Source organism: Wolbachia endosymbiont of Rhagoletis indifferens (genome assembly GCF_048537595.1).
In the GTDB taxonomy this organism is placed as follows: domain Bacteria; phylum Pseudomonadota; class Alphaproteobacteria; order Rickettsiales; family Anaplasmataceae; genus Wolbachia.
On record NZ_CP175923.1, the window covers coordinates 1152437 to 1207852 of the forward strand.

General features: G+C 35.4%; 64 protein-coding genes, 2 tRNA genes and 5 pseudogenes (2 of these 71 only partly in view). 39 read left to right on the forward strand and 32 right to left on the reverse strand.

The window, feature by feature from the left end; genetic code table 11:
* On the reverse strand, window positions 1–351 hold the start of the coding sequence (locus tag ACJZL1_RS06040) for an NAD(P)H-dependent flavin oxidoreductase (protein ID WP_419247181.1). It extends 1053 nt beyond the left edge of the window; 351 of the gene's 1404 nt are visible here — the first part of the coding sequence; the start codon lies at window positions 349–351; the stop codon falls past the left edge of the window.
* Between the two features lie 117 nt (window positions 352–468).
* On the opposite strand from ACJZL1_RS06040, the gene ACJZL1_RS06045 reads away from it, so the two are divergent.
* The 3 genes and pseudogenes from ACJZL1_RS06045 to ACJZL1_RS06055 all read left to right on the forward strand — a co-directional run bounded on the left by ACJZL1_RS06045 (window position 469) and on the right by ACJZL1_RS06055 (window position 1965).
* Window positions 469–627, forward strand: a complete 159-nt coding sequence (locus ACJZL1_RS06045) for a hypothetical protein (RefSeq protein ID WP_265026097.1) — start codon at window positions 469–471, stop codon at window positions 625–627.
* Between the two features lie 229 nt (window positions 628–856).
* Window positions 857–1039: a hypothetical protein gene (locus tag ACJZL1_RS06050; RefSeq protein ID WP_419247182.1), complete on the forward strand. Its 183-nt coding sequence runs from the start codon at window positions 857–859 to the stop codon at window positions 1037–1039.
* A gap of 24 nt (window positions 1040–1063) precedes the next feature.
* A pseudogene (locus ACJZL1_RS06055) lies at window positions 1064–1965 on the forward strand (IS5 family transposase).
* Window positions 1966–2022: 57 nt separating this feature from the next.
* Here ACJZL1_RS06055 and ACJZL1_RS06060 read toward each other — a convergent pair.
* Window positions 2023–2214, reverse strand: a complete 192-nt coding sequence (locus ACJZL1_RS06060; RefSeq protein ID WP_265026092.1) for a hypothetical protein — start codon at window positions 2212–2214, stop codon at window positions 2023–2025.
* 6 nt (window positions 2215–2220) lie between these two features.
* Window positions 2221–2703 carry an NADH-quinone oxidoreductase subunit NuoI gene (gene nuoI / locus ACJZL1_RS06065; RefSeq protein ID WP_265035700.1) on the reverse strand — a complete coding sequence of 161 codons (483 nt, stop codon included), beginning with the start codon at window positions 2701–2703 and terminating at the stop codon, window positions 2221–2223.
* A 222-nt stretch (window positions 2704–2925) separates the two neighbouring features.
* Here nuoI and mnmE point away from each other — a divergent pair, with 222 nt between their 5' ends.
* The 7 genes from mnmE (at window position 2926) to ACJZL1_RS06100 (ending at window position 10988) form a co-directional block, all read left to right on the forward strand.
* Window positions 2926–4461, forward strand: coding sequence for a tRNA uridine-5-carboxymethylaminomethyl(34) synthesis GTPase MnmE (gene mnmE, locus ACJZL1_RS06070; protein ID WP_265026090.1), 1536 nt, complete (start codon window positions 2926–2928; stop codon window positions 4459–4461).
* 47 nt (window positions 4462–4508) lie between these two features.
* Window positions 4509–4596: transfer RNA gene (locus ACJZL1_RS06075), tRNA-Ser, on the forward strand.
* 176 nt (window positions 4597–4772) lie between these two features.
* On the forward strand, window positions 4773–5789 hold the full coding sequence (locus ACJZL1_RS06080; RefSeq protein ID WP_265026089.1) for an NAD(P)/FAD-dependent oxidoreductase: 1017 nt from the start codon (window positions 4773–4775) through the stop codon (window positions 5787–5789).
* Window positions 5790–6275: 486 nt separating this feature from the next.
* Window positions 6276–6467: a hypothetical protein gene (locus ACJZL1_RS06085; protein WP_419247183.1), complete on the forward strand. Its 192-nt coding sequence runs from the start codon at window positions 6276–6278 to the stop codon at window positions 6465–6467.
* A 150-nt stretch (window positions 6468–6617) separates the two neighbouring features.
* Window positions 6618–6746: a hypothetical protein gene (locus tag ACJZL1_RS06090; protein WP_419247184.1), complete on the forward strand. Its 129-nt coding sequence runs from the start codon at window positions 6618–6620 to the stop codon at window positions 6744–6746.
* 348 nt (window positions 6747–7094) lie between these two features.
* Window positions 7095–9545, forward strand: a complete 2451-nt coding sequence (gene topA, locus ACJZL1_RS06095; protein ID WP_265026088.1) for a type I DNA topoisomerase — start codon at window positions 7095–7097, stop codon at window positions 9543–9545.
* Window positions 9546–9683: 138 nt separating this feature from the next.
* Entirely contained in the window at window positions 9684–10988 is a 1305-nt protein-coding gene (locus tag ACJZL1_RS06100; protein WP_419247185.1) for an ankyrin repeat domain-containing protein, read from the forward strand.
* A gap of 147 nt (window positions 10989–11135) precedes the next feature.
* Here ACJZL1_RS06100 and ACJZL1_RS06105 read toward each other — a convergent pair whose 3' ends face one another.
* Complete coding sequence (locus ACJZL1_RS06105) at window positions 11136–11963, reverse strand: rhodanese-related sulfurtransferase (protein ID WP_265026086.1); 828 nt, start codon at window positions 11961–11963, stop codon at window positions 11136–11138.
* Between the two features lie 129 nt (window positions 11964–12092).
* On the opposite strand from ACJZL1_RS06105, the gene ACJZL1_RS06110 reads away from it, so the two are divergent.
* Window positions 12093–13691, forward strand: coding sequence for an ABC transporter permease (locus ACJZL1_RS06110; RefSeq protein WP_265026085.1), 1599 nt, complete (start codon window positions 12093–12095; stop codon window positions 13689–13691).
* Between the two features lie 13 nt (window positions 13692–13704).
* Here ACJZL1_RS06110 and apaG read toward each other — a convergent pair whose 3' ends face one another.
* Window positions 13705–14106, reverse strand: a complete 402-nt coding sequence (gene apaG / locus ACJZL1_RS06115; RefSeq protein WP_419247529.1) for a Co2+/Mg2+ efflux protein ApaG — start codon at window positions 14104–14106, stop codon at window positions 13705–13707.
* A gap of 99 nt (window positions 14107–14205) precedes the next feature.
* On the opposite strand from apaG, the gene ACJZL1_RS06120 reads away from it, so the two are divergent.
* The gene (locus tag ACJZL1_RS06120; RefSeq protein ID WP_265026084.1) at window positions 14206–15270 is read left to right on the forward strand and encodes a 5-(carboxyamino)imidazole ribonucleotide synthase; all 1065 of its coding nucleotides are present in this window, start codon (window positions 14206–14208) and stop codon (window positions 15268–15270) included.
* Window positions 15271–15403: 133 nt separating this feature from the next.
* Window positions 15404–15529, forward strand: a complete 126-nt coding sequence (locus tag ACJZL1_RS06125) for a hypothetical protein (RefSeq protein WP_419247186.1) — start codon at window positions 15404–15406, stop codon at window positions 15527–15529.
* On the opposite strand, the pseudogene ACJZL1_RS06130 reads toward ACJZL1_RS06125, so the two are convergent.
* A pseudogene (locus ACJZL1_RS06130) lies at window positions 15526–16389 on the reverse strand (transposase). The gene ACJZL1_RS06125 and the pseudogene ACJZL1_RS06130 sit on opposite strands and share 4 nt — an antisense overlap.
* Window positions 16390–16742: 353 nt before the next feature.
* On the opposite strand from ACJZL1_RS06130, the gene ACJZL1_RS06135 reads away from it, so the two are divergent.
* The gene (locus ACJZL1_RS06135) at window positions 16743–16907 is read left to right on the forward strand and encodes a hypothetical protein (RefSeq protein WP_419247187.1); all 165 of its coding nucleotides are present in this window, start codon (window positions 16743–16745) and stop codon (window positions 16905–16907) included.
* A 922-nt stretch (window positions 16908–17829) separates the two neighbouring features.
* On the opposite strand, the gene pth is transcribed toward ACJZL1_RS06135, so the two are convergent.
* Complete coding sequence (pth, locus tag ACJZL1_RS06140) at window positions 17830–18378, reverse strand: aminoacyl-tRNA hydrolase (protein ID WP_265026081.1); 549 nt, start codon at window positions 18376–18378, stop codon at window positions 17830–17832.
* Entirely contained in the window at window positions 18378–18989 is a 612-nt protein-coding gene (locus tag ACJZL1_RS06145) for a 50S ribosomal protein L25/general stress protein Ctc (RefSeq protein WP_164224796.1), read from the reverse strand. The genes pth and ACJZL1_RS06145 overlap by 1 nt, the downstream gene beginning before the upstream one ends.
* Before the next feature lie 145 nt (window positions 18990–19134).
* Here ACJZL1_RS06145 and ACJZL1_RS06150 point away from each other — a divergent pair, with 145 nt between their 5' ends.
* Window positions 19135–19434, forward strand: a complete 300-nt coding sequence (locus ACJZL1_RS06150) for an ETC complex I subunit (RefSeq protein ID WP_265026079.1) — start codon at window positions 19135–19137, stop codon at window positions 19432–19434.
* A gap of 51 nt (window positions 19435–19485) precedes the next feature.
* Here ACJZL1_RS06150 and ftsL read toward each other — a convergent pair whose 3' ends face one another.
* Window positions 19486–19791, reverse strand: coding sequence for a cell division protein FtsL (gene ftsL, locus ACJZL1_RS06155; protein WP_250295957.1), 306 nt, complete (start codon window positions 19789–19791; stop codon window positions 19486–19488).
* Complete coding sequence (gene rsmH / locus ACJZL1_RS06160) at window positions 19788–20732, reverse strand: 16S rRNA (cytosine(1402)-N(4))-methyltransferase RsmH (RefSeq protein ID WP_265026078.1); 945 nt, start codon at window positions 20730–20732, stop codon at window positions 19788–19790. Before rsmH ends, ftsL begins: the two co-directional genes overlap by 4 nt.
* Before the next feature lie 228 nt (window positions 20733–20960).
* Between rsmH and ACJZL1_RS06165 the strand changes: the two genes are divergently transcribed.
* The gene (locus ACJZL1_RS06165) at window positions 20961–22217 is read left to right on the forward strand and encodes an MFS transporter (RefSeq protein ID WP_265026077.1); all 1257 of its coding nucleotides are present in this window, start codon (window positions 20961–20963) and stop codon (window positions 22215–22217) included.
* 27 nt (window positions 22218–22244) lie between these two features.
* Here ACJZL1_RS06165 and map read toward each other — a convergent pair whose 3' ends face one another.
* Entirely contained in the window at window positions 22245–23027 is a 783-nt protein-coding gene (gene map, locus ACJZL1_RS06170; RefSeq protein WP_265026076.1) for a type I methionyl aminopeptidase, read from the reverse strand.
* Window positions 23028–23167: 140 nt separating this feature from the next.
* A complete protein-coding gene (ftsA, locus tag ACJZL1_RS06175; RefSeq protein ID WP_419247188.1) occupies window positions 23168–24406 on the reverse strand; it encodes a cell division protein FtsA in 1239 nt (412 codons plus the stop codon).
* A 136-nt stretch (window positions 24407–24542) separates the two neighbouring features.
* Between ftsA and def the strand changes: the two genes are divergently transcribed.
* From def to ACJZL1_RS06190, 3 genes are all read left to right on the forward strand, one after another.
* Window positions 24543–25082 (forward strand): peptide deformylase, encoded by a 540-nt coding sequence (gene def, locus ACJZL1_RS06180; protein WP_419247189.1) that lies wholly within the window; start codon window positions 24543–24545, stop codon window positions 25080–25082.
* Window positions 25072–25893: a uracil-DNA glycosylase gene (locus ACJZL1_RS06185; protein ID WP_419247190.1), complete on the forward strand. Its 822-nt coding sequence runs from the start codon at window positions 25072–25074 to the stop codon at window positions 25891–25893. The genes def and ACJZL1_RS06185 overlap by 11 nt, the downstream gene beginning before the upstream one ends.
* Before the next feature lie 487 nt (window positions 25894–26380).
* Window positions 26381–26605: a hypothetical protein gene (locus tag ACJZL1_RS06190; protein ID WP_419247191.1), complete on the forward strand. Its 225-nt coding sequence runs from the start codon at window positions 26381–26383 to the stop codon at window positions 26603–26605.
* Here ACJZL1_RS06190 and ACJZL1_RS06195 read toward each other — a convergent pair.
* Entirely contained in the window at window positions 26548–27504 is a 957-nt protein-coding gene (locus ACJZL1_RS06195) for an IS5 family transposase (protein WP_264735368.1), read from the reverse strand. The two genes, ACJZL1_RS06190 and ACJZL1_RS06195, sit on opposite strands and share 58 nt — an antisense overlap.
* Window positions 27489–27671 (reverse strand): hypothetical protein, encoded by a 183-nt coding sequence (locus ACJZL1_RS06200; RefSeq protein ID WP_419247192.1) that lies wholly within the window; start codon window positions 27669–27671, stop codon window positions 27489–27491. The genes ACJZL1_RS06195 and ACJZL1_RS06200 overlap by 16 nt, the downstream gene beginning before the upstream one ends.
* Before the next feature lie 39 nt (window positions 27672–27710).
* Here ACJZL1_RS06200 and ACJZL1_RS06205 point away from each other — a divergent pair, with 39 nt between their 5' ends.
* From ACJZL1_RS06205 to ACJZL1_RS06215, 3 genes are all read left to right on the forward strand, one after another.
* Entirely contained in the window at window positions 27711–27848 is a 138-nt protein-coding gene (locus ACJZL1_RS06205; protein ID WP_419247193.1) for a hypothetical protein, read from the forward strand.
* A gap of 64 nt (window positions 27849–27912) precedes the next feature.
* Window positions 27913–29010 (forward strand): ankyrin repeat domain-containing protein, encoded by a 1098-nt coding sequence (locus ACJZL1_RS06210; protein WP_419247194.1) that lies wholly within the window; start codon window positions 27913–27915, stop codon window positions 29008–29010.
* Between the two features lie 324 nt (window positions 29011–29334).
* Window positions 29335–31989, forward strand: a complete 2655-nt coding sequence (locus ACJZL1_RS06215) for a 2-oxoglutarate dehydrogenase E1 component (protein WP_419247195.1) — start codon at window positions 29335–29337, stop codon at window positions 31987–31989.
* Between the two features lie 648 nt (window positions 31990–32637).
* On the opposite strand, the gene ACJZL1_RS06220 is transcribed toward ACJZL1_RS06215, so the two are convergent.
* The 6 genes from ACJZL1_RS06220 to ACJZL1_RS06245 form a co-directional block, all read right to left on the reverse strand.
* A complete protein-coding gene (locus ACJZL1_RS06220) occupies window positions 32638–32769 on the reverse strand; it encodes a hypothetical protein (protein WP_265026067.1) in 132 nt (43 codons plus the stop codon).
* A 45-nt stretch (window positions 32770–32814) separates the two neighbouring features.
* Window positions 32815–33702: an aspartate carbamoyltransferase catalytic subunit gene (locus tag ACJZL1_RS06225; RefSeq protein ID WP_265026066.1), complete on the reverse strand. Its 888-nt coding sequence runs from the start codon at window positions 33700–33702 to the stop codon at window positions 32815–32817.
* A gap of 205 nt (window positions 33703–33907) precedes the next feature.
* On the reverse strand, window positions 33908–34933 hold the full coding sequence (locus ACJZL1_RS06230; RefSeq protein WP_265026065.1) for an extracellular solute-binding protein: 1026 nt from the start codon (window positions 34931–34933) through the stop codon (window positions 33908–33910).
* 525 nt (window positions 34934–35458) lie between these two features.
* On the reverse strand, window positions 35459–35698 hold the full coding sequence (locus ACJZL1_RS06235) for a hypothetical protein (protein ID WP_419247196.1): 240 nt from the start codon (window positions 35696–35698) through the stop codon (window positions 35459–35461).
* Entirely contained in the window at window positions 35682–36638 is a 957-nt protein-coding gene (locus ACJZL1_RS06240; protein WP_264735368.1) for an IS5 family transposase, read from the reverse strand. The genes ACJZL1_RS06235 and ACJZL1_RS06240 overlap by 17 nt, the downstream gene beginning before the upstream one ends.
* The gene (locus tag ACJZL1_RS06245; RefSeq protein ID WP_419247197.1) at window positions 36623–36820 is read right to left on the reverse strand and encodes a hypothetical protein; all 198 of its coding nucleotides are present in this window, start codon (window positions 36818–36820) and stop codon (window positions 36623–36625) included. Before ACJZL1_RS06245 ends, ACJZL1_RS06240 begins: the two co-directional genes overlap by 16 nt.
* A 15-nt stretch (window positions 36821–36835) precedes the next feature.
* Between ACJZL1_RS06245 and ACJZL1_RS06250 the strand changes: the two genes are divergently transcribed.
* From ACJZL1_RS06250 to ACJZL1_RS06260, 3 genes are read left to right on the forward strand one after another with little or no spacing between them, the layout of a single operon-like run.
* The gene (locus ACJZL1_RS06250; protein ID WP_419247198.1) at window positions 36836–37039 is read left to right on the forward strand and encodes a hypothetical protein; all 204 of its coding nucleotides are present in this window, start codon (window positions 36836–36838) and stop codon (window positions 37037–37039) included.
* Complete coding sequence (locus ACJZL1_RS06255; RefSeq protein ID WP_419247199.1) at window positions 36975–37235, forward strand: hypothetical protein; 261 nt, start codon at window positions 36975–36977, stop codon at window positions 37233–37235. Before ACJZL1_RS06250 ends, ACJZL1_RS06255 begins: the two co-directional genes overlap by 65 nt.
* Window positions 37236–37269: 34 nt before the next feature.
* Window positions 37270–37629 (forward strand): TrbC/VirB2 family protein, encoded by a 360-nt coding sequence (locus tag ACJZL1_RS06260; RefSeq protein ID WP_265034666.1) that lies wholly within the window; start codon window positions 37270–37272, stop codon window positions 37627–37629.
* A 5-nt stretch (window positions 37630–37634) separates the two neighbouring features.
* Here the strand turns inward: ACJZL1_RS06260 and ACJZL1_RS06265 are convergent, their stop codons facing one another.
* A complete protein-coding gene (locus ACJZL1_RS06265; RefSeq protein WP_419247200.1) occupies window positions 37635–38633 on the reverse strand; it encodes a pyruvate dehydrogenase complex E1 component subunit beta in 999 nt (332 codons plus the stop codon).
* Between the two features lie 128 nt (window positions 38634–38761).
* On the opposite strand from ACJZL1_RS06265, the gene ACJZL1_RS06270 reads away from it, so the two are divergent.
* Window positions 38762–39004 carry a hypothetical protein gene (locus ACJZL1_RS06270; protein ID WP_419247201.1) on the forward strand — a complete coding sequence of 81 codons (243 nt, stop codon included), beginning with the start codon at window positions 38762–38764 and terminating at the stop codon, window positions 39002–39004.
* 160 nt (window positions 39005–39164) lie between these two features.
* On the opposite strand, the gene ACJZL1_RS06275 is transcribed toward ACJZL1_RS06270, so the two are convergent.
* The 3 genes from ACJZL1_RS06275 to ACJZL1_RS06285 form a co-directional block, all read right to left on the reverse strand.
* A complete protein-coding gene (locus ACJZL1_RS06275; RefSeq protein ID WP_341818659.1) occupies window positions 39165–39326 on the reverse strand; it encodes a transposase DNA-binding-containing protein in 162 nt (53 codons plus the stop codon).
* Between the two features lie 40 nt (window positions 39327–39366).
* Window positions 39367–39483, reverse strand: coding sequence for a transposase (locus ACJZL1_RS06280; RefSeq protein WP_265034670.1), 117 nt, complete (start codon window positions 39481–39483; stop codon window positions 39367–39369).
* 311 nt (window positions 39484–39794) lie between these two features.
* Window positions 39795–40067, reverse strand: coding sequence for an IS630 transposase-related protein (locus ACJZL1_RS06285; RefSeq protein ID WP_419247202.1), 273 nt, complete (start codon window positions 40065–40067; stop codon window positions 39795–39797).
* 231 nt (window positions 40068–40298) lie between these two features.
* On the opposite strand from ACJZL1_RS06285, the gene cutA reads away from it, so the two are divergent.
* The 3 genes from cutA (at window position 40299) to ACJZL1_RS06300 (ending at window position 41302) form a co-directional block, all read left to right on the forward strand.
* The gene (gene cutA, locus ACJZL1_RS06290) at window positions 40299–40634 is read left to right on the forward strand and encodes a divalent-cation tolerance protein CutA (RefSeq protein WP_419247203.1); all 336 of its coding nucleotides are present in this window, start codon (window positions 40299–40301) and stop codon (window positions 40632–40634) included.
* A tRNA-Gln gene (locus ACJZL1_RS06295) sits at window positions 40625–40699 on the forward strand. Before cutA ends, ACJZL1_RS06295 begins: the two co-directional genes overlap by 10 nt.
* Before the next feature lie 18 nt (window positions 40700–40717).
* A complete protein-coding gene (locus tag ACJZL1_RS06300; RefSeq protein WP_419247204.1) occupies window positions 40718–41302 on the forward strand; it encodes a hypothetical protein in 585 nt (194 codons plus the stop codon).
* Window positions 41303–41317: 15 nt separating this feature from the next.
* On the opposite strand, the gene ACJZL1_RS06305 is transcribed toward ACJZL1_RS06300, so the two are convergent.
* The 3 genes from ACJZL1_RS06305 to ispF all read right to left on the reverse strand — a co-directional run bounded on the left by ACJZL1_RS06305 (window position 41318) and on the right by ispF (window position 43609).
* Complete coding sequence (locus ACJZL1_RS06305) at window positions 41318–41605, reverse strand: hypothetical protein (RefSeq protein WP_265025998.1); 288 nt, start codon at window positions 41603–41605, stop codon at window positions 41318–41320.
* Between the two features lie 40 nt (window positions 41606–41645).
* Entirely contained in the window at window positions 41646–41780 is a 135-nt protein-coding gene (locus ACJZL1_RS06310; protein ID WP_419247205.1) for a hypothetical protein, read from the reverse strand.
* Window positions 41781–42280: 500 nt separating this feature from the next.
* Window positions 42281–43609 (reverse strand): 2-C-methyl-D-erythritol 2,4-cyclodiphosphate synthase, encoded by a 1329-nt coding sequence (gene ispF, locus ACJZL1_RS06315; RefSeq protein ID WP_419247206.1) that lies wholly within the window; start codon window positions 43607–43609, stop codon window positions 42281–42283.
* Between the two features lie 86 nt (window positions 43610–43695).
* Here ispF and ACJZL1_RS06320 point away from each other — a divergent pair, with 86 nt between their 5' ends.
* From ACJZL1_RS06320 to ACJZL1_RS06350, 7 genes are all read left to right on the forward strand, one after another.
* Window positions 43696–44577, forward strand: a complete 882-nt coding sequence (locus tag ACJZL1_RS06320) for an alpha/beta hydrolase family protein (protein ID WP_419247207.1) — start codon at window positions 43696–43698, stop codon at window positions 44575–44577.
* A gap of 49 nt (window positions 44578–44626) precedes the next feature.
* Complete coding sequence (locus ACJZL1_RS06325; protein WP_419247208.1) at window positions 44627–45691, forward strand: AI-2E family transporter; 1065 nt, start codon at window positions 44627–44629, stop codon at window positions 45689–45691.
* Between the two features lie 129 nt (window positions 45692–45820).
* Window positions 45821–46456 (forward strand): DnaA ATPase domain-containing protein, encoded by a 636-nt coding sequence (locus ACJZL1_RS06330; protein ID WP_265026005.1) that lies wholly within the window; start codon window positions 45821–45823, stop codon window positions 46454–46456.
* A gap of 356 nt (window positions 46457–46812) precedes the next feature.
* On the forward strand, window positions 46813–47799 hold the full coding sequence (locus ACJZL1_RS06335; RefSeq protein WP_265026006.1) for a tyrosine recombinase: 987 nt from the start codon (window positions 46813–46815) through the stop codon (window positions 47797–47799).
* A 193-nt stretch (window positions 47800–47992) separates the two neighbouring features.
* Entirely contained in the window at window positions 47993–48580 is a 588-nt protein-coding gene (locus ACJZL1_RS06340; protein ID WP_419247530.1) for a lysophospholipid acyltransferase family protein, read from the forward strand.
* Window positions 48581–48631: 51 nt separating this feature from the next.
* A complete protein-coding gene (gene rpsT, locus ACJZL1_RS06345) occupies window positions 48632–48901 on the forward strand; it encodes a 30S ribosomal protein S20 (RefSeq protein WP_012673338.1) in 270 nt (89 codons plus the stop codon).
* Between the two features lie 80 nt (window positions 48902–48981).
* Window positions 48982–50232 carry a citrate synthase gene (locus ACJZL1_RS06350; RefSeq protein WP_341818319.1) on the forward strand — a complete coding sequence of 417 codons (1251 nt, stop codon included), beginning with the start codon at window positions 48982–48984 and terminating at the stop codon, window positions 50230–50232.
* A gap of 16 nt (window positions 50233–50248) precedes the next feature.
* On the opposite strand, the gene ACJZL1_RS06355 is transcribed toward ACJZL1_RS06350, so the two are convergent.
* From ACJZL1_RS06355 to ACJZL1_RS06370, 4 genes and pseudogenes are all read right to left on the reverse strand, one after another.
* A complete protein-coding gene (locus ACJZL1_RS06355; protein WP_265026009.1) occupies window positions 50249–50383 on the reverse strand; it encodes a hypothetical protein in 135 nt (44 codons plus the stop codon).
* A 106-nt stretch (window positions 50384–50489) separates the two neighbouring features.
* Window positions 50490–51445 (reverse strand): annotated as a pseudogene (locus tag ACJZL1_RS06360) (IS5 family transposase).
* Window positions 51430–51585, reverse strand: coding sequence for a hypothetical protein (locus ACJZL1_RS06365; protein ID WP_419247209.1), 156 nt, complete (start codon window positions 51583–51585; stop codon window positions 51430–51432). The pseudogene ACJZL1_RS06360 and the gene ACJZL1_RS06365 overlap by 16 nt, the downstream one beginning before the upstream one ends.
* Before the next feature lie 25 nt (window positions 51586–51610).
* Window positions 51611–52369: pseudogene (locus tag ACJZL1_RS06370) on the reverse strand (IS5 family transposase).
* Between the two features lie 125 nt (window positions 52370–52494).
* Between ACJZL1_RS06370 and ACJZL1_RS06375 the strand changes: the two are divergent.
* The 3 genes and pseudogenes from ACJZL1_RS06375 to ACJZL1_RS06385 all read left to right on the forward strand — a co-directional run.
* Window positions 52495–53115: pseudogene (locus tag ACJZL1_RS06375) on the forward strand (IS5 family transposase); the annotation flags it as partial.
* 442 nt (window positions 53116–53557) lie between these two features.
* Entirely contained in the window at window positions 53558–53773 is a 216-nt protein-coding gene (locus tag ACJZL1_RS06380; protein WP_265026011.1) for a hypothetical protein, read from the forward strand.
* Window positions 53774–53916: 143 nt separating this feature from the next.
* The gene (locus ACJZL1_RS06385) at window positions 53917–55089 is read left to right on the forward strand and encodes an NADH-quinone oxidoreductase subunit D (protein ID WP_265026012.1); all 1173 of its coding nucleotides are present in this window, start codon (window positions 53917–53919) and stop codon (window positions 55087–55089) included.
* 18 nt (window positions 55090–55107) lie between these two features.
* On the opposite strand, the gene recJ is transcribed toward ACJZL1_RS06385, so the two are convergent.
* Window positions 55108–55416, reverse strand: partial view of a single-stranded-DNA-specific exonuclease RecJ gene (recJ, locus tag ACJZL1_RS06390; RefSeq protein ID WP_265026013.1) — the final stretch only. 1431 nt of this gene lie beyond the right edge of the window; the window shows 309 of its 1740 coding nt (coding positions 1432–1740); the start codon falls outside the window, past its right edge; the stop codon is at window positions 55108–55110.

Consider the following 55416-nt stretch of genomic DNA (forward strand, 5'->3'; position numbering starts at 1 on the left):
ATGAAGCACGCGTTCTGCTGCCCCCATCTCCCAAAGCACATTCATATGTACTCTTCCACGGCCTTTTGATATTTCATTTGCTATTCTTGCCTGACTAATCCCAGCTTCAATACTATACTCTATCAATTCACTGTGTTTTTCATTTCTTGTTTTGCCTTTGTAAATTAATGGCACTAACTCGCCATTATCATCAATAAGCTTAGCATTTGCACCAGAAAACGTACCCACAGCATCTGCTGCAGCAAATGCTCCACTTGACCTTCCATCACTGATTGCAATGCCTTTGCCACCCTCGATGATTGGCCACACTTCCTTTCCTGAAACTACTATCTTTTTTATCTTATTTTTCAAAGCTTCCTCTTAATCTTTCACTCTATTTTACTTAATTACGAAAAAAATAATAGCTGTTTATTTTTTCTTGTATCATTAAAGCTTCTATAGCTACTATCCTATCCACGCTGTTGTAGTTTGAGAGCAATTTCCGCTAGGGAAGGGTGTCATCCAAGTAGCCTCTTCTTGTCATTCCAGTGCTTGACACTGGAATGGCTTTGTTGCATCGCTAGCTATGATGGATTAAAGATAAAAAAGATAGAGAATATCAGTAGCTTATTATTCTGGTATTTATAACAAGAACGGTCAGTAAATACCTAAATTTGAGTAAAAGAAATTTCACTACCACTCACTAATCCGGCTAAAATTCAAGAATTTCAATGCTTTAGCTATTTTCAATAGAATTAAATTTATTAATACAAATAACAAATTACTATTCTTAAATTTGATCAGATTGATTGCAAAAAAACAAGATTTTCTATAGGTTGCTTACAATCCTAACTATGTTAGCCTTTCATAGGTAGCGATGCAACAAAGCCCACTGGAATCCAGGATTTTGATTATAAGTAAGCATACTGAGCTGATGACTAAAGGTAGCTGTTTTATGCTAAAACAAACGTTTTTGATACAGAAGCTGGATCCCAGTGGGCTTTGTTGCATAGCAACTGAAAAAATCTGGTGGCTACTGACAAAATTCATTATAAAATAGCCATTTAACCTTTGAAGAAAAAATATGCCACAGAAAATGAAAGTCAGTAACCAAAACGAATATAACAAATTCCTTGAAAAAAGGGGAAATATTTTTCGTTACATCGATGAAGCTATCGAAAATTGGTATGAAATTGGGCCAAAAATGCAGGGCGGCAACTATATTTATAGTGATAAAGTGGTGATTTTGATACATATAACAACCCATCTATTCAGAATAGGTTTGAGTGGGATTTTTAGAGGGATACATTGAACAAATAGGAAAAAATTTGCAGCTATTCACAAGCATCAAAAGAAACTTAATATTAAGATCAATGATTGCAGAGTTGATAAAAATAATATGGAAGATATCGAAATTGCCATAGATAGCACAAGCATCAGCATTTATAACCTGGCCACAGCAAGGAAAATAGCGAAAATAGAAAGTATCGCAGCTATGAACAAGTAAAGAAACTACACGTAATGTTGAATATAAACAGCAAAAAAGCCATAGCTGCAAAATACAGTAACGGTCTGATCACTATGGAGCTTGCGATTTGCTTAAAGAAGTTCATGCCATAAAAGCACTATATGCAGACAGAGCATATGACAGACATAAACTCTATAAATTGTATGATGAATGCGGCATAAAGACAAAAATTCCTCCAAAAAACGATGCAGCAGAGCATCCAAAGTATGGCAGAGAGAAATGCTGCAATTAGACTAATAAAGTCATACAGCGAAGATGGAATGAAGAGGTGGAAAAGGCAAACAAACTACGGAAAAAGATCTTATGTAGAAAGTTTTTTCTCGCGACTGAAACAAACATTCGGGTTTAATTTTCGGAACAAATCTGAAATTAATCGTGGGAAGGAACTGCTACTCAAGTGTTATTTGCTGAATAAATTTATCGAAATAGGCGTGCCTAAGTTTGAAATGGCTACATAAGTTTTTCCTGATCTATCCAATACAAGGTGCTATGCAACAAAGCCATCCCAGTGTCAGCTACTTGGATGACACCATTTGCTGCACATTCAGGTTAAAACGTTCGCACAATTGTGTGCTTGACACTGGTCCTTTTTTCCAGATTCCAGCGTCATGTGCTGCCAAAAGGTAGGCTGTTAGTCTTTCACTTAAATCACAGTTGTACAAGAGATCTATTACATACTTGCTGTAAGAAATTTTAATTGTTGACATACCTAGTTAATAACAAGGTCTATTCTTTTTTAACCTGAGTGCAATTGCGTCTTCCCAAACTTCACCATTATGCAATAACTTTTCTTTATTGTACATTAGCTCCTCTCTTGTTTCAGTAGCAAATTCAAAGTTAGGACCCTCCACAATTGCATCAACTGGACATGCCTCTTGGCAAAGTCCGCAGTATATGCATTTTGTCATATCAATATCATAGCGCGTGGTACGGCGACTACCGTCTTCTCTTTCCTCTGCTTCAATCACTATTGCTTGAGCAGGGCAGATAACTTCGCATAATTTACAAGCTATGCATCGTTCTTCACCGTTTGAATACCTACGCAACGCATGCTCACCACGAAACCTTGGACTTAGAGGACCCTTCTCCATAGGATATCTCAACGTAACCTTTGGTTTGAACATATATTTCAATGTAATAGCAAACCCTTTAATTAACTCTACAAAAGACCAATACCAAGCTAATTTCTTGAGCATAAAATATTTAAAACTTGTGTCAGTCATTATAAATCATATTATCAGTTTTCAAAATAAATATTTTCACCTGGGTGACTTTTACAGCTTTTCTATATAATACATTCACTAGTATGATAGTACTGCATAAATATAAACTAGCAAGATAGATAAAAATTTTGAATATTTTCAAATTAGGTATTTTGGTTTCTTAAGTGTAATATTGCTAAGTAGTTTATATAAATAATGACAAACACAAATGAAACTATTTTCGCTTTATCGACCGTATTTGGTAAGTCAGGAGTTGCAGTAATTAGAATTTCAGGCAACTACGCGCTTAAAGCTTTAAATCATTTTCATATTAAGAAAGAAATTAAACCAAGATTTGCTACTTTAGTTGATCTATATGATGATTCCAATCAATTGATAGATAATGGAATAATCATCTATTTCCCTGCTCCAAACAGTTTCACTGGCGAGGACGTTATAGAGTTACAAGTGCATGGAAGCAAGGCAGTCATAAAAATCATCTCGGAGGAATTATCGAAAATTTTTGTTATGGCCAGACCAGGAGAATTCTCACTTAGGGCTTTTCTAAATGGTAAATTTGACTTAACGCAAATAGAAGGGATTGCAGACTTAATTGATGCTGAGACGAAAATGCAAGCTAAACAAGCGATTAAGCAGATATCAGGAGAATTGGAGAGACTATACAGCAATTGGAGGCAAAGATTAATAACGATACAATCCAAAATCGAAGCATATATAGACTTTCCAGAGGACATTTGGGCAGAAAAAAGTGAATTGGAAAAAATTAATAATGAAGTGCAATCTCTCGTGCAGTTGATACAAGAGCATTTAAATGATAATAGACGGGGCGAAAGGTTGCGTGAGGGTTTACATATTGTAATAACTGGTGAACCAAATGTCGGTAAATCAACTCTGTTTAATTTCTTAGCCAAGCGTGATATTGCTATTGTTTCTGAATATGCAGGCACAACAAGAGATATACTTGAAGCTCATATTGACATTGGCGGATACCCAATCATTCTCTCTGATACTGCTGGAATTCGTGAGAGTTCAGATCCAATAGAATCAGAAGGTATAAGTCGAGCGAAAAAGAGGTCTTTTGAAGCTGATTTAAGAATAGAACTATTTCCTTTTGAACAACGACACGATGTCAACTATCAAGCCGCAGGCAATATACCATCTGTCGTTGACACACAACTATGCAAATATTGTAATCAACAAACGGTGTCATCCCAGTGCGTGACACTGGGATCCAGATATAAAAATACTTGCAAATTATGCAATAGACAATGGATTCTAGAAACATGTGCTGAAAACAATGTTCATGATGAGATAAGCTGGATTCCAGTGTCAGCTACTTGCATGACATCAGACCAAAATGACACCATTTATGTTCTGAGCAAAGCTGACGATGTTATCAATAATCACAATATAAAAATTAATGGCATAGATCTTTTACCCATTTCTATTCTAAAGGGAATGGGTACAAACAAGTTGATCTCTCTCATAAAAGAGAAGGCAGAGGAAAAATTTGGGCATGATAGAGACACTCCTGTGATTACTCGGCAAAGACATAGGAGTCACATGCAGAAAGCACTGGAACATTTACAACGTTTTAATATCGATAATCCAATTGAATTAATATCTGAAGATTTGAGGCTTGCTGCATTTGAACTTGGTGCGGTGATTGGAATTATTGATGTTGAGGAAATATTGGACAGTATATTTAGCAACTTCTGCGTGGGCAAGTAAAGCTTTTATAGATTGCTTAAAATCAAATGTTGTGATAGAAAAGAAATGGACGGATGGCCGAGCGGTTTAAGGCACCAGTCTTGAAAACTGACGTACGTGATGAGCGTACCATGGGTTCGAATCCCATTCCGTCCGCACGCTACTTTTAGCATCCCACTATGTTAGCTGATTTTTAGAGCTTATTTGGACTATGTGGTTCGTAACGCTGGAAATCTTATCTGATCTAGCCACATTTTTAAAAATACATCCCTTTGTAAATTGACCTTATTAGCGAAGAAAGCTAATATCTATAAATAGATTACCATCTGAATATGAAAACCGATATAGTAATAATAGGTGCAGGGCCTGTTGGAATATTCACTGCTTTTCAAGCGGGAATGCTTGATATGGGATGTCATATAATAGATGTTTTGGATCAAGCAGGAGGACAATGCACTGCTCTTTACCCAGAAAAGCCAATATACGATATACCTGGTTATCCTGTAATTACTGCCCAAAAATTAATTGAGCAGCTAATGGAGCAAGCTTCGCCATTTAAGCCTATTTACCATTTAAGTCAAAAAGTAGAAAAGATTTCGAATAACTGCGATCAAAGCTTTATTATCATAACTAATACAGGCACAGAGGTAAAATGTAAGGCTGTTATTGTTGCTGCAGGTAACGGAATGTTTGAACCTAACCGTCCACCCTTAAGTGGTATATTAGAATATGAAAATAAATCTGTATTTTACAGTGTAAATAAAATTTCTGATTTTCAGGACAAAACTATAGTCATTGCAGGGGGGGGTGATTCTGCAGCTGATTGGACTGTAGAACTTTCTAAAGTTGCAAAGAAAATTTATGTGATACATAGAAGAAAGGAATTTCGCTGCACTCCTGAAACTAGAAATAAATTAGAATCACTTGAAAATGATGGAAAGATAGAACTGGTAGTGCCATATCAATTACACGAACTAGCAGGAGGTAATGGGCAGTTGAGCGCAGTGATAGTAAAAAACATTGCCTCTAAGGAAGAAAAAGAAATATCCGCTGATTTTTTGCTGCCATTTTTTGGATTGTCAATGAATCTTGGTCCAATAAACAATTGGGGTATAGAGTTAGAACATAGCCGCATAGTTGTTGATCCGACTACCTTAAAAACCAGTAGAGATAGGATATATGCAATCGGAGATATAGCTACTTATTCAGGCAAACTAAAGTTAATATTAAGTGGTTTTGCTGAGAGTGCCATGGCTTGTTATGACATATACAAAGTAATCCACAACTCTCCAGTCAATTTTCAATACTCGACTTCAAAAGGAATTCACGGGAAAGAAAAACTTGCTTGACACCCTTCGCCAGCCCCCTTATCATGGTACTGAAGGTATTCATTTATCTTCAATCTGTGCAGATTAAACGACAACAGTATTACGTAATTGGCGTCTTATTTTTAATTTTTTGCACTATGCGCACCCTACGTCTTCACAACATTTCTGGGTTTTTACCTATATAAGCTGAAACGCGCTTATAAAGCGTTTAAGACAGTATAGCACGCCAATTTGCAGGATTAGAGAGTGACAACTAGCTAATACGGGATATCTTTTGCCTTTTTTTCTGCTTAGTAAATTTCTTAAACATTCAAACTAAGGTGAGTTGCATTTAAAAGCAGCTAAATTGCAGTGTTTAAGACTTAAAAAACGCCAATGTTCTAAAATAGATATTAATCGGGGCTTCTTTTGCCTTTTTTTTCATTTGGTAAATTTCTTAATGTTTGTGGCTAAACGACAACCGTCATCCCGCTACTTGTTAGCGGGATCTAGAGATACCGCGGCGGTATGACGGTTCGCGGCGGTATGATGGTTCGTGGCAGCATGACGATAACCTCGTCATCCCGCTACGTGTTAGCGGCTGAGATACCGCGAATGAATCGCGGTATGACGGTTCGCGGCGGCATGACGGTTCGCGACGGCATGACGATAAGCTCGTCATCCCGCTACGTGTTAGCGGGATCTCTTGTTAGCGGCTGAGATACCGCGAATGAATCGCGGTATGACGGTTCGCGGTGGTATGACGGTCAAGTAATTCGTCATCCCGCTACTAGTTAGCGGGATCTATGCTAAGAGATACCGTGACGGTATGACGGTTCGCGGCGACATGACGGTTAAGTATCCCGCTACGTGTTAGCGGCTGAGATACCGCGAATGAATCGCGGTATGACGGTTCGTGGTGGTATGACGGTTCGCGGCGGCATGACGATAAGCTCGTCATCCCGCTACGTGTTAGCGGGATCTCTTGTTAGCGGCTGAGATACCGCGGCGGTATGACGGTTCGCGGCGGGATGACAAGAAAGGAGTAGCAGGATGACAGAGAGTAATGCAAGAAAATAATTGGATTTTTTGTAATGCTACAGAGTTCAGTGTTTTCTATAAATTTTCACGTAATTTGTTAGCAAAATTGACAGTTGCTGAAATACTGGGTAGAATGTTTACATAAATGAGCCTTCAAAGTCACTTGAAAATAGCAACGTCCAAGGGTTTTCTAGAATCCATGAATAATCTACTTTGTAAAATTCACAAGACCTATTAAAATATTTTTTTACTTTTCATCGTATATTTCTCAACATATTATCTTTAAGTACTAAAATAATTAACAACATGGCATTATTAATAGTTGAATCACCTGCGAAAGCAAAGACAATAGGTAAATATTTGGGTAAAGAGTTCAAAGTAGCTGCATCCTTTGGACATGTGAGGGATCTTCCAGCAAAAAACGGTTCTGTCGATCCGGATAATGATTTTGCTATAAAGTATGAAACCATTGAAAAAGCAGAAAAGTATATAAAAGAGTTAGTAAAAGCCGCAAGCAAAACATCAGATATATATCTTGCAACAGACCCAGACAGAGAAGGGGAAGCAATGGCTTGGCATGTGATAGAGACATTAAAAGAAAAGAAAGCAATCAGTAATGAAAACAACATTTATAGAGTAGTCTTTAATGAGATAACAAAAAGAGCAGTACAAGAGGCTATAAAAAATCCACGTGAAATAAATATGGATTTAGTGCGTGCACAGCAAACACGCAGAGCTTTGGATTATCTAGTTGGATTTAGCTTATCACCGCTGTTATGGACGAAATTGTCGGGGAGCAAGTCTGCAGGACGCGTGCAGTCTGTTGCATTAAAGCTTATATGCGAACGAGAAGATGAAATCAGTAAGTTTATAACACAGGAGTATTGGAGCATAAAGGCAGAAATGCAAAATAGCAAAGATGAGGCTTTTTTTGCTATGCTAAGCCACTATGACAATAAAAAGCTAGAAAAATTTGATATTAAGAATGAAGAAGAGGCAAAGAACTTAGTCAGGGAGATTGAGTCAAGGCAGTATGCTGTAAGCACAGTAGAACGCAAGCAAGTTAAGAGAAACCCGCTTCCTCCATTTATTACTTCAAGTCTTCAGCAAGATGCAGTGAATAAACTGTATTTTAATGTGAAAAGTGTTATGCGCATAGCGCAAAATTTATATGAAGGTATCGATATTGGTGGTGAAACTGTAGGGTTGATAACTTACATGCGTACAGATGGGTTTCATATTGCAGATGAGGCTATAAACTCAATTAGAGGGTCAATTAAGTCATTATATGGTGATAAATATTTACCGCAGTCTCCTCGTAAATATGTAAAAAAGGTCAAAAATGCTCAAGAAGCACATGAAGCAATTCGTCCAACTGATATCAACAGAACGCCGGGTAGTATTAAGGATTACTTAACGCCAGAGCAATTTAAATTGTACGATTTAATCTGGAAAAGAACCATTGCAAGTCAGATGGAATCGGCGATCCTTGATCAAGTGGTAGTTGAAATTAGTTCTACTGACCAGAAAGTAATTCTGCGAGCAAGTGGATCAAGTATATTCTTTGATGGTTTTTATAGAGTCTACCAAGATAACATAGAAGCCGAAAATGAAGGCCTGCTACCTGTCATGAAAGAAGGGGAAGCGTGTAAGCTGATTTCAGTTGAGCCAAAACAGCACTTTACTCAACCGCCACCTCGTTATAGTGAAGCAAGTATCGTAAAAAAAATGGAAGAAATCGGTATAGGCCGCCCATCAACTTATGCAACAATTATTTCGGTATTACAAGATCGTGAGTACGTTTCATTGGATAGCAAAAGGTTTATTCCAAGCAGTCGTGGTAAAATCGTTACTATATTTTTAGAAACCTTTTTTCAGCGTTGTATAGAGTATGATTTCACAGCACAAATGGAAGAAAAGCTTGATTTAATCTCAAATGGACATGCAGATTGGAAAAAAGAATTAGGCCACTTTTGGGTGCCATTTTTTGGTCATGTAAACTTTGTCAAGCAAATGACGCATGATGAAGTTTTCAGCGGCATTCACGATTTGGTAGTCGATTGGTTTTGTTCAGAAGAAGGAAGAAAAGAGGTGAATACGAAATGTCCTATTTGCTCTGATGGCATATTGAAATTGAACTTCGGGCGCGCGGGGGTATTTCTTGGATGTTCTAACTATCCTGAATGCAACCATACAAAAGAAATTACAGGTAGTAACGACAATTCAGAATATCCAAAAAGTTTAGGTGTAGATGATATAACAGGACAAGAGGTAGTAATTAAAAAAGGTCCTTTTGGGCTTTACCTGCAGTTTAATAATGAGTCAGAAAAGAAAAAAGCGGTTTCTATACCAAAAGATATAAATGTTAATGAGATTGATCTGAGCACCGCTACTCAGTTACTTTCCTTGCCAAAAGTAATCGGAGAACACCCTGAAACCGGAAAGGAAGTAAAAATAGGCCTTGGGCGATTTGGATACTATATTTTCTATGATGGTAAATACTTTTCTCTTAAGAAAAGCTCCAAAGAGGTGCTGAATACAGAATTGAGCGAAGCTGTACAAATTATTGCAAACAGTCCACGCAAAGAACTAAAGTCTCTCGGGGTTAATGAAAAGGGAAAAGAAGTTTTCATCTGCAACGGTAGGTACGGATTCTATATAAAATGCGGTAAAACAAACGTTGCTTTGGGCAAGAGTGCAGATATTGAAAGCATAGATTTGAAGAAGGCTTTAGAGTTGATTAAGGGCAAGAAGTAAATACTTAAAAGGTATATATTTATAACTTTTTTATAAATAAAATAAGTTGAGGTATTGTATCTTATAATTGAAAAAAATACTTGTAAGTTCTATTTTTAGTACATACATTAGCATTTTTATAATTTACGGAATAAAATTATGTTAAATAATATTGAACATTATGATTTATACAAAATTTTTGAGAAATATCGTGAAAATAATGATGGGCTAGCAGACTATGAGCGTTTAATAGGTAAGTATATTGAGAAGGCGGTTGAAAAAGGTAATAATTGCTTTGAAGAAAGTGGTCTGCTTTGCCCGATAACAGGAGAACTAATATTGGAGCCTGTTAGAATAATATATGATGATGATTCAGAGTCGCAAAATGTGTTTGAGTACCATGAGATTTTTAAGCGGTGGAAAAAAGAAGGGGATAACGCAACAGATCCATGTACCAAAAGGCCTATAAAAAATCTTTGTATAGATGAGGAAATAAGACAAACAATACAGGATAAATTATGGGAATGCTTCAATGAATATTATTATGAGTTACTGGGTAATGAAAAAAGAGGTATTAATGAGGCAATAAGCTTTCTAAAGTTAATGCGATTTACTGAGTATGGTGATTACTATCAGGTGTTACAATGTCTTAATGATGGTGTTAATATTAATGCTCAAAACAATAATAATCAAACCCCATTACACATTGCTTCCTTAAAAGGTATGGCTAATATAGTAAAACTTCTTTTAGAGAGAGGTGCTAAAATAAATATCCGGGATAATCAAGGTGAAACTGTATTACACTATGCTTCTTATTATGGTTACCGTGCTATAGTAGAAATTCTTTTAAAGAAAGGTGCTAAAATCAATACCCAGGGTAATCTGGGTAAAACTGCATTATATTATGCTACTTTTGCTAATAATGTTGGTATGATTAAATTTCTTCTGGAGGCAGGAGCCAAAGCTAATGCGAAAGATGATTTTGATAGAACATCACTTTCCTTTACTGACAATAAGGAAATAATTACTTTACTTAGAAATAAACAAATTATTGAGTCGGTTATTGAGGGTAATGATAATCAGGTGTTACGGTGTCTTAATGATGGTGCTGATGTTAATGCTAAAAACGATAATAAGGAAGCCATATTACACATGGCTTCCTTAAGAGGTATGACTAATATAGTAAAACTTCTTTTGGAAAATGGTGCTGACATTAATATCCAGGATAATCTGGGTAGAACTGCATTACATTATGCCGCTTCTGCTAATAATGCTGATATGGTTGAATTTCTTCTGAAGGCAGGAGCCAAAGCTAATATAAAGAATAATAATGGTAGAAAACCATCTTCTTTTACTGAAAATAAAAAAATAATAGGTTTATTTGAAAATCCACCAGCTAGATGCCTTTCTGATGTTATGGTTAGCTGTCTTTCAACGCCCCCTTCTGTTTTTTGTGGAAAGTAACATGGATTGATGTATCAGTCAATAGATGTACTTCAGGTTATTTAATTTGCTATAGCTAAAGTGACTTAGGTTTACCTATAATTTGAAAAACAAAAATTCGTCATTCCGCTACTTGTTAGCGCCGCGGCGGTATGACGTAGAGAGATCTTATTTATTATAGCTATAACACTGAAGTTTACAATCAGAACAAACCACCTGGCCGCGTGGAATTGACTTCAGCTTGTCCGTTGAAACTTGATTTGAGCAGAGTATGCATTTTATTGTGTTGCTTGGAGTAAGTGAGTTATCAACAGCAATTCTATCATCAAAAACAAAACACTCACCTTTCCAATTACCATTTTTATTATAAGTTTTTTCAAGGTAAGAAAGAATGCCGCCTTTCAGGTGGTACACATCGTTAAATCCAAGACTTTTCATATATGCTGTTGATTTTTCACATCTAATTCCACCAGTGCAGTACATAGCCACTTTCAGGTCTTTACTCTCAGAAAATGACTCTGCCCACTGAGGAAACTCACGGAAACATTGTGTATGTGGATTAATTGCATTTTTAAACTTGCCTAATTTCACTTCATACTCATTTCGTGTATCTATTACTAAAACGTCAGGTTGAGAAGTAAAATCATCCCAATGCTCTGGATCAACATATTTACCCTTAAGGGAAATATCAAGATTGCTTACACCAAGATTCACAATCTCTCTTTTTAATTTTACCTTCATCTTGCTAAATGGTTGATATTTTGCTGCACTCTCTTTCCATGTAAGATCTTTCAGCCTATAATCAGAATGTAGAAAATCAAATATTTCATCAATCGCGTTTCTTTTACCAGATATTGTTGCATTAACACCCTCTTCTGCAAGGAGTATAGTGCCCTTTAATTCAACGTTGTCGCATGCAGTTTTTATTTCGTCTTTCATGTCATAATAATTAGAAAGTTCTACAAAATGATAGAAAGTTGCAATGATGAAGCTCATGGTTACTAATCTATAAACTTAAAATATAATATATGAGATTATCAAGATATTCAATAGATCGGCTGTTAATTACTGGATATCTTCAGTTTTTACATATAACATTTTAATATTAAATATAGATTCAAATTAATGTTTTTAAGAGTATTTAAAAATATATTCCTATTTCTAGTAAGTATATTATTTATCTGCCCAATATTATCATTAATATCAATTCTATTTACAGATACAGCGAATTCCGGATGGGTAATCAGCACACTTTTTCCTGAATATATACTGAGTACGTTAATTTTGATGATAGGAGTGGGGGGAATATCTTTTGTATTTGGAGTAATTCCAGCTTGGCTCACCACATTTTTTTCATTCCCTGGAAGTAAAATTTTTGAGATTGCTTTATTCTTTCCGATATCGATTCCTGGATATATAGTAGCGTTCGTCTATGTAAATACGCTAGAGTTTTCAGGTCCGGTGCAAAGCTCATTAAGAGACATTTTAGATTGGAGCAAAGGTGACTATTGGTTTCCTGAAATAAAATCTCTAGGTGGTGGAATATTAGTGATGGGATTTAGCCTATATCCATACGTTTATATGTTAGTCCGCTCAAGTCTAAAGAATGTTAGTAACTCAGTCACTATTGCATCAACACTTGGTTTTTCCTCATTAAGGAGCTTACTTTTTGTCATTATACCCTCCATACGCCCATCAATTATAGCTGGGTTATCCTTGGTACTAATGGAAGTAATTACGGATTTCGGCACACCACAGTTTCTTGCTATTGATACTTTCACGACAGGAATATATCGCACCTGGTTTTTACTGCATGACAAATATTCAACTACTGTTTTAGCAGTTGCAGAATTGATTTTCGTTGCAACACTAATAGCTATCGAAAAAAAACTACAAAAAAAAGGAATATCCTACTCTTCAATCAATACCAATTCAGATTATCACAATAAACGGAGTATAAGTGGCGCTATACCGTTGATCTTTGCTTATCTTATGTGTGTATTGCCGATATTAATAGGTTTTATTTTGCCAATGATTCCGCTCATATATTGGAGCATAGAGAAGGGGTTTTTCATATACGAAGCAAGATTTTATAACATAATAGCAAATAGCGTTAGTTTATCATTTATCACCGCATTAATCTCAATTAGCATTGCAATAATGATTGGATATACGGCGCGTAAAAATAAGGTAATCAACAATATAGCGCGTCTCATTTCCCTGGGCTATGCGATTCCAAATGCAATTATCGCAATTAGTATAATAATATTTTTAAGCAGAATATCCTCTTTCATTACTCAATATATTGTGGAAATTAGCTTAGTAGGAACTATTGGCGCATTAGTTTACTCATATTTATTTCGTTTTTTTGCTATATCTTTCAAGGCAGTAGAATCAGGGCTCAAAAAAACACCAAATGAAATCGAGTGGACTGCATATACTATGGGTCATGGGCCTATTTCCACATGTCTGAATGTTCATATCCCTCTCATCAAGAAGAGTATATTATCAGGGTTTTTACTTGTATTTATGGATACTATCAAGGAGCTAACAGCAACACTCATTATAAGACCATTTAATTTTGAAACTATATCAACCAGAATATATGAACTTGTAAGCGATGAGCGCTATAGAGAAGCTGCCCCATTTTCGTTAATAATAGTTATAATAGGCTTAATCTCTACAATAACCTTATTTACACTTGATGATAAGGATAAAAAATAAACTATTTTGATAGTTAATGGGGTCTAGTGTTGACGTATGGACTATCCAAAGAAAAGGGTGGTATCATAACCTCAAAAATTTTTATGCTTTCTTCATTCAGAAATTCATACTTACCCTGCATTATTCCTGACGGTGCATTTAAGTATGCTCCACTTGTGTATTTGAATACCTCTCCAGATTTTATCACAGGTTGTTCTCCGATAACACCAACTCCGGCAATTTCATTTACTTTTCCCTTATAATCTATTATTTGCCAATGACGACTTAACAATTGAATAGTTGATTGGCTTTTGTTTTTTATCTTAACGTTATACATCCATACATAGCAATTTTCATAAGGAATGGATTGCTCTTCAATGTAAATTGGTAAAACTTTAACTTCAACAAAGTTGGTAGTTAGTGTGTATTCTAGAATCATTATAGAATATTCATGATAAAAAGATGGTATTTTAATTATATACTTTTTTCATAGATTTTTCAAGTATACTTTAATTAGGAAATATCAATTTATAGTATGAATGAACCAGATGCGCTGAGCAAAAAAGTAATAGGAATAATAGGTGGTGGACAATTAGGTAAAATGACTGCTATCGCTGCAACAAAACTTGGACAAAAAACACATGTCTTTGCCAGTGCTAAAGACGATCCGGCTTGCTCTGTTGCTGATGATTTCACAATAGCAGATTTCTCTGATAAGAAAGCGCTTGAATCTTTTGCACAGAGTGTGGATTTGGTCACTATTGAGTCTGAAAATATTCCATGTAGTGCAATTGATATCGATGTAAATTTTTATCCGGGTAAAAAAGCGTTACACATTGCGCAAAATAGGCTTAGAGAGAAAGATTTCATTAGAAGCTTGAGTATAAAAACTGCTGAATACAAAAGTATACAAAATTATAATGAGCTACTGAAAAGCAGTAGAGCTTTTGGCTATCCAACAAGGCTGAAAACAACAGAAATGGGTTATGATGGAAAAGGGCAATATGTGCTTGAGAATGATTCTGAAGTGAAGCAATTTGCTTCCTTTGATTGGAATACAGAGTACATTCTTGAAGCAAGTGTTGATTTACTGAAAGAGGTTTCAATAGTCGTTGCAAGAGATAAAAACGGTAAAGTAGCTTTTTTTCCTATAGCAGAAAATTACCACGTTGATGGAATACTTGATACTTCAACAGTGCCAGCTAAAATAGATAGTAAATTAACTCAAGAGGTACAACGAGCTGCAAAGAAAATAGCAAATGCGCTTGATGTAATAGGAATTCTGGCTATTGAATTTTTTATTACTAAGGATAACGAATTGTTAGTTAATGAACTAGCTCCAAGACCTCACAATTCTTGCCACTGGAGCTTGGATGCATGTAACGTTAGTCAGTTTGAACAGCTGGTTAGGATAATATGCGGGCTACCTATGCAGGAAGTAGTATTACGCTTTCCTTGTATGACAAAAAATATAATAGGTAATGATATATATGATTCTCATAAGTATTTGAGCAACGAAAAAGCTAGTTTAACCATATATGGGAAAAAAGAGGTTAGAGATAAGCGTAAAATGGGACATGTCAATATAGATTTAAGTTAACAGTTTTTCTACGTCATACCGCCACAACTGTACGAACATTGTGATATGATGAGATGTTACATAGTAAACGATGTCATTCTAGCGCGTGACACACAACTTGTACAAACATTGTTATTTAAGCACACCAGGAAGGATGTCTCCCAGTACCTCTTTTCCCGTCATCCCGCTACGTGTTAGCGGGATCTCATTTCACTTTATGATGGCAGTGTCTCCTTCTCCCGTCATCCCAGTGCCCAGACACTGGAATCTACCGTCTTAAGAGTCAAGATAAAAATTGTTATTTTTTATCATGGCATTTAAACAAACGATAATTTTTCTCATGACAGCAACTAATGCAACCTTAGCAGCTTTGCCAGAATCAATCAAACGCTGCTTTCATTTTTCTGTTGTGGCGCATAGCAACAAGAGCTGACATGTATAGTGCTTTCCTTGCATCTCCTTTGATTTGAGCTTTGCCAACTTTTCTTCCACTTTCGCTAGTTTTAGGTGCAACTCCAACCAAGCATGCAATTTCTCTATTCTCTAATCTACCAAACCTCTGTCAGTAGAACGCTCGCCGTCTTTGACCCAATACCTTTATAGCTGATTAAAAGCTCATTTTTTCCTTTCAATTCAGCTATCACGTCTTCTATGTCTTGCCTAATTTCCTTCAATTGTTTTTCAGCAAACTCTATTTGTCTTTCTATATATTCTCTAGCTTTTCCCGTTGCATTTTGCAGACGACACTTATTTGCATGATTTAAATTACGCTCAACTGCTCCTAGCTCCTTTAATTCTTCTTGCTTTTGTACATCCTTTTACTTCACCGTTTTTACTGATAAATTCAGCGTATTTCTCCAGTAATTTAGCATCCAATTTGTCAGTTTTTGCGAAGTGATTGCAAGCTTTGGCAAATGCATATACCCGATTCGGGTGAGCTTTATGGACAGTTATCTTGCAACAATTTTACAATGAGCTTTTCATAGCCGCCGGTTTACACATAACTTGATGGGTAAATCGACTATATTTGTTTCTATAAACCCAGATATAGCATCATTCATGTTTGCTATGCGCTTATGCTTGCCATTAATTCAATGTTCCCTTGGAAACATCTACTCCCATAAAATTTATTCTAGCCATTTTTTTTACCTATAAATATAATCAATGCAAATGTTGTATACAGGATTGTAATTCGATCTTTTAGATCCACCTACCGTTCGTACTACATTTTGCTTTAAGCCAGCAACGGTTTTTACCCAGACACAGTATCACTCCTTTGCTTATCATAGTCTTTTGACTTTTTTTAAGATACAATCCAGGTCTTTTTTTTTAGACTGGATCCTATCATAGGATGACAGAAGCAGACACTCCACATTGTCATTCCAGTGCTTTGACTACTTGGATCCAGCTGAGTTGGTGAGTATAAAAGTATAGCTAATGCGAGCTCTACGTCATGCCGCCGTGGTATCTCTTAGCCGCTAACACGTAGCGGGATGACGGTTGTCAGGGTGTCATCCAGTACCTTCTCTTGTCATCCCAGTGCCCAGACACTGGGATGGCTTTGTTGCATCGCTACTTATGAAAGGCTAACTATAGTTAGGATTATAAGCAACTTATTGAAAATCTTGTTTTTTTGCAATCAATCTGATCAAATTTAAGAATAGTAATTTATTATTTATATTAATAAATTTAATTCTATTGAAAATAGCTAAAGCATTGAAATTCTTGAATTTTAGCCGGATTAGTGAGTGGTAGTGAAATTTCTTTTACTCAAATTTAGGTATTCACTGACCGTTCTTGTTATAAATACCAGAATAATAAGCTACTGATATTCTCTATCTTTTTTATCTTTAATCCATCATAGCTAGCGATGCAACAAAGCCCACTGGGATCCAGGAATTTTATTAAGTTGGTAAGCATAAAAGTAGCCGTTTTATGTTAAAGTACAACGTTTTGATGATTATGAAAAAGCTGGATTCCAGTGTCAAGCACTGGAATGACACCCTTCACGGGCTCTTTTAGTCATAAATATTTAAGAAATTTACCAAACGAAAAAAAAGGCAAAAGAAGCCCCGTGGTTATTATCCGCTTTAAAATATTGGCGTTTTTTATGTTTTAAACGCTTGACAAGCAAGATTTAGCTGCTTTTAATTGCAACTAACTTACGCTGCAAATGTTTAAGAAATTTACTAAGCAGAAAAAAAGACAAAGAATCCCCGAGTTAGCTAGTCTTTTACTATCTCTGTCGAGTATTGGCATTTTTTGATGTCTTGTAACGCTTTATAAGCGCGTTCAGCTTATTTAGATAAAAATCTAGATGTAGATGAAGTTTTGTAAAGACATACAGTATCTATATACTGCAAAAAATTAAACATAAGACGCCGATACATTAAGTAATCCTTACCTTTTAATCTGCAGATTGGCGAAAGCAAATACAATAGCTTCAGTTTCATGATAAGGGGGCTGGCGAAGCTTGTCAAGGAAGTTTTTGTTTCTACTGAATGACAGTTGTGGCTTGGGAGGTAGTGCAAGAAATCTGTTATTTTAATTGTGTGAAATTTAGTTTTGTGTTTCGTAATATTATACAATCAAATTGATAAAAGCTGTATTATCTCCTTGCAGCATTAAGTGTATATTTTTCGCTATTTTCTCTACTAAGGGAGTAACATTATCAAAATTTGAAAATTTTGATAACACATAATCTGCTAAGCTTCTTTGATCTTCAGGTCTACCCACTCCAAATCTCAAGCGCCAATAATCGTTGCCAATAAAACTATCTATGGATTTAAGTCCATTATGTCCAGCAGAGCTACCACCTTTCTTTATTTTTATTCTTCCAAGTTCCAAATCAGCGTCATCGTGTATGACAACGATATTATCTAGCGACAATTTGTAAAAGTTTCGTATTTTTGCAACAGGGATGCCAGAATTATTCATAAATGAATAAGGCTTTATTAACATGATTTTATTATCATTAATCATGCCAGAGGTTATTAGATAATCGGCTTTTTTAGAGAACGACTGGAAATTCCAATATTTGCAGATTGTATCAACGGTGATGAAGCCAATATTATGATGAGTTAGCTCATATTGACTGCCAGGGTTACCAAGCCCAACTATCAGATGCACTATTCCTCTGTTTCTGCTTGAGGTTTTTCAACGTCACTATCGGCAGCAGAAATTGTAACAATGGTAAAATTTTCTTCTTCATGAGCTACAAACTTAACACCTTCTGGTAATTTTACATCATTAATATGTATAGACTGGCCAATCATTTTACCGGATAAATCAACTTCAATAACCTGAGGTATTTTATCAGGAGAGCATTTAACAGCAATAGAACGACACAAAACATTAAGCACTCCACCTAACTTGATTCCTGGAGCTTTACTTTCATTCACAAATGATAGAGGTATGTCTATTTTAATTTCGCTGCCTTTATCAACAAATTGAAAATCAACATGTTGCACAGTATCCTTCACTACATGCAATTGGATATCGCGAACAAGAGCATATTCCTTTTTGCCCGAAATATTCAGCTCTATCAAATGTGCAGAAAGAGAGCCTGATTTATATTGCTTCGTGAATTCCTTTGCAGACAATGTCAAATTTACATTATCATGGCCCTTTCCATATATGATCCCAGGAATGTTTCCTTTCTTCCTTAGAGAATGCATCGCTTTTGTTTTTGTTATATCACGTAACTCTGCATTAATTGTTACTATTTCTTGTTGCGTCATTGGTTACTCCTATTCAGCTAATCCTTTTAATATAATTTAATAATAATATAACATAAAAATATTTATTTCAAACTTCATTCTTTCATACTAATTGTTTGTGAAAGGATTTATTTAGATATATATTTAAGCTTATTTAACAAGAACTATGGGCATTGATAATAAAGTAGTTTTTAGGATTTATAAACCAACAAGAACTGCAACACAATCTGGTTTAGGTAATACAAAATTCTGGCACCTAAAAATTGAATCTGGCTCTTACTACATTGAACCTTTAATGGGGTGGGTTGGCTCAAAAGATCCAAAAAAACAGATTGTATTAAAGTTTGATTCTCTTGAAAAAGCAGTATTCTACGCAAAAAAACGCAACGTTAAATACGTAATTGAAATGCCAAAAAATGTTAAGAGGCTGCCAAAATCTTACGCAAGCAATTTCATACTAAAGTAAGGTTTATTATGGTGTGCTTGTCTGTAAAAGGTAAGGCTTAGTATAACCAATTTAATTCTGGGTTTTAAGTTGTGCTAGCACGCTGCGGCCATTTAAAGAGTCAAGATTTTTAACCTGGCTAGCCAGTATTAAAGAGTTATTTTTCAGGTATTTCTTTACAAGGCTTGCAAGTCTTTTTGGATTATTCAAATAGCTCCATTCTGCTTGTAAAACTTTTATATCACTTTGTACTAAATTAATTTCACTTTTTATTTTTATTAGCTCTCTATTTAACGACTGAACATGTAATTTTACCTTAAATAGTCCTACAATGCTAAGAAAAAACATAACTATTGAGATGATGCAGAAAGTTCTCATGACAACCTCTGTATAGCTCTTAGTTTTGCTGAGCGTGAACGCGGATTTGCACTTACTTCTTCTATACTTGCTTTGATCACTTTTTTATTTAGAAGAGAGAATGTCTTGCAATCAGTAGCACATAAATCTTTAAAAAAAGTTTTGACTATACGATCTTCTAAGGAATGAAAGGTGACGACAATTAATTTGCCATTCTCACTTAAAATCTCAGATGCAGCTTTAATGCCCTTTTCAAGTTCTCCCAGCTCATCGTTTACCCATATTCTGATTGCCTGAAATGTTCTGGTTGCAGGATCAATTTTGCTTTTTCCACGGAACACCACAGAACGTACAATATCCGCAAGCTCAAATGTAGTTTTGATAGTTTTCTTCTTCCGTGCATTTACTATTGCTCTTGCAATTTTGCGAGAATGATGCTCTCCTCCGTAGTTATATATAGTATTTGCAATTTCTTCTTCGCGTAAAGCGTTAACAAACGTTGAAGCGTTTATATAAGAAGAGTTATCCATGCTCATATCGAGTGGGCCATCATGTAAAAATGAGAACCCTCTATCTCCATTATCAAGCTGCATAGATGAAACTCCGATGTCAAAGACCACCCCATCCACTCCGTTTGATGTCATCCCAGCATGTGACCAGTTATTTTTTCCAGTATCAAGTACTGGGATGACAGAAGATGACTCAACACTGCTTAGTATACTTTTAATATTACTAAACTTCTCAATGAATAGTTTTATTCTATCGGGATATCTAACGATTAAATCATCATAAAACTTAGTTACCGTTTCATCTCTATCAATTGCATATACCTTGCAATCAGCTGACTCCAATATTGCTTTGCTATACCCTCCAGCTCCAAATGTGGCGTCTACGTATATACCACCATCCTGCGGTGATAGTAGTGATAGCATCTCTTTTAACAAAACTGGAGTGTGTGTCATAGTGCTCCATCAAGAGACTCTGTGCATACAAATAAAAATAACTTCCCACTAAAACATGATATTTCATGGAAGTATATAGGCAATAATATAAAAATACTTGAATATAGTCAATGATATAAAAATATTAAGATTCAATAAGATACTATTATTAATATAATGTTCAAATTTTTCTATTATATAAAAAAAAGTAATGTATATTACTAAATACTAAACAAACTATAGAAAATTATGCAGCAAATAACAAAAGCAATATTCTCGAGTTTGATTTGTAACACTTTATTGTGGTATGACCACATGCTTTTTGGCCACTTAATAAACATAATAGGTGGTGTGTTTTTTCCATCGGATGATCAACTAACCAGCGTATTGAAGGCTTTTGGAGTGTTTGCAGTGGGTTTCTTAATGAGACCAGTCGGCGCTGCCATATTTGGTCACATTGGTGATAAGCATGGCAGAAGAGTTGCCTTATTGCTCTCGATTATATTAATGACTTTATCAACCGTATTAATTGCTTTTGTTCCAGGTTATCAAAGCATTGGAATACTAGCGTCAATGCTGGTAGTGTGTTTAAGGTTATTGCAGGGTATATCCCTTGGGGGAGAAGCAGGAAATGCACCATTTTTAATAGAACACGCTCCTAAAAACAAAAAAGGATTTTTTGGCAGCATTGAAGTATTAAGCGCAATTTTTGGTTCAGTATTAAGCCTGATAGCGGTACTCATATGCAAAAAAGTATCTGATTTTGAATCTTGGGGGTGGAGATTACCTTTCATTTTCAGTTTAGCAATGGGATTAATCAGCATATATATGAGATATATACTTGATGAAAGCCCAGAGTATAAAAGACAAAAAAATCCGTCTAAATTGCCATTAAAAGAGTTATTAAACAATTACAAAAAGCCTGTTCTAATATCAATAGGTATTGACTTGGTTGAAAATGCGTCTCTCTATATATATTTGGTATTTTTCAATGTGCTTACGAATAAAATATTAACAGTAAATACTCATTTTAATCATATAGTGGAAATACTGAGTCAAATTGCGCTTGGAGGATTGACAATATTATTTGCTATACTTTCTGATAAGATAGGAAGAGAAAAAGTTATGAAGTTTGCATTTATAACTTTTGTAATAGTAAGTTATCCAGTTTTTTCAATGTTATGTACTGGCGATTACTTGCTCACTTTTATGGCACACATTCTTTTTATAATTCCAATAGCTGCATCGCTTGGTCCTGTCAGTGCACTTATGTGCGAATTATTTCCAACAAAGGTTCGGTACAGCGGATTTGGTTTATCAAGAAATATAGCTGCTGGATTTTTTGGTGGCCTTGCACCATTTATATGCACAACAATTATCAAGGTTACAGGACAAGAGACTTCAGCTAGTTTTTACATGATTTTCTGTGCATTAATTGGGCTAGTTGCTATATCGCAAATTAAGGGTGAGCTTTCTTCAAAATCACCCAAAGTAAACCAAGTATAGTTGCAGTATAGCAGAATTTAAAAAAATCTAATTATAAGGTGGGAAATGCCAATTCTTAGGTGATAATGTGAATATTTCAGCACCATCTTTTGTTACTCCAATCGTATGCTCAAATTGAGCAGAAAGTGAAAGATCGCGTGTTGTTACTGTCCAGTCATCGAGTTTACTGAGCAGAGTCTCATGTTTTCCAGCATTAATCATTGGCTCTATTGTAAAAAACATACCTTCCTTCAAGACGAGATTTTCATCTTGATCATAGAAATGCACTACATTCGGTGGAGCATGAAAGACTTTTCCTATACCATGTCCGCAGTAGCTGCGTACGATAGAATATCCAAAACCTCTAATATATTTCTCTATAGCAAGCCCTATTTCATTTAGCTTATTGCCGGGCTTAACTTGTTTAATTGCTTCCATCAATGCATTATAAGTAGCGTCACACAAACGTTTTGCTTTTATTGATGGCTTGCCAACCCAAAACATGCGACTTGTATCACCATGCCAGCCATTTAAAATCACCGTAACGTCAATATTCAAAATATCTCCATCTTTAAGCGGTTTATCATCGGGAACACCATGGCACACAACTGCATTTTTTGAAGTGCAAATTGATTTTGGATACCCCCTATAGTTTAGTGGTGCTGGAATTGCACCTGCATTAATTATAAAGTCATGACATAGATCATTTAACTCACTAGTTGTCACCCCTACCTTTACGTATGGTGCAATGAAATCAAGAGTTTCAGCAGCAAGCCTGCCAGCCTTGTGCATAAATTCAAAATCTTCTTGTGAGTGTATAGTTATGTTCATATTTTCCATGTCTTATTGTAATTGGTGATCTTTTACGCTTACTCGCAAGTACATAAACATAATAACTTTACATATTATAAAAATAAGTCCTATGGATCCTAGTGTCAAGTCATTTGTATGACAAGTGGTAAAACAGAAATCTAGACTGTAACTTTTGATTTAACCCAATTATACAATTTACTCATTTTACCATCCTGACCTAAAATACCAGAATTATTTTTATAAAAAGTGTCAACTATTAGCTTTATAGAACCTATAGCAGCAGAAAATACGGGATTTTTATCATACTCGCCATCAAGGCCACTAAGAGATTCAGGGCACCCAATTCGAACTTGTTTATTGAATATATAGCCTGCAATTTCCTTCATGCTTGTGAGTTGACTAGTTCCACCTGTGATCACTACTTTATTAATTGGATCTTTCTGCTCTTGAAATTGCTCTCTTACCATTTCAAGTATTTCTTCAACTCTTGGTCTTATGATGTTAATAAGCTCAGATTTGAATACTTGAGTAGGTTCATCATTTTCGTTGTTTTGCACTGTAATGTACTCATTCTCATCTATTGAAGTTACGATAGTGCTACCATACAGTATTTTTATATACTCTGCACGTTCTATGCTTGTGCATAGCCCGTAAGCAATATCTCGAGTGATATGAACACCACCAATTGGAACGCTGCTTGCATACACAAGTTTCCCTCTTTTGAAAATTCCAATTGCAGTGCATCCGCCTCCTATATCAACAATAGCAGTCCCGAGCTCTTTTTCATCTCCACTCAGACAGGCAAGACCTGCAGAATATGCAGAAGCAATACAACCTGCCATATTTAATCCACCATTATTGGTAATACAGTTTTCAATATTGGTAAGCGCTGGACGCGAAGCAGTGACAACATTAACATCAGCAGATAGTCTTTTTCCGTACAATCCACCAACCTCTTTTATGTCAGTCGTGTCATCTAAGTGATATTTCAGTGGTATATTGTGAATGATAACATTGTCTTCAATATATTTCTCAAATGTTTGAAAAACTACACGTCTTATATCACGCTCAGAAATCTCATGGTTAGCTGCAATAATTTCATTATGTACATTGAAAGATGAGATGCCACATCCAGCAATGTTCACATATATCTGGTCTATAGTTTCTTCTGATACTTGCTCAGCTAAACCTATAGTTGATGAGATGGAGTAATTTGCGTGTTTTACATTAGTTATCGACCCACCGTTTACACCTTCTGCAATCTTATAACCCGTTCCTGTTACTTTATAGCTGAAGTTGCCATTTATCTTAACAATTAGACAAATAATCTTTGTTGTACCTATGTCTAAAACAGCAAAAACGTTTCTCTTTGGTTTTGCTATTACTGCAGAGTACATTAGTTAACCTTATTACGCAATTTCATTTAAATTGTAGCTTTCTTTAATAATTTATATTTCTATTATAGATATAGCAACATTTTAATATACTAAATTCTGGACAAAAGGAAAAACAAAACATAGAATTATAATTTTTATGTCCATATTACCAATTGTAATTGCTCCTGATGAAAGACTAATCACACGTGCCAGTGAAGTAACAGATATAAACGATAAAATTAAAGAATTAGTAAATGACATGTTCGAAACTGTGTACGATGCAGAAGGTCTTGGCCTTGCTGCAGTGCAAGTTGGAGTGTTAAAGAGAATTTTTGTTATGGACATTCAGCTAGAAACAATTGAAAATGAGCCAGCAGGATATGAATCAATTGGCAAATTTTGCATGATTAATCCAGAAATTACGGAATTATCTGATGAACAAGTAATTCTCAAGGAAGGATGTCTTTCTATTCCAGAGCAAAGCTATGAAATTAAGCGTCCAAAGTATCTAACTGTGAAATATAAAGACTTAGATAATGAAGAACAAACACTAAAAGCTAGTGGTTGGCTTGCAAGGTGTATTCAGCATGAATTAGATCACTTAAATGGCATATTATATATTAGACATTTATCTAAATTAAAGTATGATATGGCCATGAAAAAAGCACAAAAGGTTAAAAAGCATTATGAGCAATGAAGACCTAGAATTATTAAAATTTTACCATGAAGTGGGCGTTGATTGCACACTAACAGAGGGTGAAGAGGAAAAAAAGTTGGAGAGCAAAGAGAGTGTGCAACCCTCTGTTATCCAAACTGGAACCCAGAAAAAAGATGCAGATACGCGCTGGAATGACACTAAAGATGGGAAAGACATGTTTCCAAGTGACTGGATAATTGAAGCAAGGAAACTTGCAAGTAAATGTGGTAGTGTGGATGAATTAAGAAGTGCAGTGAAGTCATTTGAAGGTTGTGAGATAAAAAAAACTGCAACTAATACTGTCTTTTCCGATGGTAATCCAAACGCAAAAATTATGCTCGTTGGTGAAGCTCCAGGAGCAAATGAAGACCTTCAAGGCATACCATTTTGTGGTGCAAGTGGAATGTTGCTCGATAAAATGTTAAATGCAATCAATCTTGATCGCACTAAGGTATACATAAGCAATACTGTATTTTGGCGCCCACCTGGCAATAGAAAGCCAACCGACCTAGAGCTTGATATGTGCAGACCATTTGTTGAGAAGCATGTTGCACTGGTTTCACCGCAAATTCTAATTTTGGTCGGGGGAATTGCGTGTTATAGCCTTCTTGACAGCACAAAAACTATATCGAATTTGCGTGGTAGATTTCATACGTACACTAACCAATATTTGTCCAATTCAATCACCACAGCCGCTATATTTCATCCAGCTTACCTACTTCGCCAACCGGCACAAAAACGTTTAGCCTGGGAGGATTTGAAGAAGATTAGGGAGTATCTTGATAACACCAATAACTGCACAAATACCTAATAAAGTGGTAGACCTCTTGCATAGTTTTTTGCAGCATGTTAACAATCGTTAGAAACGAAAAACCTACTTGACAAACTCCGCCAGCGCCCTTATCATGGTACTGAAGGTATTCAGTTATCTTCATCTGTGCAGATTAAACAGCAAAAAAACAACGTACTTGGCGTCTTATTTTTAATTTTTCGCACTATGTGCACCTTATGTCTTCACAATATTTCTGGGTTTTTACCCATATAAGCTGAAACGCGCTTATAAGTCGTTTAAGACAGTATAGTACGCCAATTTGCAGGATTAGGGAGTGAACACTAATTACCACGGGGTTTCTTTTGCCTTTTTTTCTGCTTAGTAAATTTCTTAAACATTTTAGCTAAAGTTAGTTGCACTTAAAAGCAGCTAAATTGCAGCGTTTAAGACTTAAAAAACGCCAAATACTGAAAATAGACAATGACTAGGGTTTCTTTTGCCTTTTTTTCGTTTGGTAAATTTCTTAATGTTTGTAGCTAAAAGAGCCCAAGAGAGGTGTCATTCCAGTGCCCCTGTGATGTCATTCCAGCGCGTGACGCTGGAATCCAAAAAAAAGGATGATGTCATCCCAGTGCTTGACACTGGGATGGCTTTGTTGCATAGCACCTTAAGCAGTGATGGTTTACGACAAATTTATGTAATGATTTCAAATTTAGCCATACCAATATCAGTGAATTTGTTGAGCAAATAGCACTTAATTAGTAATTCTTTTTCACGATTTACTTCAGATTTATTCCTAAAGCTAAATCCAAATACTTGCTTCAACCTTGAGAAAAATCCTTCTATGTAAGATCTCTTTCCATAAATTGCTTCCTTTTTCCACTCTTTTACACCATCTTGTCCATATAATTTTATTAACCTAATAGCAGCATTTCTGTCAGACATATAATCTATTTTTGAATGTTCTGCTGCATCCTTTTTTGGTAGAACTTTTGTCTTTATATCGTATTTCTTACACAATTTATAAAGTTTGTGCCTATCGTATGCCCTATCTGCATATAATGCTTTTATTTTGTGCTGAAAATTAACTTCTTCAAGCAAATCGCAAGCTCCATAGTGGTCAGAGTAGACGCCATTACTGTATCTTGCAGCTATAGCTTTTTTACTATTCACACTTAACATAACATGTAACTTTCTTACTTGCTCGTAGCTTCGGTACTTTCTATCTGCACTGTTTTCCTTACTGTGGCCAGGAGTGTTACTGTAAATGCTGATACTTGTGCTATCTATGATAATTTCAATATTTTCCATGTTGCTTTTATCAACCCTGCAATCATTTATCTTAATATTAAGTTTTTTAAACCTTCTTGATGCTTGTGAATAGCTGATAACTGCCAAATTTTTTCCTATTTGTTGCAGATATCCTTTTATAAACCCCACCGTTTGTCTTAAACCAATTCTAAAAAGATTGACAATTATATGCACCAAAATTACGACTTTATCACTGTAAATATAGTTGCCGCCCTGCATTTTTGGACTATTTTCATACCAATTTTCGATAGCTTCATCGATGTAACGAAAAATATTTCCCCTTTTTTCAAGGAATTTGTTATATTCGTTTTGGTTACTGACTTTCATTTTCTGTGGCATATTTTTTCTTCAACAGTTAAATGGTTATTTATAATGAATTTTGTCAGTAGCCACCAGATTTTTTCGGTTGCTATGCAACAAAGCCCACTGGGATCCAGAAAACTTAACTTTAAATAAGTGGCTGCATAATAAAGACTAGATTCCAGTGTCAAGCACTGGAATGACACCGAAGGGGCTACTCGGATGACACCGTCATAAAGGAACCAGTGTCAGCTACTTTCATGACACCATTCTTTTTTCTGGATCCAAGTAGTCAGGGCGCTGGGATGACACCCTTTCCCAATCTATCAAATTACAATGTTCGTGCAGTTATGGAATTGTGCAACAGGCACAATTTGACATAAAAAGCTTTGCTTTTTGAAATTTTGGGTTATACTTAACTTAAGATATTTCAGTAGGGGATTTATTGTGAATAGAAAGGAAGCTTTAAAAATATTAGGCTTTAATGAGGGCGATCACCCCAGTGAACGAGAAATTACAGTAGCATATAGAAAGTTAGCCCTTGAATATCATCCTGATAAACATTCAGGTGCGAGTAAGGATGTGCAAAAACAAAACGAGGAGAAATTTAAAGAATTAGGTGCTGCATATAATTTTCTTACCGGAAATGATGTAAAAGAAGCTACAACATTTAGTGGTGAAGATTTAGATAGAGTTAGTTCTACCGATGATTTATTAATTCTTTTGCACTTTGCTATTTTCAATAAGCAAAAGGATTTTTTAGAAAAGTTACTTTCTAGGTTTAAAAGTGGTGAAGGCGAAGAGTTTGGTGATTATATTAACGAAAAGAACTTTACAACATTTGATAATTCACCGTTATATATTGCTTGCCTTCTGGGTTACACTGATATTGTAACACTGCTTTTAAAACACAAAGCAAACCCTGACTTATCAAAGGATTATACACCATTACTTACTGCATGTTCGATGGGTCGTGCTGATGTTGTAGAAATACTTTTAAAATACAAGGCTAACCCTAATTTATCAAGCGGGCCAAACAATTTTCTACCATTGCTTACCGTTATTTTTTCGCATACGAATGATAGTAATAAAGAAAATTACATTAAGATTACAGAGCTATTGCTAAAATATGGTGCAGATCCCAATACATTAGTAGAAGACAGTATTAGAGTTATAGAGTGTACTGAAAGCAACATCTTGAAGCGTACATTTATGTTGCATGGCAATAATAAGATTAAAAAATTAATGGTGCAATATGGTGGCGTTGACCGTCATTACCTTTTTACTTACGGGTTATTTGCCACTTGTTTTACTTCATGCATGATAATCCACGTTTCGTCTATTTATAAACTAAGTAATTATGAAATACCTATTTGTATATTTGCTATATTATTCTGTACATATAGGGCCTTAGAGGCAGCATTTTTTGCAAAAACAAAAGAACCTTCTCCTGAATTTGCTGAAGTTATTACTGAAAAAGTAGTAAATAATGTTGGGCTAAATGCCGAGGACAATTCTAAAAGAATTGACAATGCATTAGCTTAATCACAACTGTACGAGAATTGTTATTTAAGAGCAATCTCTACCAAGAAGGGTGTCATGCCAGTGCCCAGACACTGGCATCCAGATTGTAAGCAAGCAAACTAGCATAGAAAGTAGCTAATCTTATTTAAAACACAACGTTTTCGATGAGATTGCAGAAAGGCTGGATTCCAGTGTCAAGCACTGGAATGACATCGCCTGCTACGCGGATTACCTACAAATCATGATGTTTGTGCAGTCGTGAGCTTAATTCGCGGGCATCAAAAAAGTTCTTTTTTAAAAAACTTAAGTTATACTTATAAGTATTTGATACTTTTTATAGTGATTATGTCGAATTTAAGCTGCCTTTATGGTGATAATGCAGAATTTGTGGAAGAAATGTATAGCCGTTATCTACAGGGCGATAAATCAATCGGGGAAGATTGGTATAGAATTTTTTCAAGCAATTTAGAAATTAACAAAGCGGAGCCCTGCAATGCAACTAAGGTGGATGATTCAGTTCCTAGTTTAGCAAATTTTTTCAGGTCTTACGGCCATTTTTTTGCAGACCTTAATCCGTTATCACCGAATGAAAGTCAAGAAATAGATTATCAAAAATACTCGAATCTTTCTCCTACGGATGATACTAGAATCTATAAAGATATTTACTGCAAGAATATTGGCTTTGAATTTATGCATATTTCCTCTTATGAGGAGAGAATGTGGCTGCAGGAAAAGATCGAAAATCAAACCTATACGCTGAGTTTACAAGATAAAAAGGAAATACTGAGGCACTTGATCGAATCTGAGATGTTCGAGCAATTTCTCCATATGAAATTTCCTGGATATAAACGTTTTTCCATCGAAGGTGGAGAGTCAGCTATTGTTGCTATTGAAAAAATTATTAGTGATTCTGCAGCTTTTAGTATTGAAGAAATAGTCCTTGGTATGGCTCACCGCGGACGACTCAATGTTCTAACCAAAGTTATGGGCAAAGAATACTCCGCAATGTTATCTGAATTTCAAGGCAATCTTGCATATCCGGGTGGTCTTGAGGTTTCTGGTGATGTTAAATATCACCTTGGTTACTCTTCTGATCGAACACTTGCTGGTGGTAAGAAAATACATTTAAGTTTATGCCCTAATCCATCTCACCTTGAAGCGGTAAATCCGGTTTTGGCTGGAAGAATAAGAGCAAAGCAAAATATGAGATCTGTGCTTGGCATATCAATTCATGGTGATGCGGCTTTCATTGGTCAAGGAGTGGTTGCTGAAACTCTAACCTTAAGCAATATTGAAGGCTATAAGGTGGATGGCATTGTGCACATTGTCATTAATAACCAAGTTGGTTTTACTGCTAACCCATGCTGCGCACGATCCTCTTTTTATTGCACTGACATAGCAAAATCAATAGAAGCCCCAGTGTTTCACGTTAATGGAGATAACCCGGAAGCTGTGAGTTTTGCTGCAAGTCTGGCGATGGAATATAGGCAGAAATTTAAAAAGGACGTAGTGGTTGACATAATATGCTACCGCAAATACGGCCATAATGAAGGAGATGAACCGAATTTCACTCAGCCACTTATGTATAAGCTGATATCAAAACATAAAACTCCTGGAACATTGTATGAAGAAAAATTGACTGCAGAGAAAGTATTAAGCGGTGATGAGGTAAATAAATTACGCAGTGAATTCAGGGCAAAATTAGATAAAAGTCTTGCTGAATCAGCGGCTTATACTCCAAAAAAAGCTGACTGGTTCGGTGGAGTGTGGTCAAAATTAAGAAGAGCAAAGCTGAACGATTTGAGCGAATACTACACGGATTCTGGTGTTCCGCCAGATGAGTTGAAAAAATTAGGTGTGCATATAAATAGCAACATCCCAAGTAGCTTTAACATTAACAATAAGGTTAGAAAAATACTTGATGGCAGAATAGACAGTATAAATTCCGGTAGTAATATAGACTGGGCAACTGCCGAAAGTCTTGCGTTTGCATCACTGCTCACAGAAGGAATAGAAGTGCGTTTATCAGGACAAGATTCTGGTCGTGGGACTTTCTCGCACCGTCATTCAAGGCTTGTTGATCAGGTAACAGAAGAAGCGTTTATTCCGCTAAACAATATAAATGAAAAGCAAGCTCACTTTGAGGTCATAGATAGCGCTTTATCAGAGTATGCTGTAATGGGCTTTGAATATGGATATAGTCTTGATTCTCCGTATTCACTGGTGCTCTGGGAAGGACAATTTGGTGATTTTGCAAATGGTGCACAAATTATGATCGACCAGTTTATCGCATCTGCAGAAACAAAGTGGTTGCGATCAAGCGGTCTAGTTTTGTTGCTGCCTCATGGTTATGAAGGGCAAGGACCTGAGCATAGCTCCGCACGTATAGAGAGATTTTTGCAACTCTGCGCAGAGGATAATATGCAGGTAGTTAATTGTTCCACTCCGGCAAATTACTTCCATGTCTTACGCAGACAAATGCATAGAGACTTTCGTAAGCCTCTGGTAGTGTTTACACCTAAATCGCTACTGCGTCATAGAAGAGCAGTTTCTAACCTATCTGACTTTGAAGGAACATTCCTCACGGTAATCCCAGAATATAGAACAGGTTTAGTTTCGAATGATAAAATACGTAAAGTTGTAATATGCAGTGGTAAAGTTTATTACGACATAATTGAAGTATGTGAGGTACAAAAGGTAAACGATATAGCAATAATACGTTTAGAACAATTCTATCCATTTCCTGCCGATAAACTAAGCAGTGAACTTGAAAAGTACAAAAACGCTGAAATTATATGGTGTCAAGAAGAACCAAAAAATATGGGAGGATGGTTTTTTGTCAACCCATTGATAGAAGAAGTGTTGTCCAATCTCAATATTCAAGCAAAAAGGCCTAAGTGCATTGCAAGACCTGCTGCTGCATCTCCTGCATGTGGCTATGCTAGTGTCCATGCTCAGCAACAGGAGGAAATTTTGAAGCAAGTTGTGCAGGGAATCTAGCACAATTGTACAAATATTGAGGTTTTTAAGCAAAAGTGGTGTCATCCCAGTGCCCTGACTACTTGGATTCAGGAACTTTATTAAGTTGGTAAGCATAAAAGTAGCCGTTTTATGTTAAAATACAACGTTTTGATGATTATGAAAAAGCTGGATTTCAGACTGGAATGACATCGTTTACTATGTGCCATATTGCAATGTTCGTACAGTAAGCCATAGGATGACAGAAGCGGAGCTATAGAAGCCGGTGTGGTTCTGTCGTATCCGTTCAGCCAATGGCGTCAACTTAAGAGTCTTCATTAGCAAACCCTCCTATGGATCTTCTGAAAAGTTTTTGAGTATATTGTATTTTTAATTTGTAAAATAAGATTTTTTCCTTTCTGCATGTCTCCTTATAGAAAGGACACATTTTAAACTTTTTTATAGAAACAACAGCGTTTTTTTTCACTCTTTGGATAATTTTATGATAAAAAATTTAGAGAGAAATTTTACACACTATCGCTTATATTTTTCCTTAAGTTGACGCCATTGGCTGAACGGATACCGTAACTTTTGGAAGGGATTTTGGCCATTGAGACGTGATTCAAAAATATTGACAACATTCTTTCCACGAACCTTTCCCCACGTTCTGACCAGGTGAAAAAGCTGTTTTTACGATAGCCGTCTAATTTGCCGTTCTGCAAGGTTGTTGATTGACTTCAGGCTTTCGTAAAAACTTCCACACCATATCCTCGGCCTTAACATCTTAGCAGCCATTCTCAAACCATTTACAAGCCTTGTCATTTCATGCCCCCCCTTTTTGCATTAGTTGTATAGCATCTTTTAATATTAACAAGGCCTATAATAGTGCAGCACTGCCTTACGTATTGCCAATCCGAATTCTACTTGCTGTAAAATAACACAATCTGCTACATCACTGCTAAGCTCAATCCCTCTGTTTATTGGCCCTGGGTGCATAACAATCGCATCTGGTTTTGCGTATGATAGCTTTTGTGAATCAAGTCCATACAAATGAAAATATTCTTTCTCTGAAGAACTATTATTCATGCGCTCTTTCTGCAGCCTCAAAAGCATAATTACGTCAGCATCCTTTATACCTTCAATTAATGAATAATGGACTGAATCTACTTCAGGAAAATGCTTACAAATCAAAGTTGGTGGTGCGACCAAGCATATTTTTGCTCCAAACATTTTTAGCAATCTTATATTTGATCTTGCAACTCTACTGTGCAGAATATCTCCACATATCACAACTTTGAGGTCCTTTATTTGCTTTTTATGATTGATGATTACAAGATAATCTGCAAGAGCTTGAGTTGGGTGTTCACTGCTTCCATCGCCTGCGTTGATTAGCGAGCAGCTAACATTCTTAGCCAGCATATTAACAGTACCGCTATTTTTTTGCCTGATTATCATGTAATCAGGATTCATTGCATTTAATGTTTTGATCATGTCTTTTAGATCTTCTCCCTTGTTAATAGAAGAAGATCTTATTGGCAAAGTTACAACATTTGCTCCAAGGCTTCTTGCTGCTATTTCAAAAGACGCAAGTGTACGCGTTGAATCTTCAAAAAATAAATTTATTACTGTCTTATTTTCCAAGATATGACTATTTGCAGCTTCTTTTTTAAGGTACTGGTTGGCCAACTTAGTTATATTTTCTACATCATCGACTGTAAGGTCTGAGATGTTTAACAAATTCCTTCTCTTGTTCATAATTTCCTTTTCAACTACTTGAACCTATTCTACTTTCTTACTATCGTTTTTCAATAGACCTCTTGTGCAGCAATTGTTTTGGTGAAAGAACGGGAAAAGATAGTAAAGTCAAAGTTGAGTTGGAGAAAAGTTCAGCGAGTCAAGAGCAAAGTACTGCAAAAGGTTAGCATAAATCTTTCATCCCAGTGTTTGGTGGCACTGGGAATTACTTCCACTTACACTCATCCGCTATCATAACAGCCTCAAAAAGATGCTTCTCAAGTTCACTTAGAGGCAAATCACTTTGTGAATAATTTCCCCAAGATTTTAGTATATCGGAAGTTTCAACGCCTTCAATAATAGGATATTCTTGGTTTTTTTTAGCGTATAACTCTTGAGCCTGCTTGCTTACTAAAAATTCCAATAAGACTATAGCATTTTCCCTGTTTTTTGCGTTTTTTGTTACTGCGGCACCACTGATGTTTACCATTACACCGTGATCGTTGCGATTAGGAAAAAAAGCCCCTAGCTTGTCTGCAACATTCTTTTTATTTTCTGATGAAAGAATTCTCGCAAAGTAGTAGCTGTTTACTATTGCAACATCTCCCTCACCAGCTGCTACGGCGTAAATTTGGTCAGTATCACCACCACTTGGTTTTCTTGCCATATTGCTCACAATTCCGCTTACCCATTCTTTCGTCTTTTCAAAACCATTATTTGCAATCATAAAAGCAATTAACGATCTGTTATATGGACTTGTAGAAGAACGCACTAATATTTTTCCTTTCCATTTTTCATTTGCTAAATCTTCATAAGTACTTAAGTCCTTAGGGTCTACTGACTCTTTATTGTAAACCAATATCCTAGTTCTTTTTGTAAGACCAAACCAATAATCTTCACTGTCTCTAAATCTTGCAGGTATAACACTTTTTAAAACCTCTGAATCCACTTGAGATAAAAGCCCTCTTTTTTTTGCTAGAATTAAGTTGACTGCATCAGCAGTTAAAAATAAGTCAGCTTCACCCCCGTTTTCTATTCGTGAAAGTAGCTGAGAATAATCATCAATGATGTAACGTACTTTAATGCCTGTATTTTTCGTGAATTCATCAAACAAAGTACGTACTAATTCCTCTTTACGTGATGAATAAACATTTACCACTTGTGAGTCATTAGTTCCGTCGTTTCTGTATAAATAAGTAATGACTATTAATACAACTGCTATTAAGGATGTGAATATAAAGGCTTTTTTCATATTGGATAAAAAATAACTTCTTTCAGTTGAAGATACTCAAATAACGCAACCTTAGCAAGTGTAAAATTCGTTAGATAAGTCATGAGAGCTACAAAAACTTCCTTGACAAACTCCGCCAGCCCCCTTATCATGGAACTGAAGCTATTTATTTATCTTCTCTGTACAGATTAAATGACAAAAAAACTCAACGTATTTGGCGTCTCATGTTTAATTTTTTGCACTATGTGCACCTTATGTCTTTATCAAATTTCTAGGTTTTTACCTACACAAGCTGAAATACGCTTATAAAGCATTTAAAACATCAAAAAACGCCAACTTAAAAAATGGATAGTGAATAACTAGCTACCCTAGGGTTTCTTTTGCCTTTTTTTCTGTTTAGTAAATTTCTTAACGTTTATAATTTAGATTAGTTGCGGTTTAAAAGCAGCTGAATCGCGGTTATTAAGCGTTTAGAATAAAAAAACGCCATACTTGAAAGTATAATGTAAGTAATTAGCCAACCACGGGGTTTCTTTTGCCTTTTTTTTATTTGGTAAATTTCTTAATATTTATAGCTAACATGAACAAACATTTGAGAGTAACTTCCGCTAGTAGGGTGTCATCCCAGTGCTTGACATTGGGATCCAGCCTTCCTGCAATCTCATCGAAAACGTTGTAACCACTTTCTATGCTAGTTTGCTTGTGAGCAACCTGGATTCCAGTGGGCTTTGTTGCATAGCACCTTAAGCAGTGATGGTTTACGACAAATTTATGTAATGATTTCAAATTTAGCCATACCAATATCAGTGAATTTGTTGAGCAAATAGCACTTAATTAGTAATTCTTTTTCACGATTTACTTCAGATTTATTCCTAAAGCTAAATCCAAATACTTGCTTCAACCTTGAGAAAAATCCTTCTATGTAAGATCTCTTTCCATAAATTGCTTCCTTTTTCCACTCTTTTACACCATCTTGTCCATATAATTTTATTAACCTAATAGCAGCATTTCTGTCAGACATATAATCTATTTTTGAATGTTCTGCTGCATCCTTTTTTGGTAGAACTTTTGTCTTTATATCGTATTTCTTACACAATTTATAAAGTTTGTGCCTATCGTATGCCCTATCTGCATATAATGCTTTTATTTTGTGCTGAAAATTAACTTCTTCAAGCAAATCGCAAGCTCCATAGTGGTCAGAGTAGACGCCATTACTGTATCTTGCAGCTATAGCTTTTTTACTATTCACACTTAACATAACATGTAACTTTCTTACTTGCTCGTAGCTTCGGTACTTTCTATCTGCACTGTTTTCCTTACTGTGGCCAGGAGTGTTACTGTAAATGCTGATACTTGTGCTATCTATGATAATTTCAATATTTTCCATGTTGCTTTTATCAACCCTGCAATCATTTATCTTAATATTAAGTTTTTTAAACCTTCTTGATGCTTGTGAATAGCTGATAACTGCCAAATTTTTTCCTATTTGTTGCAGATATCCTTTTATAAACCCCACCGTTTGTCTTAAACCAATTCTAAAAAGATTGACAATTATATGCACCAAAATTACGACTTTATCACTGTAAATATAGTTGCCGCCCTGCATTTTTGGACTATTTTCATACCAATTTTCGATAGCTTCATCGATGTAACGAAAAATATTTCCCCTTTTTTCAAGGAATTTGTTATATTCGTTTTGGTTACTGACTTTCATTTTCTGTGGCATATTTTTTCTTCAACAGTTAAATGGTTATTTATAATGAATTTTGTCAGTAGCCACCAGATTTTTTCGGTTGCTATGCAACAAAGCCATTCCAGTGTCAAGCACTGGAATGACACCCACTGGTGAGTCAAGCCAAAAACGTTTGTACAGCTATGTGTCAAGGCACTGGGATGACACCCTGACAACCGTCATCCCGCTGCTTGTTAGCGGCTAAGAGATACCGCGGCGGTATGACGGTTCGCCGCGGCATGACAATAAGCTCGTCATCCCGCTGCTTGTTAGCGGGATCTATGCTAAAAGATACCGCGAATGAATCGCGGTATGACGGTCTGCGGCAGTATGACGGTTCGCGGCGGCATGATGATAAGCTCGTCATCCCGCTACGTGTTAGCGGGATCTGCTGAGATACCGCGGTGGTATGACGTAGAAGCTATACTTTTATACTCACCAACTCAGCTGGATTCCAGCGTCAAGCACTGGAATAATATCGTTTACTATGTCTATATTACAATGTTTGTGCAGTTGTGTATCAACTACTTTTGTGGCACCGTTTGTTATTCAATCTTTATGCTAGTTTTACTAAAAATTATAGTATTTTAGATATAATTACAATATCTAAGTTTAAGGTATAGGGATGAACCCTACAATCAAGAGAATTTTCAATATTTTTCTTATAGTATTATTTATTTCTTTTTCTCATGTTGGGAGTGCTGCTGCTGACACTAATGCTGACACAACTGCTCAAGTAATATGTAATATTATTGGCTACGTTTGGGGAATAGGCGGACCGCTTATGACCGTAGTGATAATAGGTGCAGCTTTGCTTGCGATATTTGGTAGAATGCCATGGCCAGCTCTTTTTGCGCTAGGTGTATTTTGTGCTGTATTTTTCGGTGCTAAAGCTATTGTCACGAAAGTAATGGCTAGTATAAACACTACAGATGCTTCTTTTATGGAACGATGTGGAATAGGAGATATTACAAAAAAGAACTAATAGGGTTATTTTTTTCTAAAACAGACCTGATACACGGCTTCAACTATATCTTCCACTTGCGGTAATGCTTTTTTTTCCAGATTTGCAGCGTAAGGTAAGGGGATGTCCTTGCCAGTTACGCGCATAACTGGAGCATCAAGGTAGTCAAATCCTTGTTCCATGACAACGGCTGACAGCTCTGCTCCTATTCCTGCAAATGGCCATCCTTCTTCTACACTAACTAACCTATTAGTCTTCTGAATAGAGTTAATAACAGTTTGAGTGTCAAGTGGTCTTAAGGTTCTGAGGTCAATAACTTCAGCTTCTATGCCCTCATCAGAAAGTAAATCTGCTGCATTTAAGGCATCCATTAATTTTAATGAGAAAGCAGTGATAGTTACATCCTTTCCCTCTCGTATAACAGCAGCTTTGCCTATCTCAAGTAGATAATCTTTATTTGACAGCTCAGAGTCAGAAACTTCATGTTCATGTCCGTAAGCTATTTCGTTTTCTAGAAATATTACCGGATTAGGGTCACGAATTGCAGCTTTAAGCAGACCTCTGCAATCGGAGGCAAAATAGGGTGCTATTACTTTTAACCCCGGTATATGCGAATACCAAGATGCAAAGCATTGAGAGTGTTGTGCAGCAACTCTTGCTGCAGCGCCATTTGGTCCACGAAATACTACAGGGCATCCAAGTTGTCCGCCTGACATATAATTTGTTTTTGCTGCGGAATTCACAATTTGGTCAATAGCCTGCATAGAAAAATTAAAAGTCATAAACTCGACTATTGGCTTTAATCCAGCAAATGCCGCTCCAACAGCAAGGCCAGCAAATCCATGTTCGGTAATAGGAGTATCAACTACTCTGTTTTCTCCAAACTCTTTCAGTAATCCTTTCGTTACTTTATAAGCACCATCATACTCTGCAACTTCTTCACCCATGATAAGCACATCAGGGTCGTTTTGCATCTCTTCTCTGATTGCTGTGCATAAAGCTTCTCTTACACTTAAGGTTGCCATTTATAAACTTTTGTAGACTTTAACTAAAGTAACTATATCAGAATTACTAGGAAGCGTACAAATTAAGTTTTACAAACATTATGTTGCTTGAATATCTACTTCTTTTAATTCAGTGATGGGTAAGGTCAGTGCTTCATTCTATAACGCAAAACCCATACTCACCAAACCCAATGCATTACTTGCAATTAAGTTTTCTAGATTCCAGTGTCAAGCACACAGCTGTACGAACATTTGTTTGCAAAGGCAGTATGTTAAGTGTTATAGCCGATTTTGCCTCAAACACAAAGGTGTCATCCCAGTGCCCTACTGCTAGATCTGTTCGAACTTTTCTTTATAATAGTTTTAATATAATACAAAACCAGCCATTTTAGCCCACTTTTACCACATTTAGATATGAACTTGTATCTTGAACTGAAAAAACAAACTGATTTCCTTTTATTCTCTCCATAGTTTCTTTATAATGGGAAAAATAAATTTCCTTATCCTTAAGCTTTTCATTGCTTGTATGCACCCTTGGCTTCTTTCCATCTACTACAGCTTTGATTCAGATGCCTTACCCTCTATACAATAGCTTGTTTCAATAAGTCTCTTATTAAGCCTTATATCCCCCAAGTTAACGTGTTTTAACTCTCTTTCCAGCCATTTATCCCCTAAGCCATCAGTATATTGCACATTTGTACTTACTTCATTCATTTTGGTCCCAATTTTATTTAATATCTATCTTACTCACTTCTTATATTTGTGGGTAAAAGTGAGCTGGTGAATATGCTGGAAGGTACAACAAATGACAGCCAAAAGACTCTATTAATGACTTTGTTTTAGGAGTCTTATGAAATGTAGCATTATCCATAACTATCACGCTTTAACTGTGGCAGTAATATCTCACGCATTAAATACTTCTTTCTCCCGTGAAAGTTATTGGTGCAATGAACTTCTCATCCGCCTATTATACTTACTCTCTCTCGCTTTTTTCCAGAGCATATATTTTTTCTCCTTTTGGAGCTCGTCCATATTCTCGGTATAATCTATTATCAACTCCTGCTTCATCTATATATAAAATGCTAGAGTGGTCTATTTTTGAGATTTTATCGGTAAAGCGCTGCCTATCTTCTTGACTACGTTCTGTGACTTTTTTTTAAGGTTATTTTTAGCTGTTTTAACCTATACCAAATTGAATTTATTCCAAATCCTAGATTTTGTTTCATTTCTGCTAGCTGGGTGTTTTTTGACATATTCTTTGAGTACTTCTGGATCTATTTTTCGAATAAAACTTCCATTCTTTCCTGCCTCCAGGCTTTCACCGTTTCCTTTCTTTTTCAGCCATCTGTACAAGGTTGCAATTCCTATTTCTAGAAGATCTGCTACTTCAGATTTTGACTTCCATCTTTCCACCAAAGAGATAGCTTTCTCCCTTAAGTCTACACTGTATGCCATTACTTACCTCATATTTCATTAATTCCATATTATACCTTTATCATTTGTTTTGGGAAATACTATAGTAGCGGAATGACGAATTTGTTGCTTATCGGATTGTAGGTAAACTTTTGGCTATAGGTTCCAGCATCACGCGCTGAAATGACAGGATTTCGAAGTAAATCTAATCTATTTTCTCTTGATGAATAAACCTGAGTGAAGTATAGTAGCAATGCGTTTATATAGATTCTAATGAATAGTTTAGTTTTGGTTTATACAACTTTTTCAAATTTTAAAGAAGCTAAAACTGTTTCTGAAGAATTGTTAAACGAGAAATTAATTGTATGTGTCAATATATTTCCCGAAGTGAATTCTCTGTATTTATGGGAAGGTAAAATTAGTAATAGTTGTGAAGTAGTAGCAATTATGAAGAGCAAAAATGATCAAGTTGATAAAATTGTAGAAAAAATCGAAGCAATGCATTCTTATGATCAGCCAGCTATTGCTGTGATGTCCATAGAAAAAGCAAATAAATCTTTTACTAATTGGGCTAATAGTGTTATTGATGTAAGTAGTATTGGGGTGTAGCCAAGTGGTAAGGCAGCGGTTTTTGATACCGCCACGCGAAGGTTCGAATCCTTCCACCCCAGCCATGTTGAAGTGGGTGTAAAATGATATCACTTTTCTATAGATTAAGATTATTAAATTATATATTAGGTAGTCTAAAAGATATAACTGTGAAACTGTTTCTCTTCACAATGTATCTTTATATATCCAGCATTATGCTCATGTTTCTCAGCAATGGTTTTTGGTATGCTGTAGAATTTGGCTCTTTCAAAAATGCGTTTTACCGTTTGTTTCAATATTGCAAGTGGTATTATGAAAATAGGGAAGATCTCGGTTACGGAATTTCTATTCGAATATTAGTGGCGTTTCTTACTCCGCATTTTCTCTATAAGTTGTTCCTTAGCACAGGCTGGAAGTCCTTTTTAAAGGAAAAGATAGTGCAGATACTCAAGTTCATAATCACAAGAAGAAAAAAGGGTAGTGAGTTCAGTAACAGTAGTAAACCAAGTAGCAGTAGTTATAGTGATAAGAATAATTACAGCAATAACAGTGGTAACAATGAGCGTCAAGCTCAAGATGCAAAGCGGAAAGTAAACATGATAAAGCAGCTATTAGTCAAAGATATAGAGAAAACTATAGATAGGAGATTGCATGATATTTTTTTCGGTAAAAGGAGTAAACCTCATTGAGTATATAAAAAGGCTTTATCTAGTAAGGCTTTTTAAGATTGGCTGTATTTTGTTTTTTACGTATACCGGATCACAATCAGCCAATATACATGTGTGCACAAAATCTTGACTAAAGTCTGACAACCAAGAAATTGCTTTACGTTTTTCCACCAAGCTTTCTGTTTTTTTACAGTTACTTGCTGCATCAGTCATTGCCTGTGCTATCACTGATTTCCACAGTATACAGTACCGTTGTATATCATCTGACGTACTGTTTGCTTCGTAATGGTGAAAAAATTCTTTGAAATTGAAGTTGTTTGACATGATGATACCTCTTTGGATTGAAATTTGAAATGATTTGAGTTTATGTCGCCACAGCAGATCCCGCTAACAAGTAGCGGAATGACGAGTTACTATACCGCCGCGAACCGTCATACCGCCGCGGCGCTAACACGTAGCAGAATGACGAGGTTATCGTCATACCACCACGAACCGTCATACCGCCGCGGTATCTCGGCCGCTAACAAGTAGCGGGATGACGGTTGTCGTTTAGCCATAAATGTTTAAGGAATTTACCAAATGAAAAAAAAGGCAAAAGAAACCCTGGTCATTGTCTATTTTCAGTATTGGCGTTTTTTAAGCCTTAAACGCTGCAATTTAGCTGCTTTTAAGTGCAACTAACCTTAGCTAAAATGTTTAAGAAATTTACTAAGCAGAAAAAAAGGCAAAGAAACCCCGTGGTAATTAGTGTTCACTCTCTAATCCTGCAAATTGGCGTACTATACTGTCTTAAACGACTTATAAGCGCGTTTCAGCTTATATAGGTAAAAACCTAGAAATATTGTGAAGACATAAGGTGCACATAGTGCAAAAAATTAAAAATAAGACGCCAACTACGTTGTTTTCTTGCTGTTTAATCTGCACAGATGAAGATAACTGAATACCTTCAGTCTCATGATAAGGGGGCTGGCGAAGGGTGTCAAGTAAGTTTTTTCGTTTCTATTTCCAATAAAAGTTTGTATGCAATAACACAGAAGCATATGCTGCTATTCCTTCATTTCTTCCAATAGAACCTAATTTTTCTGCAGTGGTTGCTTTGATATTTACAAATTCATCATCAATTTCTAATGCTTTTGATATGAATTTCTTCATTTCTACTTTGTAAGGCGATATTTTAGGCTCCTCACAAACTATAGTAATATCTAAATTAGACACGCTGTACCCTTTTTCCTTTGCTTTTTTAGCAGCAAAGTCAAGAAAGTGAGATGAATTGCAATCTTTCCATTCAGAGGAACTAGGAGGGAAATGTTCTCCTATGTCGCCACATCCCAGTGCTCCGAGTATTGCATCAACGATTGCATGTATTGCAACATCACCATCGGAATGTGCTTCTATTGCCATGTTGTGCTCAATTTTCACACCGCAAATTTTTATAAAGCTCTCAGCACCATTTTGAACTTTAATGAACTTATGTATATCATAACCAGTTCCGACACGAAATTTTGGCTCTTCAAAAAGAAGCTTTGCCATATTGATATCCTCTTTTGTGGTTAACTTAAAATTGCTTTTCTCACCTTTAATAATCGCAATATGTTTTTTGTGCTCTACCATTAGTGATGAATCGTCAGTAAATTCTTTGTCTGATTGATGGCACGATAATAATTCTTTGAAATTAAAAATTTGAGGAGTTTGTATGGCTCTGAGTTTTCCTCTTGAAATCGTAGATTCAACGAAATTATTACCCACCAATGACATAGTATCTTCAACTTCTATTGCTGGAACTACTCCTGTATATTGATCATTAATTATGAATTGAGCCAAGTTATCTATCAGAACATTTGACACAAAAGGCCTACAAGCATCGTGTATAACTACAAAATCTGGGTTAACTTTTTGTAAGCTTTCAAGCCCTAGTTTAACTGAATTTTGCCTGTTTTCTCCTCCATATATTGGACTTAGTAATTTAGTATCTACACCTCCTGTCATCCAAGTAGCTTGACTACTTGGATCCATACTTTCTTTTTTTCTAGATTCCAGCGTCACGCGCTGGAAGGAGTGTACTGCTGATTTTTCACTTAAATAATGGTTGGATAAGAGATCCATTGCTTCCCTATAAAAACTTTCATGGTCTCTATTAATTGCTATTCTTATGTAATCTATATATTGGTTAGCCAGAAATCTTTTAATTGTATGAAATAAAACAGATTTACCTGCAAGTTCTGTATACTGCTTAGGAATTGTGTTACTGCATCTACTGCCTACTCCCGCTGCAACTATTAATGCTGCTATTTTGTATTTCTTAAGTCTGTTAGTGTGCATATTTATCATTTTCAGCGTAAGTGTATAGTAACAGGTTATTTACATTTTTAAAAAAAGAGTGTATTATATTAATTAAGATATAATACGATGCTAGAATGCACATTACTAAGTGTAATAAAGAAAATGAGATACACCTTATATTCTTTCATGGAATAGGGGATAACTATAAAAGTGCTCACAATTATGTACAAGGTTTAAATGGATCAAATAATAGCCATGCACATAAATATCCAAGAGCATTTCAGAACTACATAACTTATGCTGCAGTTAGCTTTTTATTCCTCGTGGCATCTGTATCAGCGCCCATTGCAATATTACTACTTATAAGCCCCATAACAGCTGGAGTAGTTGGTTTAGCAAGCTTAGCTGCTCTAACTTGCATTTTTTTATCCGTAATGCTTATTATTATTCCCTTTATAAATAGAGATCAAAGTTTGCTTAAGCCCTCGATAGAAGAAATCAATGAATTAATGGACAAGGGTGTGAAACCTGAAAACATTATACTTTTTGGCCATTCCTTTGGAGGAGCAGTTGCATCGGCAGTTTTGAAGCACTTTGCAGACAAAAACGTTAAACTTGGAGGTGTTATTTTTACTAGCACTTTCAGCTCTTTTCATACAGCAATAGGGCATTTTCCGATCCCTCAAGCAAAAATTTTAAGTATGTTGCCCTCATCCATTTTAAAAAAATTGCTAAAGGCTTTAGATCTAGATTTTGATCTAGTGAACGATATACGAAAGTTGCGAGATGAGGGAAAATTGAATATGCCAATAATAGTTATTAATAACAAAGGAGATCACTTAATACCACAACCTGCACAATTGGCGCACGCAATAGAAAATGATAAATTGATCAAGACTGTTAATTCGAAAAGGTGTGAAGATGATCCACATAACGGAGTTTTATCTAGTTGGGAATTGGATGAAAATTTGACTGATCTAATACTTAATAAAATTGATAAAACAATGAATAGATAGTATTTACAATAAACTGTATATTTTTCAGTAAATTGACTATGCTAAAAGCATGCAAAAACGTCATATAACTATTTGTTTTATACTGCTTTTTATAATAGGGATGTTATTCCTGATGCGTCCTATGATTTTTCCATGTTTAATATCTATTATTATTGCATATTTGTTTAATCCGCTAGTAGTCAAGTTTGAAAAGTATAGAATACCGCGTTCATGTTCTGTAATTTTTATAATACTTGTTTTATTAATAGCTTTTATACTAGTCATAACATTTGTTTTACCTATTATATATGTTCAAATTACTTCAATATTAAATTTCTTAGTGAGTAAAGTGCCTTCATTAAAGCTTAAAGTAATCCCCTCTGTATTAGAATTTCTTAATATAAAAATCGAGGATAGCTTATTTGATCACTTATCTAAAAATCTAGCAGAAAATTACAGCGACTATGTATCTTATTTCATGAATGCTCTTGATATTGCTAGTAACTTTATAATCCAAGTGTTAAGTTCAAGCTTTAACATGGTATCATTAATGGTGATTACTCCTGTAGTGTTTTTCTATATATTACGTGATTGGCCTTTAATTATAGAAAAAGCTAATAAATTAATTCCTATTCTTTATAGAGAAAAAGTTGCAAATTATTTTTCCAAAGTGGATTTCATTATATCTAATTATCTAAAGGGGCAGGTAAATGTATGTATTGTCATGATGGTCTTTTACTCTGTGAGCCTGAGCATAATCGGATTGGAACACTCTATTGTTATTGGAATTTTATCAGGAATGTTAACGTTCATACCTTACGTAGGGCCATTATTATATACCATTATTGGGTTTTTGAGCGCTATCACTCAATTTAGTGGATGGTTTGAAAGTGCTGCCGTTTTGCTATTATTTGGTGTTGGACAATTAATAGATTCAAACATATTAGTTCCTTTATTAATAGGAAAAAAAGTTCATATACATCCAACTGTAATTATTCTGGGAATTACTATATGCGCTTCATATTTTGGATTTATAGGTATATTACTTTTTATTCCAATAATAGCAATGTTCAATGTATCAGTAGAATATGCAATCAATAAATATTTTAAAAGTGAGCTTTATAAAAACGGCTAACAGACCTTTTGCATAATCAATTTATGGTAAGAGGAGAAATGAGCCCAGAATACCTGAGATATTTGAGGAGCGTAAGTAAATTTCTGCGCAAAAATTACTACCAGAAAGAGGTTACGTAAGAGGTTTAACGTGCAATTAAATTTATTTAACAACAATCAAGCTGATTATAGTCGGCAAAATTACATCATCTTAGATGAAAATAAGCACGTATATAATTCGGTAGTTAATGATTTATCTTGGAAATGTCTGATTCTTTTTGGACCTAAAAGCTCCGGTAAAACTCATCTTGCTCATATTTGGCAGTCAATAAACGATGCAATTTTTATCAATGTGAATAACTTTGTAAGCGAGATTAGGTATAGCGATGCTTTTATTTTAGAAGACGTACAAAACATTAAAGATGAAGCAATGTTATTACATTGTTACAATTACATGAAAGAAAGTGACAAGAGGCTGCTAATCACTTCTTCAATTTCACCAAAAAAGCTTAACTTCAAACTAAGAGATTTAAGCTCTCGAATATTGTCAACTATCAGCGTAAAAATTTTGCCTGCAAGCGAGGAATTATTAAGAATTATGCTAATAAAACGATTTTCAGATAAACAGTTAAAAATTGATTTAAAAGTGATTAATTATATTTTAGCAAGAATAGAACGTTCTTTCTATAGCATTGATAAAATTATAGAGAAGATAGATAATGAATCTATAGGGTCAAATGTGACCGTTCCTTTTATTAGCACTTTATTAAAAAAAGATGCCATTTGATTTCTTCCTTTGTAAAGTACTCATTGTATATATTAAAAATTTATTAACACCCATAACACTAACGTAATTGAAATCTCTATCTGTCCATGTTAGAATTATAATAAATGTAGATAGATACAGCTAAGAAGTATTCTATATTTATAGTAGAGCTCACTTTATAAGGTGTTTTTTATAGATTTAACGTTATAATTTAACTATGATAAGAGTAAGATTAAATTTAAGAAAAAGGTTAAAGCAAAAGTTTGTGATGTTCACTCTATTGATAAATGCTTTATTTGTCTCATATTTTCTCATAAGAAACACAGGGAACACTTCTAATCAAATTATAGCCAAAGAAATAAATATAGGAGCTGATAATGAAAAATAAACAGTCGCAAAATAAAAAAGAAAATCTTTACATAACATATTACATAGATGCTTTGGCTTCAGAGAGGTCCGCTACACAAAATACTCTGGAAAGTTATCGTTCGGATTTACACCAGTTTGAAGAATTTTTATTAGAAAGCAGCACTACCTTGGTTGGTGTAAACAAAACCAATATTAAAGATTATGTGAAATCTCTATGTACACAAAAAAAATATAAAAGTAGCTCTATATCAAGAAAAATATCCGCTATGAAAAATTTCTACAAGTGTCTATTTAATGACGGAATAATAGATTTTAATCCAGCGCCGGCTAATGATGCTGAATTAAAGAATCCAAAAGTTTCTCGTCCTTTGCCTAAGTATTTAAGTGTCGAAGAAATATTTTTGCTAATGGACACAGTGAGAAAATCAGCAAGCGAATCGAATAAAGAGATAAGCAGTAAAAGGCTATGTGCGATTTTAGATATCCTTTACTCTTCTGGAATGCGTGTTTCTGAACTAATTAATATGAAGTTATATGAAGTGTCACATTTAATAAACAGTAATAACAAAGAATGCTATATAATAATAAAAGGAAAAAGTGGTAGAGAGAGGCAAATTCTTTTTAATGAACAAGCATTGCAGAGCCTTAGAAATTATTTATCAGTTCGTGACAATCTGATCCCTAACGGAAAGGAATCCGATTGGCTATTCCCAGGTGATAAACCTAATAAACCAATTACAAGGCAGAGGGTCGGTCAATTAATGAAGGAGTTAGCAAGAAAATGCAATATTGATGAAAATAAGATCTCTCCACACGTGATTAGGCATTCTTTTGCTACCCATCTACTGGATAGCGGAGCAAATATTGTGTTGATACAGAAAGTTCTTGGCCATACTAACCTTTCTACAACACAAATATATACTCATATTGCTAACGAAAAGTTAAAGGACAAATTAGCTGATTCGCATCCTATTACTCAGATGATCAATAATTAAACTTATTGCTTTTAATTTGTAGTAAAGTTAAATTTAAATAAATTTATGTGAGTTTGTGATTTCAAGTTTATTGTTTAACTTCTTCCTTATATTATGGGAAGTATTCTATACTTTAATTACTCTCCCTGTAATTTTCTTTCCTGAGTGTGTAATAACCATTTTCCTCGTCTGCTCGGTGAGAGTTGTATTGTTCATGCTGCGTTTATTATGTGGCATTAAATATGAAGTGAGGGGAATGGAAAACATTCCTAAGCAACCTTTTATAATTGCATCCAAACACCAATCTCCATTTGAAACATTTATTTTTATACTACTATTTAGAAAAGCGGTTTTTATTTTAAAACGTGAATTGAAATGGGTTCCATTCATTGGTTTGCACCTCATAGCGCTGAAAATGATTTTTATTAACCGTTCAGATGGTATCAGTTCTATACGCCATATAATCAAACTAGCAAAAATGCGTATAAAAGAAAATAGAAGCATAATAATATTTCCTGAAGGTACAAGAACGACTATAAACCAAAATATAAAATATCAACCAGGTATTGCTGCTTTATATAGCGTATTATCTGTTCCTGTGTTACCGGTTGCTTTAAACACTGGTTTGTTTTGGCCAAAAAGCATACTTTCTCTGAGAAAGAATCCCGGAAAGGCAGTAATAGAAATATTGCCCCCAATATATCCTGGGTTAAACAAAAATGAATTCTTGCAAAGTTTAGAAAAAATTATTGAAGAGAGAAGCGGTAGATTAACCACAGAAAAAACTGATATTGCAAATTAATAAAAAAATTTTATAATTAAAAGAAAAGTACAGTATTTTAGGTATTAATATATGGCAAATCATAAGAGTGCTAAAAAAATGATAAAGGTAATAGCAAAGCGCACTTTAATAAATAAGATGCGGAAAAGTAAAACTCGCACCTCTATTAGAAAATTGGTTGATATAATCAAGTCTGGCGACAAAGAAAATGTTGTTCTGGCATTTCGGAATGCTGAATCTAATTTACACAAGTGTGTAAATAAAGGTGTTATTCATAGGAATACTGCTGCGCGTAAAATAAGTCGCTTAAATGCAAAAGTAAAAGCATTGATGACCGCTTAATACGGTTAATGTAAAGTTAACTGTATTAATATATACTCTTCAGTTTGTATATTCTGTATAAAATTTAAGTAGCTTAAGTGATGGATAAAAAAGTGCTATTAGAACTAAGTAATGGATTAAAAATCGAGCTACCTGTATTAAGTGGAACAATAGGTCCTGACGTGTTAAATATCAAGGATTTATATAAGACGACAGGATTATTCACTTATGATCCGGGGTTTGTTTCTACAGCTTCATGCTCTTCCACAGTTACATTCATTGATGGAGATGAAGGAGTTCTTAAATATAGGGGACATGATATAGCTGATTTGGCAGAGAATAATAGTTTTACTGCTGTGATTTATTTATTGCTCTATGGTGAATTACCCAGTTCAGAGCAACACAAAAAATTTCTTCTCAAAATACAAAAATTATCCAAAGTATCAGAGCAAGTTACAAATGTAATCAAAGCATTTCCAAAAACTGCTCACCCTATGTCGATTTTAATTGCATGTTTTGCAAGTTTGTCAGCATCTTACCATGAAAAGCATGGCAACAATATCAATGGTGAAGATCTAGATTTTGGAATTTCTGCAATAGCACAAGTTCCTGCAATTGTTGCAATGATTTATAGGCATATCAACAATCAGGAATTCATAAATGCTAACAATGAATTAAGTTACAGTGAAAATTTCTTAAAGATGATATTTGGCGATGCTGTTGATAATGATAAAAGCGCCCTTTTTGCAAAAGCTCTGGATAAAATATTTACTCTCCATGCTGATCATGAACAGAATGCTTCTACGGCGGCTGTCAGATTGGTGGGATCGGCTGGTTCTAATCTGTTTGCAAGCCTCTCTGCAGGAGTTGCTACACTTTGGGGACCAGCACATGGTGGAGCTAATGAGGCAGTTATAAATATGCTAAAAGAGATAGAGCAAAGTGGAGATATAGATAAATTCATCGAAAAAGCTAAAGATGATAAAGATCCATTTAAATTGATGGGATTTGGACATCGTGTTTATAAAAATTATGATCCGCGCGCGCGCATATTGAAAGACGCTTGCCATGAGGTTCTAAGTAAACTAGAACAAAATAATGAATTGCTCAAAATTGCAAAAAAACTTGAAGAAATAGCTTTAAAGGATGAATATTTTATTGTGCGTAAGTTATATCCAAATGTTGATTTTTACTCAGGTATAATAATGAATGCTATCGATATTCCCTCAAATATGTTCACGCCTATTTTTGCACTTGCAAGAACCACTGGTTGGGTTACTCAGTGGTATGAAATGATAAATGATAAAGAAACTAAGATCTGTAGACCAAGGCAACTCTATTTTGGTAAATAAATTTATTTTCACTTCATTAGACTTCTTGCATAACCCAAACTAAGTAGAAAAAAGGTGTCATCTGAGTAGCTGACACTGGAGTAATGCCCTCCTTTGTCATCCCAGTGCCTTGACTACTTGGATCCAGATTGGGTACTAAGTTGGTAAGCATAAAAGTATTATGTTAAAACACAGCGTTCTTGATGAGATTACGGCAAGGCTGGATTCCAGCGGGCTTTGTTGCATAGCACCTTAAGCAGTGATGGTTTACGACAAATTTATGTAATGATTTCAAATTTAGCCATACCAATATCAGTGAATTTGTTGAGCAAATAGCACTTAATTAGTAATTCTTTTTCACGATTTACTTCAGATTTATTCCTAAAGCTAAATCCAAATACTTGCTTCAACCTTGAGAAAAATCCTTCTATGTAAGATCTCTTTCCATAAATTGCTTCCTTTTTCCACTCTTTTACACCATCTTGTCCATATAATTTTATTAACCTAATAGCAGCATTTCTGTCAGACATATAATCTATTTTTGAATGTTCTGCTGCATCCTTTTTTGGTAGAACTTTTGTCTTTATATCGTATTTCTTACACAATTTATAAAGTTTGTGCCTATCGTATGCCCTATCTGCATATAATGCTTTTATTTTGTGCTGAAAATTAACTTCTTCAAGCAAATCGCAAGCTCCATAGTGGTCAGAGTAGACGCCATTACTGTATCTTGCAGCTATAGCTTTTTTACTATTCACACTTAACATAACATGTAACTTTCTTACTTGCTCGTAGCTTCGGTACTTTCTATCTGCACTGTTTTCCTTACTGTGGCCAGGAGTGTTACTGTAAATGCTGATACTTGTGCTATCTATGATAATTTCAATATTTTCCATGTTGCTTTTATCAACCCTGCAATCATTTATCTTAATATTAAGTTTTTTAAACCTTCTTGATGCTTGTGAATAGCTGATAACTGCCAAATTTTTTCCTATTTGTTGCAGATATCCTTTTATAAACCCCACCGTTTGTCTTAAACCAATTCTAAAAAGATTGACAATTATATGCACCAAAATTACGACTTTATCACTGTAAATATTGTTGCCACCCTGCATTTTGGCCCAATTTCATACCAATTTTCGATAGCTTCATCGATGTAACGAAAAATATTTCCCCTTTTTTCAAGGAATTTGTTATATTCGTTTTGGTTACTGACTTTCATTTTCTGTGGCATATTTTTTCTTCAACAGTTAAATGGTTATTTATAATGAATTTTGTCAGTAGCCACCAGATTTTTTCGGTTGCTATGCAACAAAGCCATTCCAGCGTCACGCGCTGGAATGACAAGGCTATAAGTTGCAAGCGAAACGTCATACCGCCACGGTATCTTAGAACCTGTTTAAAATCTCCTCAATAGAAGAGAAATGAAGGAAAGAACAACCATTTGTAAACTTGTGTTGAGTTTACGCTCACAATTTTTCCATAACCGTCTACATTTTTCCAACCAAGCAAAAGACCGCTCGACAACCCATCTTTTTGGCAATACAGCAAAGGTATGTAATTCGCTTCGTTTTACTGCCTCAACAGTTGCACCAATAGTTGCTTTTATTTGTGTTGCAAAATTTTCTCCTGTATAGCCAGCATCAACGAGTATATTTTTGACTTCAGAGAGGTTTTCTTTAGCATTTTCCACCATTTTCACAGCACTGCTACGATCAGTTGCTTCTGCCGTTGTTATATGAATTGCATGTGTTGTGTATCAACTGCGATATGACCCTGAAATCTTTTCACCTGCATCATAGCCCTTTCTTTCAGCAGTATCTGCGTTTTTGACGCTTTGAGCATCAATTATGCAGAAACTGGTTTTCTCTTTCCGACCACTGTTTTGTCACAACCAATTTTTTTTAACCAACAAGCTTGGCTCCTTTCCTTTCTTTTTACTCCACATTTGAAAATAGTAATATATGTTTTCCCACCTTGGAAACTCTTTTGGCAACATTCTCCACTGACAACCACTTTTTAGCACGTATAACACTCCACAAAATACTTTGTATATATCAATTAATCTTGGTCTTGTTTTCTTTTTCCTACTTTCTAAAATTGGTTTGATTTTTTCAAATTGCTCACGACTTATGTCGCTTGGATACCTTTGACTCATTTATATACCTCATTATTTACCTGTTCCTACTTTAGCTCATCTCTTTGAGATTTTAAACAGGTTCTTAGAGCTTATCCGCAAACGAAAAAAAGTATAGTATATGAGTTTTAAAAATGGGGTTAGAAATGAGAAAAAAGTATCCTACAGATCTTAGTGAAAGAGAGTGGTCGCTAATAGAGAAACACTTTAGAGTATCATACAAGAAAGGAGGAAGGCCGCTAAAACATAGCAAAAGAGAAGTATTATCGGCAATTTTTTATGTACTACGTACAGGATGTCAATGGCGCTATTTACCGCACGCCATGGAAGAAAGTATATGAACAATTTAGGAGGTGGAAAAAGCAAGGAATTTTCGAAAAAATGAACTACGATATCACTAAATATAGTAGGTCAAAAATGGGAAGAAACGAGGAGCCAAGTGCTTGCATAGTAATCTGTAAAAACGACAGAAAAAGGGGGGTCAAAGGTTATGATGGGAGTAAAAAAGTAAAAGGTAGAAAAAGGCACATAATCTCAGGGTTTTATATTAGGCTGTTATGTGGGTGCTGCTAGTGAAAATGACAGAGATGGTAGCATTGGATAATATGAGGAAAAAATATACTAACGTTAAGAAAATGTGGTCTGATATGGGGTATCAAGGAAGAAATTTAAAGGAGTACATAGAAAAAGAGTACGGAATAGACATTGAAATTGTTAAAAGGCCTCCATGTAGGTTTTGGGTACACAAAGACACACCACCTGAACTACCAATGGCGTCAACTTAAGAGCCTTCATTAGCAAACCCTCCTATGGATTTTCTGAAAAGTTTTTGAGTATATTGTATTTTTAATTTGTAAAATAAGATTTTTTCCTTTCTGCACGTCTCGTCTAAAAAGGACACATTTTAAACTTTTTTGTTGAAATAAAATAGAAACAAAAGTGCTGTTTCTTGCACTCTTTGGATAATTTAATGATAAAAAATTTAGAGAGAAATTTTACACACAATCACTGATATTTTCCCTTAAGTTGACGCCATTGCCTGAACTACTACCAATGAGGGAACAGGGGTTTAAAGTACAGTCAAGAAGATGGGTTGTAGAAAGGACTTTTGCTTGAGGAATAGAAGGCTATCAAAGGAATATTTACAACATCCACTGAAAATTTCATACACCTGGCTATGAGTAGGGTTATGTTAAGGAGGGAATATGCTTGAGTTTACCAGTTTCCGGACAAGCTCTGAGAAGGATTCTATCCATAAGCAATAAAACGCCAATAACAGCACATCCAAATAGCGGGATCATAGAGCCAATCATTCCCCCTGCAATCAAGGGCGATAAATTAGAACAATACTTAAAAGCTATGGTATTAGCTATAAGCCCTGCGGACCCTATGGTTATTAATGCATACGATGCAAACTTTTTTTGATCAGGCATAATAATCCTCTTCATTGATGTAATCCTTCATTATTACATAATGTTGCAACCAATGTCAATTATATAACTGAGGGTTTTTAATTGACTTTCAACGTACTTCAGTCTATACAATTCTAATATCTTAAACTATCGGATATGCCCGATCTAAAGACAATGATGTTAAATTTTGGCCCTCAGCATCCGGCTGCACATGGAGTGTTGCGTCTTGTTTTGGAGATGGATGGTGAAGTAATCGAGAGGGCAGATCCCCATATTGGGCTTTTGCACCGCGGTACTGAAAAATTAATAGAACATAAAACGTACCTTCAAGCTTTGCCTTATTTTGATCGCCTTGATTATGTATCACCAATGTCACAAGAGCATGCATATTCACTGTGTGTGGAGAAATTGTTGCAATGCGAAATTCCAATTAGGGCAAAGTATTTACGTGTCTTGTTTTGTGAACTGACGAGAATACTAAATCATTTACTGAACGTTTCTTCTCAAGCGCTTGATGTTGGAGCAATGACCCCTCTTTTATGGCTCTTTGAAGAAAGAGAAAAAATACTGGAATTTTACGAAAGAGCTTCAGGTGCAAGGTTTCACGCAGCTTACATCAGGCCAGGTGGAATTGCAGCAGATGTTCCAGAAGGTTTGATTGAGGATATTGCAAAGTTTATAGAGCAATTTCCAAAGTATATAGACGATGTTGATGAACTTTTAACAGAAAATAGAATATGGAAGCAACGCACTGTAGGAATTAGTGAAATATCAGTAGCGCAAGCACTTGATTGGGGCTTTAGTGGCCCAATGTTGCGCGCTGCTGGGCTTGCTTGGGATTTGCGAAAAAGCCAGCCATATGAGATATATGATCAACTAGATTTTGATATACCGATCGGCCAAAATGGCGACTGTTATGACCGTTATCTAGTTAGAATGGCAGAGATCAGGCAGTCTGTTAGCTTAGTGAAGCAGTGTATAGAGAAAATGCCTGAAGGGCCAGTAAAAACTGAAGATAGAAAAATTTCTCCACCGCCAAGAGCGGAGATGAAAAAATCTATGGAAGCTCTCATCCACCATTTTAAACTTTATTCGGAAGGGTATCATGTACCAAAAGGTGAGGCTTACACAGCTGTTGAGGCACCAAAAGGCGAGTTTGGAGTGTATATAGTTTCAGATGGTACCAATAGACCTTACAGATGCCGAATAAGAGCACCTGGCTTTGCACATTTACAAGCCTTAGATTTTATGGCAAAAGGACACATGCTTGCCGACGTTGCAGCAATTATTGGCTCACTCGATATAGTTTTTGGTGAGATTGATAGGTAATTATTGTAAAATAGCAACTCAACTAATGGTCAATACATCTTCTATTAAAAATTGTACAAATTCATTGCCATTCCAGTAATTCATAGAGATTTTACCCAAAATAGCTTTAACATTACCCTGCATGATAGCAGAGCCAAGATGAGTATTTGCAGAACGAAATGCAATAGCTCTTACCATAATATTATCATCAGCAATAAAACATTTTATATGGTCAACTCCTATAACTTCAGGCTTTCTTATCTTTGCTCCTTGGATAATAAACCTTGGTTCAGGATTCCCAACTCCAAATGGTCCCAAGCGTTGCAATTGATTCCATAAAGATAAATT

What these genes read in the sequence shown, in the direction of transcription:
- ACJZL1_RS06050 (WP_419247182.1), top strand. Translation starts at nt 857, where the DNA reads ATGCAACAAAGCCCACTGGAATCCAGGATTTTGATTATAAGTAAGCAT.
- ACJZL1_RS06060 (WP_265026092.1), bottom strand. Translation starts at nt 2,214, where the DNA reads ATGTCAACAATTAAAATTTCTTACAGCAAGTATGTAATAGATCTCTTG.
- nuoI (WP_265035700.1), bottom strand. Translation starts at nt 2,703, where the DNA reads ATGCTCAAGAAATTAGCTTGGTATTGGTCTTTTGTAGAGTTAATTAAA.
- mnmE (WP_265026090.1), top strand. Translation starts at nt 2,926, where the DNA reads ATGACAAACACAAATGAAACTATTTTCGCTTTATCGACCGTATTTGGT.
- ACJZL1_RS06080 (WP_265026089.1), top strand. Translation starts at nt 4,773, where the DNA reads ATGAAAACCGATATAGTAATAATAGGTGCAGGGCCTGTTGGAATATTC.
- ACJZL1_RS06085 (WP_419247183.1), top strand. Translation starts at nt 6,276, where the DNA reads ATGACGGTTCGCGGCGGTATGATGGTTCGTGGCAGCATGACGATAACC.
- topA (WP_265026088.1), top strand. Translation starts at nt 7,095, where the DNA reads ATGGCATTATTAATAGTTGAATCACCTGCGAAAGCAAAGACAATAGGT.
- ACJZL1_RS06100 (WP_419247185.1), top strand. Translation starts at nt 9,684, where the DNA reads ATGTTAAATAATATTGAACATTATGATTTATACAAAATTTTTGAGAAA.
- ACJZL1_RS06105 (WP_265026086.1), bottom strand. Translation starts at nt 11,963, where the DNA reads ATGAGCTTCATCATTGCAACTTTCTATCATTTTGTAGAACTTTCTAAT.
- ACJZL1_RS06110 (WP_265026085.1), top strand. Translation starts at nt 12,093, where the DNA reads ATGTTTTTAAGAGTATTTAAAAATATATTCCTATTTCTAGTAAGTATA.
- ACJZL1_RS06120 (WP_265026084.1), top strand. Translation starts at nt 14,206, where the DNA reads ATGAATGAACCAGATGCGCTGAGCAAAAAAGTAATAGGAATAATAGGT.
- ACJZL1_RS06125 (WP_419247186.1), top strand. Translation starts at nt 15,404, where the DNA reads ATGTCTCCCAGTACCTCTTTTCCCGTCATCCCGCTACGTGTTAGCGGG.
- ACJZL1_RS06135 (WP_419247187.1), top strand. Translation starts at nt 16,743, where the DNA reads ATGACGGTTGTCAGGGTGTCATCCAGTACCTTCTCTTGTCATCCCAGT.
- ACJZL1_RS06145 (WP_164224796.1), bottom strand. Translation starts at nt 18,989, where the DNA reads ATGACGCAACAAGAAATAGTAACAATTAATGCAGAGTTACGTGATATA.
- ACJZL1_RS06150 (WP_265026079.1), top strand. Translation starts at nt 19,135, where the DNA reads ATGGGCATTGATAATAAAGTAGTTTTTAGGATTTATAAACCAACAAGA.
- ftsL (WP_250295957.1), bottom strand. Translation starts at nt 19,791, where the DNA reads ATGAGAACTTTCTGCATCATCTCAATAGTTATGTTTTTTCTTAGCATT.
- rsmH (WP_265026078.1), bottom strand. Translation starts at nt 20,732, where the DNA reads ATGACACACACTCCAGTTTTGTTAAAAGAGATGCTATCACTACTATCA.
- ACJZL1_RS06165 (WP_265026077.1), top strand. Translation starts at nt 20,961, where the DNA reads ATGCAGCAAATAACAAAAGCAATATTCTCGAGTTTGATTTGTAACACT.
- map (WP_265026076.1), bottom strand. Translation starts at nt 23,027, where the DNA reads ATGAACATAACTATACACTCACAAGAAGATTTTGAATTTATGCACAAG.
- ftsA (WP_419247188.1), bottom strand. Translation starts at nt 24,406, where the DNA reads ATGTACTCTGCAGTAATAGCAAAACCAAAGAGAAACGTTTTTGCTGTT.
- def (WP_419247189.1), top strand. Translation starts at nt 24,543, where the DNA reads ATGTCCATATTACCAATTGTAATTGCTCCTGATGAAAGACTAATCACA.
- ACJZL1_RS06185 (WP_419247190.1), top strand. Translation starts at nt 25,072, where the DNA reads ATGAGCAATGAAGACCTAGAATTATTAAAATTTTACCATGAAGTGGGC.
- ACJZL1_RS06190 (WP_419247191.1), top strand. Translation starts at nt 26,381, where the DNA reads ATGTTTGTAGCTAAAAGAGCCCAAGAGAGGTGTCATTCCAGTGCCCCT.
- ACJZL1_RS06195 (WP_264735368.1), bottom strand. Translation starts at nt 27,504, where the DNA reads ATGCCACAGAAAATGAAAGTCAGTAACCAAAACGAATATAACAAATTC.
- ACJZL1_RS06215 (WP_419247195.1), top strand. Translation starts at nt 29,335, where the DNA reads ATGTCGAATTTAAGCTGCCTTTATGGTGATAATGCAGAATTTGTGGAA.
- ACJZL1_RS06220 (WP_265026067.1), bottom strand. Translation starts at nt 32,769, where the DNA reads ATGACAAGGCTTGTAAATGGTTTGAGAATGGCTGCTAAGATGTTAAGG.
- ACJZL1_RS06225 (WP_265026066.1), bottom strand. Translation starts at nt 33,702, where the DNA reads ATGAACAAGAGAAGGAATTTGTTAAACATCTCAGACCTTACAGTCGAT.
- ACJZL1_RS06230 (WP_265026065.1), bottom strand. Translation starts at nt 34,933, where the DNA reads ATGAAAAAAGCCTTTATATTCACATCCTTAATAGCAGTTGTATTAATA.
- ACJZL1_RS06240 (WP_264735368.1), bottom strand. Translation starts at nt 36,638, where the DNA reads ATGCCACAGAAAATGAAAGTCAGTAACCAAAACGAATATAACAAATTC.
- ACJZL1_RS06255 (WP_419247199.1), top strand. Translation starts at nt 36,975, where the DNA reads ATGACGGTTCGCGGCGGCATGATGATAAGCTCGTCATCCCGCTACGTG.
- ACJZL1_RS06260 (WP_265034666.1), top strand. Translation starts at nt 37,270, where the DNA reads ATGAACCCTACAATCAAGAGAATTTTCAATATTTTTCTTATAGTATTA.
- ACJZL1_RS06265 (WP_419247200.1), bottom strand. Translation starts at nt 38,633, where the DNA reads ATGGCAACCTTAAGTGTAAGAGAAGCTTTATGCACAGCAATCAGAGAA.
- ACJZL1_RS06275 (WP_341818659.1), bottom strand. Translation starts at nt 39,326, where the DNA reads ATGAATGAAGTAAGTACAAATGTGCAATATACTGATGGCTTAGGGGAT.
- ACJZL1_RS06280 (WP_265034670.1), bottom strand. Translation starts at nt 39,483, where the DNA reads ATGGATAATGCTACATTTCATAAGACTCCTAAAACAAAGTCATTAATA.
- ACJZL1_RS06285 (WP_419247202.1), bottom strand. Translation starts at nt 40,067, where the DNA reads ATGGCATACAGTGTAGACTTAAGGGAGAAAGCTATCTCTTTGGTGGAA.
- cutA (WP_419247203.1), top strand. Translation starts at nt 40,299, where the DNA reads ATGAATAGTTTAGTTTTGGTTTATACAACTTTTTCAAATTTTAAAGAA.
- ACJZL1_RS06300 (WP_419247204.1), top strand. Translation starts at nt 40,718, where the DNA reads ATGATATCACTTTTCTATAGATTAAGATTATTAAATTATATATTAGGT.
- ACJZL1_RS06305 (WP_265025998.1), bottom strand. Translation starts at nt 41,605, where the DNA reads ATGTCAAACAACTTCAATTTCAAAGAATTTTTTCACCATTACGAAGCA.
- ACJZL1_RS06310 (WP_419247205.1), bottom strand. Translation starts at nt 41,780, where the DNA reads ATGACGGTTCGTGGTGGTATGACGATAACCTCGTCATTCTGCTACGTG.
- ispF (WP_419247206.1), bottom strand. Translation starts at nt 43,609, where the DNA reads ATGATAAATATGCACACTAACAGACTTAAGAAATACAAAATAGCAGCA.
- ACJZL1_RS06320 (WP_419247207.1), top strand. Translation starts at nt 43,696, where the DNA reads ATGCACATTACTAAGTGTAATAAAGAAAATGAGATACACCTTATATTC.
- ACJZL1_RS06325 (WP_419247208.1), top strand. Translation starts at nt 44,627, where the DNA reads ATGCAAAAACGTCATATAACTATTTGTTTTATACTGCTTTTTATAATA.
- ACJZL1_RS06335 (WP_265026006.1), top strand. Translation starts at nt 46,813, where the DNA reads ATGAAAAATAAACAGTCGCAAAATAAAAAAGAAAATCTTTACATAACA.
- ACJZL1_RS06340 (WP_419247530.1), top strand. Translation starts at nt 47,993, where the DNA reads ATGCTGCGTTTATTATGTGGCATTAAATATGAAGTGAGGGGAATGGAA.
- rpsT (WP_012673338.1), top strand. Translation starts at nt 48,632, where the DNA reads ATGGCAAATCATAAGAGTGCTAAAAAAATGATAAAGGTAATAGCAAAG.
- ACJZL1_RS06350 (WP_341818319.1), top strand. Translation starts at nt 48,982, where the DNA reads ATGGATAAAAAAGTGCTATTAGAACTAAGTAATGGATTAAAAATCGAG.
- ACJZL1_RS06355 (WP_265026009.1), bottom strand. Translation starts at nt 50,383, where the DNA reads ATGCTTACCAACTTAGTACCCAATCTGGATCCAAGTAGTCAAGGCACT.
- ACJZL1_RS06365 (WP_419247209.1), bottom strand. Translation starts at nt 51,585, where the DNA reads ATGACGTTTCGCTTGCAACTTATAGCCTTGTCATTCCAGCGCGTGACG.
- ACJZL1_RS06385 (WP_265026012.1), top strand. Translation starts at nt 53,917, where the DNA reads ATGCCCGATCTAAAGACAATGATGTTAAATTTTGGCCCTCAGCATCCG.